Here is a 57498-nt window from a genome sequence, read left to right as displayed (position 1 = left end):
CTGCGCATCGCGCCCTCGTCGATGGAACGGCCCTGGTTGCCCTTTTTCTCGTTGGCCATGCCGCGCGACATGTCACTCCAGTCGAAGGCGGGGTCCGCCGCGTTCGCGGTCGCCTCGATCCCGCGCTGCACCGCCTCGTACGCCTCGATGTCGTCCGGCGTCGCGAGGCCGCCGGGACCGACGAAGCTGACCATCGTCTTGATCCGCAGCGCCCGCACCTCGGCGGGTTCGTCCGCCTCGACGAACTGCCAGGCCCGCACGCTGGTCTGGCCGGCGGAGACCGGATCGATCTGGCGGATGGTCAGCGCCTCCAGGTCGAACAGGAGCAGGTTGGGGAAGACGAAGAGGATACGACTGGCGTCGGCGACCTCCTTGGCCAGCTCGGGGCCGAGCCGGTCCTCCATCTCCTGGCGCTTGAGAGCCGTCCGCTCCTTCTCCGCCTCGCCGAACCTCGGCTCCCAGACCATGCCGATCCGCCCGTTGTGGCCGGTCAGGATGAGCAGTCCGTGGCCGCCGCCGAGGTCGTAGGCGTACTGGTCGTCGTCGGTGACGGCGAAGCCGGTCTCGCGCAGGTAGCCCACGAAGGTGTTGTGGGTGGGCGCGAAGTGGTAGCCGTCCATCGCGTTCTCGACCGCGAGCTTCCAGTTGCCCTTGACCGAGTACAGCTGCACCCCGGGCACGGTCTCCATGCCCGCGGGACCGATCTTCGCGGTCAGCGACATGTAGTGGGCGGCCTTGCCGAGGTGGGTCATCAGGTCGGGCACGTCCGGGTCGAAGGCGATGAACACGAAGCCCTCGTGGCTCTGGATCCTGGGCACCGAGCGCAGCTTCATCGCCTCGCGGAACTCCGGCACGTCGACGTACGCGTCGTCGCCGGGCAGCGCCGAGAGATCACCCGAGTTGCTGAACACCCATGCGTGGTAGAAGCACTGGAAGAACTTGGTGTTGCCCTCGCTGTGCCGGCAGAGCACGGTGCCCCGGTGGGTGCAGGCGTTGAGGAAGACCTGAACCTCGCCGGAGGAGTCGCGGCAGAAGATCAGCGGACGCCCGCCGAGAGTCCTCGTCTTGAAGTCACCCGGCTTGGGGATCTCCGTCTCGTGGCCGAGGTAGAGCCAGGTGTGCCCCCAGATCCGGGAGATCTCCGCTTGGAAGACCTCTTCTGACCGGTAGGCGGACCTGTGCACCTTGAACGACAACGCCTCCCCATCCTCCTTCACGAGGGAGGAGATCGGATATCCCTGTGTCAGCTGCGTCATCGCGGCGCCTGGCCTTCCTACGGACTTTGAACGAGAATTCGAGATGCCATCTCGCTATGTGATGCTGCTACCACGCCATCCCGGTGTCAAGTGCCAGTCTTCGCATCGAAATCTTCGGTTACTCCCCGTTAACGGCGACGCAACACTTGTCGAGTTTTCTCAGCCGGTGACAGCGACGTATCCCCCGTGGAGGGACAATGCTCCAGCCGAAGACCGGCCGCATCGATGGTTCCCACTACCTCCCCACCAGCCCGGACACCAGCCTCTGGGGCCTGTTGCCCAATCGCGACCACCAGCACGTGCTCCGTGTCGAGTCCGGCGACACCGTCACCATCGATACTCTCAGTCACGAGGGAATCCTGGAGGACCAGGGTCGTGACCCGGTCTCCTACCTCGCCGGGTTCGGCGTCGGCGCCGACCAGGTGCTCACCGACGCACGCGACCTGGCCGCCTCCGACGTCGCCCACGACTACGACACCGACGGCCCGCACGTGGTGACGGGGCCGATCTCCGTCGCCGGGGCCCAACCCGGCGACGTGCTCAAGGTGGACGTGCTCAGCCTGCTGATCCGGGCGCCGTACGGGTTCATCAGCAGCAGGCACGGCTACGGCGCGCTCCCCGGGGAGTTCCCCGAGACCGCCGCCGACACCGGCCTGCTCGCGGACGGCGCGCGGGAGTACAACAGCGTCTGCGTCTTCACCGAGGTGGTCGAGGAGGCCGGGCGCCTGCACGGCGTCATCCCGTTCGGCGAGGGGCGGGCGGCGCGCTTCCCGCTCGCGCCGTTCCTGGGCCTGATGGGGGTGGCGGTCGACACCGGCGACCAGGTCCACTCGGTGCCGCCCGGCTCCTTCGGCGGGAACCTCGACATCAACGAGCTGCGGGTCGGGTCCAGCCTCTACCTGCCGGTACAGGTCCCGGGTGCCGGGTTCTACGCGGGCGACCCGCACTACGCCCAGGGCGACGGCGAGGTCGCCCTGACCGCGCTTGAGGCACCGCTGCGCGCCACGCTGCGCCTGTCGGTGATCCCCGCCAAGGAGGCCGGCCCGCTCCTTGGCACGCTCGGTGAGCCGTTCGCCGAGACCTCGACCCACTGGCTCCCCGTCGGCCTGCACACAGACCTCAACGAGGCCATGCGGCGTGCCGTACGGGCAGCCGTGACGTTCCTCGAACTCACCCAGGGCATGGAACGCTCAAAGGCGCTCGCCTACCTCAGCGCGGCGGCCGACTTCGAGGTCAGCCAGGTCGTCGACCAGGTCAAGGGGGTGCACTGCCTGATCAGGAAGGCCGACTTCGGACGGTAACCACCGGGCCGCCCGGGATGCTAGCTCCCGGGCAGCCAGACGGAGTCGCCGAAGTCCGCCCGCGGGGGGCTGAACACGTCGACGTTGACGCACGGCCCCTCGGTGGGCTCGACGTAGTGCTCGGCCCCTCGGGGGACCAGCATCATCGAGCCCGCGGACATCTCGTGCGGCACGCCGTCGACGTAGTAGTTGCACCTGCCCTGCAGGATCAGTACGAGCTGATCGAAGTCGTCGTGCTTGTGCGGGTTGAGCGTCATGCCGACGGCCAGTTCGTGCCAGGCGAGCATGGTCTCGTCAGTGGAGTACACCTTGCGCCGGACACCCGGCCGGATCTCGGTCGCGGGGATGTCGTCCCAGTTGACGGCGGTGGCGTACAGCCGCTGGTTGAACACAGGCATTCCTTTCATTGATCCCACTTGTCCATCACCTCGCGCAGGGCCGAACCGAGGAGTTGCAGGTCCGAGCCGACGATGAGGTAACGCGCGGCGCCGAGGCCGCTCCCGGCGGCCAGCTCGGCGTCCGCACGGGCGAGCCAGCCGCCCGATGCCACCCCGACGGAACGGGCCGCGTCGACGATCTCCCCCACCCGCGCGAGCAGTACCTCCGCACCGGGGAGGCCCAGGCTGACGGCCAGGTCGGTGGTACCGACGAAGGCCACGTCCAGGCCGTCCAACAGCTCCGGCAGCGGGTCACAGGTGGTGGCGGTCTCGATCTGCCCGACGAGCAGCGGCGGCTCCGCCGCCTCCGCCGCCAGGTACGCCGCCAGGTCCACGGCGCCGAAGCCGGCGGTCGGGTGGGAGAGGCTGATGCTCCGCCGCCCATGGGGGGCGTAGCGGGCCGCGGCGACCAGGGCGGCGCTCTCGGCGGCGGCGGTCAGCGTCGAGAGCTGCACGCCCGCCGCGCCCGCCTCCAGCACCCTGTTGATCAGCGGCGGATCCACGACGGGCACCCGGACCAGGGCCGGGATGCCCGTCGCGGCGGCATGCCGCACCAGGGAGATCACCGTCTCCGCCGACAGCGAGGAGTGCTCCAGGTCGACGACGACGAAGTCGAACCCGGCCTGCCGGGCGAGATCCACGGAGTCGACGGTGGGCAGCTTGACGAACGTGCCGACGACCCGGCCTCCACCGGCCAGCGCGGTCCGCAGCCTCCGTCTCGCCTCGACGACCGGTGTCACCGGCCGGTGCCCAGGCCGCGCCAGGGCGTCGTCTCCACCCGCTGCCCGCCGTGCAGGACGAGGGCTGGCTCCAGCCTGGGTGCCACGATCGAGTTGCCCGCCGCGTCGGGCAGGGTCGTCTCCTCGGTGTCCTCCAGCACCGTGACGTGGGCGGGACCGCCCTCGACGAGGGTGCCGTATCCCTCGGTGTCCAGGCCGAGCCGCCGGGCGGGGGCGATGGTCATCCGCGGCACGATCTCGTCCATGGTCATGCCGAGCGCCCGCAGCTTGGCGGCGCTGGTGATCAGGTCGAAGACCGGCCCGCGCCAGTTCCTGGCGCTGGTGTCGGAGGTGAGCAGGTCGGGCAGGAAGCCCTCGGCGATCGCCTTCCTGGCGACCTCGAAGCTGAGATTGCTCTTGCCGTGGGCGCTGTCGAAGAGGACCCCGCGAGCCCGCGCGTCGAGCACCGCGGGAATGACCTTGTCGTCGTCGAGGATGCCGTGCGGCTTGCCGGTGTAGCAGTGCGCGACGATGTCCCCCGGGCGGAGCATCCCCAGAACCTCGGGCAGCGGCTCCTCGGTCTCCCCGATGTGGACCATGAGGGGCAGACCCGCGTCGGCGGCCAACGCGAGGGAGCTCTTGAGCAGCGAGCGCCAGGCCGAGCCGACCACGTCCTCGGAGAGACGGATCTTGAAGCCGCGGACCACGTCCGGGTTGTCCCGCGCCACGGCCAGCGCGTCCTCGGCGACCAGCGTGTCCGGGTTGAGCAGCTCACCGAAACGGAAGTCGATCAGCCCGAGCACCGAGACGTTGAGGAAGTTGACCAGGCGCATCTCGGCGGGCCGGACCACGAATTCGCGGAAGGCGGCGAAGGTCGAGGCGCCGACCGTACCGGCGTCGGCGGCGGCGACCACTCCCCGGCGCAGATGGGCCTCGTCCGGCGGCGCCCCCACCTTCGAGACGTTCTCGAAGACATGGGTGTGCCCCTCGACCAGGCCCGGCATGACCCACTTGCCCGCGCAGTCGACGACCTCCCTGGCCTGCGCGGCGAGCGAGGGCGCGATGCGCGCGACGCGGCCGTCGGTCACGGCCACGTCGGTGACCGCGTGAGTGCCCGCCACGGGGTCGAAGACGGTGCCGCCGGACAGAACAAGGTCGAACGAAATCTCGGTCATCTCATATCTCTCATCTCGGGGAACTGCGAAGGCTCTGGAAAGGGGGAACTCAGCGGTACCGGGTGCGCAGCGGCAGCACGCCGGCGACGGACACCTCCACCTCGTCACCGGGACGCAGGAAGACCCCGCGGTCCTGGCCCGTGCCCGCCGGGGTACCGGTCAGCACGACGTCGCCGGGTCGCAGCGCGGCGAAGTGGGAGATCCTGGAGATCAGCTCGGGCACGGCGAAGATCAGTTCCGCCGTGCTGGAGTCCTGCCGGACCGTTCCGTTCACACTGGTCCTGACAGTGATCTTCTCGGGGTCGTCGACCGCCGAGAGTTCGAGCACCGAGGCACCGAGCGCGCCGAAGCCGGGGAAGCTCTTGGCCAGGGTGGGGGTCGCGGTGGCGACCATGACGTCACGCGCGGTCATGTCGTTGGCCGCCGTGATGCCGGCGATGTGCCTCCACACCTCACCGGGCGGGGTGCGGTGCATCGGCCGCCCGATCACGAAGGCGACCTCGCCCTCGTAGTCCACCTGGCTGGAACGGTCCTGTGGCAGCGTCACCTCCGCTCCCGGCGCGGACACCGCCGAGGGCGACCGGAGGAAGAGGATGGGTTCCGAGGGGACGGCCCGCCCGGTCAGCCGTGCCTTCGACAGGTAGTTCAGCCCCACACCCCAGATGGCCCCGGTGCCGCCCAGCGGGGCCAGGAGCTCCCCCGGCTCGATCCGGCCCCGCTCCCGCGCGGCGTGCGCGGGGGCGAAGCCCTCACCCGCCGCGAGCAGCTCCGCCACATCGGCGAAGGGCAGGTCCAGCAGGACGGCGCCGTCACCGTCGAGGCCGGCGTCGAGACGTGCCAGGCCCTGCGGCGTCGCGATCAGGTTCACGACTTCTCCCCGGAGAGTGAGGTACGGCGGTCGGAGGCCATGACCAGCCCGAAGACCTCGGCGCGCAGCTCGCCGAAGAGCGGGACCTGTTTGGTGTCGATCTGGTGGCGGGGGCGGTCGAGCTCGACGGTGATGTCCTCCACCACGACAGACGGCCCCTGGGAGAGCACCACGACCCGGTCCGACAGGTACACCGCCTCGTCGATGTCGTGCGTCACGAACAGGATGGTCGTCCCCGTCTCCGCCCAGATCTCCAGGAGCAGGTCCTCAAGGTTCGCCCGGGTCTGGGCGTCCACCGAGGCGAACGGCTCGTCCATGATGAGCATCTCCGGCTCCACGGCCAGCCCACGCGCGATCGCCACCCTCTGCTGCATCCCACCGGACAGCTGCCAGGGATACAGCCCTGCCGCGTGGCCGAGGTCGACCATCTCCAGCGCGCGCTCGACCCTCCGCTGGATGTCGGCGCGCGGGATGCCGCGGTCCCGGAGCGGCAGGGCGACGTTCTTCTCCACGTTCAGCCAGGGGAACAGCGAGCGGCTGTAGTCCTGGAAGACGACCGCGACGCCCTCCTGCGGGCCGGTCATCGCCTGCCCGCGGAAGGTCAGCGATCCGCCGGTGACCGGGAGCAGTCCGGCGATGCACATCATCAGCGTCGTCTTGCCGCATCCGGACGGCCCCACCACGGAGACGAACTCCCCCCGCGAGACGGAGAAGTCGATGCTCCGGACGGCGAGCACGTCACCCTGTCTCGACCGGTACGACTTGGTCACCCCGCGTGCTTCGAGGATCGGCTCGGCGAGCCCGGCGGCGCGACCGGGTCCCCCGCTGGTCTTGGTTGCTCCCACGGGAGACGTCCCTTCGGTGTCAGATGTCGTCACGAGGCGCGCTCCGATCCCGCTTTGGCACCGCGGTGCCAGCGCAGTGCCGACCTCTCCAGCAGCGCGAAGGCGGCGTTGAAGAGGATGCCGAGGAGTGCGACGAGCAGGATCGCCGACCACAGCTCGGGAAAGCGGAACAGCTTCTGCTGTTCGACGATGTAGAAGCCGAGGCCGGAGGTGGCCGCGTACAGCTCCGAGATCACCATGAGCACCAGCGCGATGCCGATGCTGATGCGCATGCCCGCGATGATCGAGGGGCTGGCGCCGGGCAGCAGCACGCTGAGGAAGTAGCGCCGCCTGGACAGCCGCATGCTCCGCGCGGTGGTGGTCACGACGGTGTCCAAACCCCGGACACCGTCGTAGGTGTTGACCAGGATCGGCCACAGGCAGCCCAGCGCGATCAGGGAGACGTTCATCCCGCTGGTGATGCCGAAGAAGACGATCGCGATGGGAAGCAGCATCGTCACCGGCACCGACATGCCGAGCCTGATCAGCGGGTTGAGGAACGCCCCCGCCTGGTGCCACACGCCCAGCACGATGCCCACGATGACGCCGATCGCGCATGCCAGGCCGTAGCCGGCCGCCAGGCGGGCGAGGCTGGGCAGCACGTCGGCCCAGAACTGGTCACTGAGGAACAGCGAGGCCGGGTCGCCGGAGAGCCAGTTGTCGACGAAGGCGACGACGATCCGGGAGAACGGCGGGATGAACAGCGACTCCGCCTGGCGGGCGACCACCTCCCAGACCACCAGCAGAACCGCGAGCAGCCAGAGCCACTGCGCCGCACGGACCAGACCACGCAGCAGACCTCGAACGCGGCTCATCGTCCCTCTCCCCGCTGGGCGTGGCCCCAGGGCACGAGCAGCCGCTCGGCGAGATGGAACCCGTAGTAGATCAGCATTCCGAGGATCCCGACGATCAGGATCCCGGCGTAGACGTAGTCGGGGCGCTGCGCCTCCTGGTAGGTCGTGATCACCGTGCCTACTCCGCTGGTGGCTCCGAGGAGCTCGGCGGAGAGGACCACGATGAGCGCGGTCGAGCTCGCCACGCGCAGGCCGGTGGCGATGGCGGGAGCCGCCGAGGGCAGCACGATCCTGGTCAGCAGCTTTCGCTGCCCCCAGCCCATGCTCCGTCCCGCGGTGAGCATCAGCGGCTCCGCGTCACGCACGCCGTACATCGCGTTGAGCAGGATCGGCCAGAAGACGGCGTAGACGCTGAGCGAGACCTTCATCTGCGTCCCCAGCCCGAAGAGCAGGATGGCGACGGGCAGGAACGCCGACGAGGGAACGGACCTGGCCGCGTGCACCACCGCCGAGGCCGGGCGGTACAGCGTGGCGAAGTATCCCAGCGCCAGGCCGAGCGGGACGGCCACCACCGAGGCGACGAGCATCGAGATGACCCATGCCCACAGGGTCTGCACCACCTGACCGAGGAAGAGCGGATCGGTCAGCAACTCGGCGAGGCGCGCCAGGGTGGCCCCCGGATAGGGGAGCGAGTCCCGCGACACCGCTCCGGAACGGACCAGCAGGTCCCACACCACGAACATCGTCACGACACCGGCCGCGCCGAGGACCCAGGTGGGTGTGGGTCTTCTCGCCTGGGCGACCGGTCCTGCCGGCTGTGCGACTGTCGTCACGGAGATCTCCTTCCCTCTCGCCGTCCGGGAGGTCAGGACCGGGCGAAGGCCGGAACGAAGGGTTCGAGATCAGGCTGCTTGGAGATCATCTTCAGATCCACCAGCTTCTTGGCCATGTCGTTCAGCGCCGCGAAGTCGACCTTCGGGGCGAGCCCGTTCTGCGGCTGGGCCGCGAGGGTCTCGGCGGGCACCTTGGAGCATTCGGAGAGCAGCTTGAACGACTCGTCCTTGTTCGCCGGATCCTCAAGCTGCTTCATGGTCTCCACCATGGCGTCGTTGAAGCGTTTGGCGGTGTCCCCCTGCGCCACGAACGTCTTCGACGCCACGTACGTCGCGATGTAGACCTTGCCGAGCGCGACGAAGGGATCGTCGAGGCTGCGCAGGTCGGCGCCGCCCGAGCCGAGCAGCGCGTATCCCATCTGCGCGGCGGCCACCCGGTCGCCGTTCACCGCGTTGACCTGCTCCGCGTACGGCAGTGCCACGAAGCTCACCTGGTCGGTGGGGACGCCGTTGGCCTCCAGCCAGACCGAGGTGGCGATCTGGTTGATCCCGCCGATCTCGTTGACCGCGATCTTCTTGCCGACCAGGTCCTTGGCCGACTTGACGGAGGAGCCCTTCTTGACGAAGACCCCCTGTGCCGGGTCCGCAGGGGGCAGGGCGTTGATGTTGGCCCCCGAGACCATCTGGATCGGGAAACCGGTGTTGTAGGCGTTGATCGCGGTGAACCCGTTGACGTAGCCGAAGTCGGCCGCGCCCGACAGCACCGCGGCGACCGCGGCGGACCCGCCGAAGGACTTGACGTACTCGACCTGCAGGCCGTGCTTGGCGTAGATGCCCTTGGCCTCGGCCCAGGTGTTCCACATCTCGCAGCCGAAGGTGGTCACGGAGACCTTGGTGGGACCGTCGGCCGAAGCCGTTCCGGTAGCGGACGAATCCTCGCCGCCGCAGGCGGTGGCGAGGAGGACTGTCGCGAAGGCCATAACGGCCCCTGCGCGTCGCATACCCATGCTTGCTCCTACTCCTCTCGCCGCCGCTCTGGGGGGGAGACGGCGAGGGTTCAGGGGGTGGTTTTTCTTGGGGCATCGGCGGGCGGTCGCGCCAGTGGCGGGGTTCCCCACCGCCGTGCCAGGTCAACCGGGCTTCATGAACGTACGAGGAACGCTTGGCACGTGTCAAGATGCGGAATCACATCTCGCATTGCGTCACATCGCAGGCGTGCTTGAGCACTGCGGGAGATCACCTGCGATTTCCGGAAAGAATGTCTGATCAGCGGGAACGCACGCCGACGGAACACGCCGCCGCGCCGTGACTTCCGCTTCCGAGCCCGTTGGCCCGCACTCAGACGGGCGTGGTGCCGCCCAGCTCGCGCGACAGCTCGCGCGCCACCCCCAGCAGCACGGCGGCGGCCTGCGTCTCCAGGTCGCCCGCGAGGGAGGCCACCGTGCCGAGGACCGCCATCGAGGCGACCACCTGGTCACCCTCGAAGATCGGCGCCGCGAGCACGCGCACCCCGTGATCCACCGGAGAGTTGATCGCGAGCCCGGTCCGCCGGACCTCCTTGAGGAGTTCACGCATTTCCGCGGAGGCCCGCAGCCGCCGCGCGAGCCCGGGTACCTCTCCCACAGGCAGGTAGGCGCAGAAGATCCGGCCCTGGGCCGAGCGGGTGACGTCAAGCTGCGAGCCGGTACGGACGCTCAGCCGGATGTCGCCGAGGGTGTTGTCCACGCAGCTGACCACCACCGGGCACTCACCGTTCCAGACGCTGAGCACGACCGTCTGGTTGATCTCGCGCATGAGCAGTTCGAGGTGGGGAGCGGCGGCCGCGGCGATGGGCAGCCCGGCCCGCGCGGCGGCCTCCAGCCCGAGCAGCTGGGGACCGAGCGAGTACAGCGCGCTACGCGGGTCGTAGCGGAGCAGGTTGGCCGCCCGCAACGCCCTGGCGTACCGGTGGGCGGTGGGCTTGCTGACCCCCAGGCGCGTGGTGATCTCATTGAGGCTCAGCCAGGGACGCTCGATGGTGAAACCACTCAGGATCAGCGCGGCGCGCCGCACCGTCTGGATGGCGGGCACCTCGTCGGCCACGTCGACGTCGCCGGGGTGCGCCTGATCCGCCATGCCGACTCCTCCGCACAGACCATCCGTTGGACCGGACTCTACCGACTGTCGAACTCAGGCCGCATCGGAAGAATGGCCGGGCGTGGTACCGAGGGCGGGATTCACCAGCGGCGCCAGGTTGTTGACCGCCGCAGCGGCCTCGCCGAACCCGACGGAGATCAGCCGGACCTTGCCGTCATAGTCGCTGATGTCCCCGGCGGCGAACACCCTGGGCAGGTTCGTCCTCATCGACCGGTCGACGAGGACGTGCCGTTTACGCAGCTCAAGGCCCCACTTCTGGACAGGCCCGAGGTCGGCTATGAAACCGAGCGCCGCCACCACGGTCTGGGCCGGCAGCGTGACGCGGTCGCCCTCCTTGACCTTCTCGACGACGACCTCACCGAGAAGGGGGTCACCACTGATCTCGGCGACCTCGTACGGCGTCAGCACCCGTACCGACGACGCGTGCAGCGTCGCCACGCTGCGCTCGTGCGCGCGGAAGACGGGCCTGCGGTGCACGAGCGTCACCGAGCGCGCCAGCGGTTCCAGGGCGAGTGCCCAGTCCACCGCGGAGTCTCCGCCGCCGACCACCACGACGTCGTGGCCGGCCACCTCGTCCAGCCTGCGGACGAAGTAGCGCAATCCCCGGCCCAGGTACTCCTCGCCCACGGGCAGCTCCCGAGGGGTGAAGGTGCCGATGCCCCCGGTGAGGAGCATGGCCTTGGCACGCACCCGGGTACCCGCGTCGGTGACGACCTCCACGCCCTCCTCGTCGTGCAGCAGTTCGCAGGCGCTCTCCCCGAGCAGGAAGAGCGGATCGGCCTGAGCCGCCTGCGTCATCAGCTCGTCGACCAGCCGCTGCCCCTTCACCGCGGGGAACCCCGCAATGTCGAAGATGTCCTTCTCCGGGTAGAGAGCCGAGATCTGGCCACCGGGCTCGGGCAGCGAGTCGATCACGGCGACGGACATGCCGCGAAAACCCGCGTAGTAGGCGCCGTACAGCCCCGAGGGGCCCGCGCCGACGATCACCAGATCGACGTCGTACGCCGTCACGCCCCACCGCCGGGAGGCACCGCGGCGGGATGGTCGCTGCCGGTACGGCCGACCTTCCTGGCCCCGCCGGGAGAGCCCAGATCGGCGAAGAACTCGGCGTTGATCTCGGCGAACCTGGTCGCCTCCGCCGGGAGGTCCTCCTGATGGAAGATCGACATCACCGGGCAGGCGGGTTCGCACCGGCCACAGTCGACGCACTCATCCGGATGGATGTACATCATCCGGTCGCCCTCATAGATGCAGTCGACCGGGCACTCCTCGACACACGATCTGTCCTGCACGTCCACACACGCGTCGGTCACGACGTAGACCATCAGTCCTCCCTCGTCGGCAACGTGGGGGAACAGTAGGATTCAGCCGCAAGCATTGTCAATATGCGAGATGGCGTCTTGCATGGAGTTAACATGTGAGCATGAAGAGCGATGCCCTGCGACATCTGCGACACGCCACGGGCGCGGCGATCTCCAGCGGGCCGATCGTCGAGGCGATCCGGGTGATGGCCGCCGGCCCCAGCCCCCGGGGCCGGGAGCGCGCGACCGCGACCCGGCTGGCGGCGTGGACCCGGAGCCGCTGGCCCGAGCTGCCCTGGAACATCCAGGCGGTCGGGGACGAGGGGGCGAACCTGACGTCCACCGCCGGCGGCTCGGGGCCCGAACTGCTCTTCTACTCCCACCTGGACACCTCCCTGTCCGGTGACGTCGAACACGACCGGTGGGCCACCGGGATCGACGAGGAGCCCGCGCCGCTCTCCGTGGATCCGGCGTCCGGCCTGCTGGCGGGTTTCGGCCTCGGTGTCGCCCGCGCACCCGCCGCCGCGGCGCTGGCGGGATACGTGGCCGCGGCCACGGCCCTGCGACGCCGCGGTCTGCCACACCGCCTCTCCCTGCTCCTGGCCTCGGGCGGCACGCACTCGTCGCCGTTCGCCTCCGCCGGGCCTGCGGGCATCGACGAGCATCTCCGGTCGCACCCGCTGCCCTCGGCCGCGGTGGTCGCCAAGTGCGGCCCGCACGGCGTCCTGCACGAGGAGCCTGGAGCGATCTTCCTGCGCGTACGGCTGGGCGCCCCCTACCGGCCGGTGCTGGCCAGGGACGCGGGCGGCGGGCTCCTCGCCAACCTTGGCACCGCCACCGCGATCCTGGAGTCGTGGCGCACCGAGCACGTGGCGGCCAGGGCGGGCGCCGACCGCCAGCTCGCCGCCGAGGCCGGCATCGGCGCGGTACGGGGAGGGCTCCTGGAGAAGCCCGACCTGCTGCCGGGCGTCGTGGAACTCCACCTCTACCTGGTCACCGTCCCCGGCGACGACCCCGACGAGATCGCCCGGACCGTACTCGCCAGGATGCGGGCCGGAATCCCCGGCGGGCCACTGGACGGTTGCCGGGTGAGCGTGGACGCGCGGCTGGTCCATCCCGCCGGGGTGACCTCACCCGACGCCCCGGTGATCCGCCACGCGATCGCCGCCTGGCACGACGAGCACGGCGAACCCCCGCCCGCCATCTCCGGCTGGAAGGGCTCGACGGACGGAGTCGTGCTGCGCGGCCACGGGGTCCCGACCGCCAGGGTCGGCCCGGCGGCCGGATCCGACCCGGCCGACCCCCGGCGGGACGTCTTCGATCCGCGGACGCTGGTGCGCTTCGCGCGGCTGTACGCCGGGATCGCCGTCAGGCACGCGCTCGGCGATGTCGAGGAACAGGACCATCGACATTGAATGTTATGGATGGCAGGATGCTGTCTCGCAATGCAAAATATACTCTCGGCGCCGAGCTTCCATACATAACGCGAGGGAACCAACATGGGTGACGACCCAGTGCCTAGCCTGAAAGGTGTCGCCGGCGAGAACAGAACCCCGGCGATCCAGACCGTCCAGCGGGCCGCGATGATCCTCAGCGCGTTCACGGTGAGCCGCCCGCACCTGACGCTCAACCAGCTCACCGCCAGCCTGGGCACCAGCAAGGCCACCGCGCACCGGTACACCAAGGCCCTGCGCGAGAGCAACCTGCTCCGCTACGACGAGCGCGAGGCGCTGTACTCCCTGGGACCGCAGATCCTCACTCTCTCCGCCGCCGCCCGCGTCGGCATGCCCGTGATCGGCATCGCCGGGCCGTACATGCAGCGGCTCGTCAGGGAGATCGACGAGACCGTCGTGCTGAGCGTCTGGGACGGCGACACCGCCGTCGTCGTCCGCGTCGACGACAACACCGACCGCACCATAAGGGTCAGCGTCCGGATGGGCTCCCGCCTCTCGCGGACCGAGTCCGCCCAGGGCCGGGTCTTCTGCGCCTTCCTCCCCCCGGAGGACGTTCCCGGCCTCGAAGCGCAGCTGGCCGCCTCCCCCGAGCTGCGCCAGGAGCTCGTGAAGATCCGTGAGGACAACATCTCGGCCAACACCCCCTCCGTCAACGGCGTGCGCAGCATCGCCTCCCCCGTGTTCCGCGGTCCGGTTCTGCTGGCCGCGATGGCCATCGTCGGCACGACCTCCTCGGTTCCCGCGGGCACCCACTCCCCGCTCGCCGAAGCCCTGCGGCAGACCGCGGCCGAGGTGACGGCCGAGCTGGGCAGGGAGCAGAATTCCCCTGGTCACTGACGTTCCGTGAACACCAGGTGTCCGGATGGCGAACCGCATTCACGGTCGAAACCGGAGCCAAGTAGCGTAGGACCCGATGAACCAGCGCACGCTTCTGATCACGTTGACCGGTCCGGACCGCCCAGGCGTGACCTCACGCCTCTTCTCTGTTCTGGCCGGATTCCCCGTTGTCGTCGCCGACGTGGAGCAGGTCGTCATCCGCGGCCGGCTCACTCTCGGCGTCCTCGTCTCCTACGCGGGCGACACACCGACCGGCACCGGCGGCACCCTCGGTGCCCTCTGGACCGCCGTCGAGCGGACCGCCGAGGATCTCGGTCTGCACGTGGAGATGTCCACCGGCTCCGACCCGAAGGAGAAGCGGCGCAGGGGACGGCTCAACGTCACCGTGCTCGGCGCGCCGCTGCAGCCCGCCGCCATGGCGGGCATCTCGGGGCGGATCGCCGCGGCCGGCGCCAACATCGACCGGATCGAGCGCCTGTCCAGCTACCCGGTGACCTGCATCGAGCTCTCCCTGTCCGGCGCCGACCCCGACACCCTGCGGGCCGAGCTTGCCGTCGAGGCGCACGCCCAGCAGGTGGACGTCGCCGTGCAGCGGACCGGCCTGCACCGCAGGGCCAAGCGGCTGATCGTGATGGACGTCGACTCGACGCTCATCCAGGCCGAGGTGATCGAGCTGCTGGCGGCGCACGCCGGTTGCCTGGAGGAGGTCGCCAGGGTCACCGAGGAGGCGATGCGCGGCGAACTCGACTTCGCCGAGTCGCTGCGCCGCCGGGTCGCACTGCTGGAGGGCCTCTCCGAGGAGGTCTTCGAGAAGGTGCGCGAGGAACTCGTGCTGACCCCCGGCGCCCGCACGCTGGTACGGACGCTCAAGCGGCTCGACTACCGGTTCGCGATCGTCAGCGGCGGGTTCACGCAGCTCACCGATGCCCTCGTGGAGGACCTCGGGATCGACTACTCCGCGGCCAACACCCTGGAGGTCGTCGACGGCGTGCTCACCGGGCGGGTCGTCGGGGAGATCGTCGACCGGCCTGGCAAGGCGCGGGCGCTGGAGCGCTTCGCCCGCGAGGCGGGCATCCCGATCAGCCAGACCGTCGCCATCGGCGACGGCGCCAACGACCTGGACATGATCGCGGCGGCCGGCCTCGGCATCGCGTTCAACGCCAAGCCGGTGGTCCGCCGCGCCGCGGACACCGCGGTCAACGTGCCCTATCTCGACTCGATCCTCTACCTGCTCGGCATCCCCCGCGCCGAGGTGGAGGACGCCGACGCCGAGGACGGCGTCATCACCAACCGCTGAACACACCGGCCCTGGCCGCCTTCGTCCCCCGGACGATCGCGGCTAACAGGTCCTCGGGGCGGTCAGGGAGGCCAACCGTACGGCTTCGGCGCTGAGACCCCGCAGGGCGGGCCACGCGGCGGCGGCGTGCCTGATGCTGCGCCGCAGACCCGTCATCCTGTCGCCCGCCCCCTCGGCCAGTTCGTCCAGGCGGCGGGCGGCCAGCTCGTCCACGTACGCGCCGAGTTCGTCGAGGGCCCGGTCCAGATCGTCGGGCGGCGTTCCCGACCGGTCCGTCCTGACCCCCTCGGCGGCCCTCTCCAACCGGTCGGCGACGAGGTCGAGGACCGTCACCGTGGGCCCGGCCTCGTTCCCGGGTGGCGGTATCGCGAACAGCGCGAGCGCGTTGTCCCGCAGCCGCCCGGCCACCGTCACCGCATCCCGCAGGCGCCGCGGCGCGCCGCCGCCCGGCTCCTTGTCCAGTCCGTCGAGCGAGTCGGCGAGCCGCCCGGTGGCGTCGGACGCCGAGGAGATCCGGGCGTTCACCTCCTTGGGGTCCTGGTCGATCAGTGACCGCACCAGCGCGGCGTGCCGATCGAGCATCTCCGCGATGGCGGCGGTCAGCGTGGCCCGGTGCCCCCTGGACCACAGCAGCCGGGCGAAGAGCAGCGCCAGCACGCCACCGGCGATCGTGAGCACCACCCTGGCCTCGGCCGCGCCCCAGTCGAGCGACAGGGCGAAGTCGGCCAGCATCAGCGAGAGCGGTGTCGCGAGCATCATCCAGTATCCGTAGCTGCACCCGCGCAGTGCGAAGCCCAACGCCGCGCAGACGGAGATGAACAGCGTCAGATACAGATGACCCGGCGCGACCGCCAGCACCACCGCCCCGGCCACCGCGCCCACGGCCGTGCCCAGCACCCGCAGCCGCACCCGATCCACCGTGTCGCGATAGGTCGGGCGGAGGCTGACCGCCACGGTCACCACGAACCACTTGGCGTAGTGCTCGTGGATCACCATCATCAGCACCATGGCCGCGGTCACCGCCAGGCCCACTCTGATCGGGTGGTAACCGGTCGTGATCACCGGTTTTCCCGACCGTACGAACTTCGGCAGGCGCGGCCCCACCTCGACGCTCTCCGCCGCCTGCCGCTCCACCGAGCGCACGGCCATCGCGATCCGGTCCACACACCGGGTCACCTGCCCCAGCAGCGCGGCCGCGGGCAGCGGCGTATCCCCCGCACGAGCGGTTCTGCGGATCTCCTCCACACTGTCGGCGAACCGCCCGACGGCGGCCAGCGCCCCCTGCATCTCGGCCGAGCCGCCAAGCAGTACCGCCTCTCGCAGCGCGCGGGCCAGCGACCCGATCGCCTCGTCCAGCTCCCGGGTCCACTCCGTCCCGGCCCTCGCCTCCACGGCCGCCGCGCGCAACACGCGCAACGCGATCGTCTGCTGGAAGATGCGGGTCAGCGTGGCCGGGAGCCGCTCCGACGACCCGTCGTCCTCCCCGGCGACCCGGTAGAGGGAGAGCGCCGCCTCCAGATCCTTGAGCGCGGTGGCGGCCCGGTGGCGCAGCGACTCCCAGCTCTCGTCCGCGAGCGGTGCCCGCCCCCCGCCGGCCAGGAGGTCGGCGAGCGCCGTACCCGCCTCCTCCACGGTCCTGCGCAGCGGCCTGCGGCGGCGTAACGGCCAGATCGTCATGACCATCAGCACGGCCAGCAGGCCACCGCAGGCCGAGGCCCCCATGTGGAACAGAACACCCATGCTGGAAGAGCCGAAGTAGGTCAAGGTCACGGAGAGGATCGCAGGTATGCCCAGCGCCCGCCAGTAGATGCCCGCCGCCGCGACCAGGCCGACCACCACGGCCGCGATCGGCCACGGGTGGGGATGGATGAGCGCGCCGAGTCCGGAGCCGAGCGTGACGGTGGCCGTGGTGGTGAGCAACCTTCTGACCCGGTCGCCGTACAGCTGCCCGGGGGCGTCGCCGAAGAGCGTCAGATAGCCGCCCAGAGCCACCGAGGCGCCCTCCGCGAGATGGCCGAGGAGAACGCCGAGCAGCAGCGGGAGACAGACGACCAGCATGCACAGCAGGCCGTACGTCCAGGCGGGAGGCCCGGAGAGCCGGAAGTCGGCACGCAGCATGTCGACGAGTCTGCGCATGCCACCCCCGATCCCGGGAGCTCCCCCGTGCCTCGTTACGCCTTGTTACGCCCTGGCCCTCAGGGCTTCTTGGGACTCCATCTGGCGATCCCGCGACCGGCGTCGAGCTCCGCCCACTCGCCGTCCACCTCGATGACGGCGAACGCCCCTGGCGGGAACCCCGCGTCGCCGTCGTCCTCCTCGGTGAGCTGCCTGATCAGCTCGTGGACGCCGGGGTTGTGACCGACCAGGACCAGCGTGCGCACCTGCGGATCACTCCGCCGGATCAGCGTCAGCAGCTCGTCGGGGTAGGCCTCGTAGATGGCCGGTTCGAAAAGGAGGTCCGCACCGGGAAGGGCCAGGTTCGCGGTCTGCCGGGTGCGCACCGACGGCGAGCAGATCACCAGGTCGGGGCGGAGGCCCCGCGTGGCGAGGGCCTCACCGACCCTGCGGGCGTCGTGCTCGCCGTCGGCGCTGAGGGGACGCTCGCGATCGGCGAGACCTGAGGCGTTGACCGCCTTGGCGTGACGCAGCACGACGAGCGTGCGCGCCGTCATCTCGAAGCCCACATGGCAAGGCCCACGATCACCGCGAACACCGCGGCCATCGCCAGCAGGATGAGGATGAGAGTTCTGCCTCCGGAGGGCTGCTGTTCCATATCGGCCAGTTTCCCACCGCGACGGTCCGCACATGCGGAAGGGGTGCACGCGACCCGTGCACCCCTTCGTCAAACATTGCTCAGCTGGAGACCTGCTCCGGCTCGCGGTCGCTGTTGTTCTCCTCCGTCGGGGCGATGCCCGCCGAACGACGCTTGGAGATGACCACCGCGGCGATGACGACGCCCACCGCGAGCACCGTGATGCCGATGCGCAGCGCCGGGCTGTCCGAGTAGGCCACCACGGCCGGGGCGATCAGCAGCGCCACCAGGTTCATCACCTTGAGGAGCGGGTTGATCGCCGGTCCGGCGGTGTCCTTGAACGGGTCACCGACGGTGTCACCGATGATGGTGGCCTCGTGGGCCTGCGAGCCCTTGCCGCCGTGGTGACCGTCCTCGACGAGCTTCTTGGCGTTGTCCCAGGCTCCGCCGGAGTTGGCCAGGAACACCGCCATGAGCGTGCCGCACGCGATGGCACCGGCCAGGAACGCGCCGAGCGGCGCGTAGCCGAGGGCGAAACCGACGGCGATCGGGGTCAGCACGGCCAGCAGGCCGGGCGTGGCCAGCTCCCGCAGCGAGTCGCGGGTGCAGATGTCCACGACCCTGCCGTAGTCGGGCAACTCCGTACCGGCCATGATCCCCGGCTTGGTGCGGAACTGCTCGCGTACCTCGAAGACCACCCGACCGGCCGCGCGGCCGACCGCCATGATCGCGAGGCCGGAGAACATGAACACCACCGCGGCGCCGATGATCAGGCCGACCAGCACGTTCGGGGAGTCGACGCTCAGGCTGAACGTGCTGAAGGAGCCCAGCGCCTCCTTGACGGACGCGCCCGCCTTGACCAGCTCGCTCTCGACCGCCGTACGGAACGCGCCGAACAGCGCGGTCGCGGCGAGCACGGCCGTGGCGATCGCGATGCCCTTGGTGATGGCCTTGGTGGTGTTTCCGACGGCGTCCAGCGAGGTGAGGACCTGGGCGCCCTCGCCCTCGACGTCCCCGGACATCTCGGCGATGCCCTGGGCGTTGTCGGAGACAGGACCGAAGGTGTCCATCGACACGATCACGCCGACCGTGGTCAGCAGGCCCGTGCCCGCCAGCGCCACGGCGAACAGCGCGACCGTGACGTTGCCGAAGCCCAGCAGGAACGCGCCGTAGACGGCGGCTCCGATGACCAGCGCGGAGTAGACGGCCGACTCCAGGCCGACGCTGATGCCGGACAGGATGACCGTGGCGGGACCGGTGCGGGAGCTCTCGCCGATGTCCCGCACCGGACGGCGGTTCGTCTCGGTGAAGTAGCCGGTGAGGATCTGGATGGCGCTTGCCAGCACCAGGCCGATGAGCACCGCCCCGATCGCGATCAGGCGCGGGTCGGAGGTGATCGCGGCGATCTCCGGGCTCACCCCGGTCAGCCCGGAGAAGCTGGCCGGCAGGTAGAGGTAGGCCGCGACCGCGACGAGGACGGCCGAGATGGCCGCCGAGATGAAGAAGCCCCGGTTGATCGCGGCCATCGCGTTGCGGTCGCCGGCGCGCGGGGCGGTGACGAAGATGCCGATGATCGCCGTGATCACACCGATCATCGGCACGATCATCGGGAACACCAGTCCCTCGACGCCGAAGGCCACCTTGCCCAGGATCAGGCTGGCGACGAGCATGACCGCGTAGGACTCGAACAGGTCGGCGGCCATGCCCGCGCAGTCGCCCACGTTGTCGCCCACGTTGTCGGCGATGGTGGCGGCGTTGCGCGGATCGTCCTCGGGAATGCCCTGCTCGACCTTGCCGACCAGGTCGGCGCCGACGTCGGCGGCCTTGGTGAAGATGCCGCCGCCGACTCGCATGAACATCGCGAGCAGCGCGGCACCGAAGCCGAAGCCCTCCAGCACGGCCGGGGCGCTGCCCCCGTAGGTGATCACCACCACGGCCGCGCCGAGAAGGCCGAGGCCAACGGTGATCATTCCGGCCACGCCGCCGGTGCGGAAGGCGATCCGCATCGCGAGCTTCTCACCCGACTCGCGGGCGGCGGCGGCGACGCGGACGTTGCCGCGGACCGCCAGCCACATGCCGATGAATCCGGTCAGCGCGGAGAACAGCGCGCCGACGACGAAGAAAGCCGATCTGCCGATCCGCACGCCGGTCGTCTCCGCCGGGAGGAGGTACAGCAGGAACGGGATCAGGATGACGAACAGCGCGAGCGTCCGGAACTGCCGGGTAAGATACGCCGAAGCCCCTTCCTGGACGGCTCGCGCGATGTTTTGCATACGCTCGGTGCCTTGGCCGGCGGCCAGCACTTCCCGCACCAGTGTGCCGGCGACGGCGAGTGCGAGCAGTGCGACGACGGCGACCACGATCACGATGTTGAAGTGGTAACCACTCAGGGATACCGCTGGCTCTTCGACAGCGGCGAGATGGAGCACAGACATCCGACTCTCCTTGGCAAGACGGGAACACGTCCTGCCCGGAGTGCGCTGCCGAAGTGGTTAGACGAGCGGAGCGGCGCACATCCGGGATGGTTGGCAGTGCCGCTTCCAGTTGCAGACCCCCACGGAGGACGGCTCGCGTGCGGGCCGCTCCGAAGGATAAACCTTGGCCGGTCCCGGGAGTCTACGCAGCGAGGACGCGGATATGAAGCCTCTGCCTGCGGACAATTGACGCCGAGTCCAGCACCTTTTACCGACCGGCCTGCTTATAACGGCATTTCGCTTGTCACACCTACCCCGCCAGCCTCTGTTTCCACCCAATTTCGGGTGGGAAAAATTGTGGTTATGTTTTGTCCAAAACTGGGTTCCGCACGACGAACAGCCGGGCGTGTCCAGATGGACACGCCCGGCTGTTCGAAGTCTTCTGTCAGGCCGGAGACAGGCCGTTCGTCGCCGCGGGCCAGCTCATGCGGATGCACATGCCCTTCTGGCTCGGGTAGACCTGAACATCGTCGGCCAGTCCCGCGATGACCGCGATGCCGAGACCGGACATCAGATCATCGGGAAGTTGCCCGAACGGGTCGTCGAACCCCAGGAGGGCGCGATCGTGCTCCAGTTCGTCACTGGGGGCGGAGTCGGTGACGGTCACCTCGAAGCGCCCTGAGTCATCACGTAGCTCGATACGGATCGGCTCTCCCGGACAGTGGAGGCGGTGCGCCTCCACGGCCCGCGAGCACGCCTCACCGACGGCGAGCCGTACCTCGTCCAGCAGTGACTCCTGCACGCCGGTGCGTCTGGCGATCGCCGTGGCGACCAGACGCGCCGTGCGTACATGCGCGGGGAGAGCGCTGAACGTCAGTTCGACGGTAGCCACGACTACTTGTCTCGACCGTGGGCTTCCTTGGCCTCATCAACCGAGGCGTAGATACCGAAGACCTTCGTCAGCCCGGTGATCCGGAAAATCTTCAGGATGCGCTCCTGAGTGCAGACAAGCTCCAGTGAGCCATCGTGCGCCCTAACTCGCTTGAGCCCGCCGACCAGGACACCAAGGCCCGTGGAGTCAAGGAAGTCGACCTTCTCCATGTTGACGAGCAGGTGGAAATTCCCCTTGTTGACCAGGTCGATCAGGAGCTCACGCAATCTGGGCGCGGTGTAGACATCAATCTCACCCTCGACCTCAACGATGGTGAGACGGTCCTCGGAATGGTGGTCCAACTTCAGATCCACAGATCCTCCAGCGCCTTGCCTGCGAAAGTACCGATTCGAGCATGCCCTCCTGGGACCGGATGACCCCCGGACGACAAGCCCCGACGCGCGGCATTCAACCATGCGTACGCTCAGTGTCTATACGAAATCACGATTCCCGGCGACTCTGCCCACAGATGTGAGACTGAAACCAGTGACCCCGCCCTCATCCTCGCCCCTCCGAGCGGGTAACGCCCTCAATCGCCTGCTCGATGTTCCCGCACGTCGCATGCGTGTCACCCATGTGGAGCACGTTCCCGCACGTCAGGCTGGTAAGACCCGATGGCCGGACTGGGTTGACCAGCGATTGGTTACGCGCTGGGCGAACCGCGGCGTTTCTGGCCTGTGGCCGCATCAGGCCGAGGCCGCCGAGCTGGCCCACCGTGGCCAAAACGTGATCATCTCCACCGGGACCGCCTCGGGCAAGTCCCTCTCCTACCTGGTCCCGGCGCTTTCCGCGACGCTCGACGGCGGCACGATCCTCTACCTGTCCCCCAGCAAGGCTCTGGCCGCCGACCAGCTCCGCACGCTGCGCGAGCTCGACCCGCCCGAGCTCCGTGCCGCCACCTACGACGGCGACACCTCCTTCGAGGAGCGGACCTGGGTACGCAGGCACGCCAACTACGTCCTCACCAACCCGGACATGCTCCATCGCGGCCTGCTGCCCCGTCACGCCCAGTGGTCGGCCTTCTGGCGGCGGCTCCGGATGGTCGTCGTGGACGAGTGCCACGGCTACCGAGGCGTGTTCGGCTCCCACGTCGCCCAGATCCTGCGCCGCCTGCGCCGGATCTGCGCGCGCTACGGCTCACACCCGACCTTCCTGCTCTCCTCGGCGACGGCCAGCGAGCCCGCGGCCTTCGCGAGACGTCTGACAGGCCTCCAGATGGCCGAGGTGACCACGGACACCTCTCCCCGAGGCTCGACCACCTTCGCACTGTGGGAGCCACCCCTGACCGATCTGCGGGGCGAGGGCGGGGCACCCGTCCGCCGCCCCGCGACCGCCGAGAGCGCGGACCTCCTGGCCGACCTCGTCGTCTCCAACGTGCGGACCCTGGCCTTCGTCCGCTCCCGGCGGGCCGCCGAGTCCGTGGCCCTCACCACGCGGGCCAGGCTCGGCGACCTCGTCGCCGACGGGAGCGCGCCCGCGGACCTGCCCGACAAGGTGGCGGCCTACCGGGCGGGCTATCTGGCCGAGGATCGCAGGGGGCTGGAAAAGGCACTGCGTTCGGGCGAGCTGCTCGGCCTGGCGACGACCAACGCCCTGGAACTCGGCGTCGACGTCTCCGGGCTGGACGCCGTGCTCATCGCGGGGTGGCCGGGAACCCGGGCCTCACTCTGGCAGCAGGCCGGGCGGGCCGGAAGGGACGGGCAGGACGCGCTGGCGGTGCTGATCGCCAGGGACGACCCCCTGGACACCTATCTCGTCCACCATCCCGAAGCCCTGTTCGGCAGGCCGGTGGAGACGATCGTGCTCGATCCCGGAAACCCATACGTGCTGGGCCCCCACCTGTGCGCGGCGGCCGCCGAGATCCCGCTGACCCACGACGACCTGGACATCTTCGGCCCCACCAGCAAGGAGGTGCTCGCGGACCTGGTCGGTGACGGGCTGCTCAGGGAACGCGCCGCGGGCTGGTTCTGGACCAGCAGGGGACGCGCCACCGATCTCGCCGACATCCGCGGGTCGGGCGCCGCGCCGGTCCAGGTCGTCGAGATGTCCACCGGACGGCTGCTCGGCACCGTGGACGAGCCCTCGGCTCACTCCACCGTGCACGCCGGCGCCGTCTACGTGCACCAGGGGGAGACGTTCCTGGTGGCCGAACTCGATCTGGAGGCGGGGGTCGCGCTGGTCGAGGCCGGGGCCCCCGACTACACGACCTTCGCCAGGGATGTCACCGATATCTCGGTCATCGAGTCCCTCAGCTCGCACCCCCTCGGTCCTGGAGAGCTCCACTTCGGCTCGGTGGAGGTGACCAGCCAGGTCGTGGCCTATCTCAAGCGCCGGGCCCAGAGCGGCGAGCTCATGGGAGACGAACCCCTCGACCTGCCCCCACGCACGCTGCGGACCCGCGCCGTCTGGTGGACGCTGCCCACCTCGGCGATCATCCCCCTGATCGAGGACGGCCTGGACCTCGGCGGCGCCGCGCACGCGGCCGAACACGCCTCCATCGGCCTGCTGCCGCTCTTCGCGACCTGCGACCGCTGGGACATCGGAGGCGTCTCCACCGAACTCCACGCCGACACGGGGTTGCTCACCGTCTTCGTCTACGACGGGCACGAGGGCGGCGCCGGCTTCGCCGAGCGCGGTTACGCCCGTGCGCGCGACTGGCTCACGGCCACCCGCGAGGCCATCGCCTCGTGCGAGTGCGAACGCGGCTGCCCCTCGTGCATCCAGTCCCCCAAGTGCGGCAACGGCAACGAGCCCCTCGACAAGGCCGGAGCCCTCCGCCTGCTGGCCGTCCTGCTCTCCTCCGACGAGCCGCGGATGTGAGGGCCGCAGATGTGAGGGCTGCGGAACACGCCGGCAGCGGGCCGGGGCGCCGGTCTGCCGGAGACTGTGACGGATCAGCTCATATCGGGAGTGAAGCGATGCCCCGAGGGTGAGAGGCCATCGCGATCTCGTCGCTCGTCCCGGTCGTCGTCGTTACGGTCCTCGGCCCAGAAATCGGTCGCGCCGGGCTGCGGGCGCTCCCAGAACCCGCTGTCCTCCATGGAACGGGGCGCGGGCGGAAGGTAGTCGTCCCACCGGTCAGCCGTCCGGGCCGCAGCCTGGCCGACATCACCGGCCTCGAAGAGCGGAGCCGTGCCGGAAGCGGGACCCGCGTCCGGCCGCCCAGCGTGACCTGCCTGCCCGGTCTCGGCGTGCCCGGTCTCCGCGTGCTCAGCCCCCGTGTGCTCAGCCTCTGCCTGCCGGGTCCCCGCCCGCTGTGCCTCCGTCTCGCGGTCAGCGGCTTTCCGAACCGAGGCCAGCCGAACCGAAGCCGGCTGAACCGAGATCGGCTGAACCGGGGCATCCCTGATCGAGATGCGCTGAGCCGGGACGCGCCGGGCTGGAGCCGACTCGGCCGAGACGTTCCGCTCCGGCACGGGCCGATCCGGGGCAGACCGATCCGGAGACTGCCGGGGAGAGTGTGGGCGGACCGAACCACGGGAGTCGGGCGACGGGCTCCCCGGGGCCAGGCCGGTCTTGACCACGGCGAGGATGACCGCGGGACGCCGTGGATCGACAGTGACAGCGGTGCCGCCCTTGCCCGCCACACCACCCCTGCCGCCGGTGCCGGTCGTGCCGCTCCTGTCCGCCGTACCGCCTCGGCCCGTCGTCCTGGCGTCCCCCTTCGAGTCCCTCCCACCGAGCGGCTCGGGTGCGAAGGGCGCGGTCTGCCCGTCGCTCCCTCCGTCACGGCGCCTGTCTCCGCCGGCGGAACCGTCCCCCGCGGCCAGTAGCCTGCGACGGATCCAGGCGCCACCGTGCGCGCCGAGAAGCAGCAGGACGAGAGCACCGGCGATGAACATGCCGTACTGGCTCATACCGCCGGTCGGTACGTCAGATGATCCTGCCGTGGTGTTCGTATTCGGGGCGGAGTCCGCCTCGGTCTCGCCGGTCGCTCCGGAGTCGGGGGCACTGTCCACGCCTTCCTTCTTCTCCCGATCACCGCCGGTCCCCTCATTCGTCTCCTCGGCCGGCTCGGCGACCGACGAGGTGGCGTCGCCGCCGTTCTCCGCCTTTTCCGAAACCCCGGGCTTCTCCGTTGGCGCGCCCGCTGTTCCCGACGGCCGATTCGAGGCCGCCGTGGGCTTCTTCGCGGGCAACTGCGGAAGGTCGTGGACTCCGGTCTGCTTGTTCTCGCTCTTCTTGGTGTTCTGCCGACTGCCCGTGTCGCTCTGGTGCGACCCGCTCCGGGTGCCGGAACTCTCCTGGCCACCGGTTTTCCTGCCGCTCTTCGCCACCGTGGCCGCCGGCACCTTCACCGAGGCGCCGGCCGAGTTGCCTGAGGAGAGCGTGCCGCCACCGCCGTTGCCGCGCAGGGCCCGCACCGTGAACCCGATCCGCTGTCCGGCCGCCTTCGCCGGAACGGCCAGGGTCGCCCTGCATGAACCACCGGAACACGCGCTGCCCACCCGCACGGACCCGACCCTGCCGGTCCGGCTCGTGGAGATCACGTAGCCCTGCAGGTCGGGTTCGGCACCTCTGCTCCATCTGACGACCACCTGCTTGCCGTACAACCGGGCGCTCACCCCGCTCGGCGTCGCCGGAGGAACGGCCTGGACCAGGGTCCTGCTGGTCTGGTGCCATTCGGCCCCGAGCACCTTGCCCCGCTGTTCAAGCCTGATCCGGTAACCGCCGTTCCGGTGATAACGAGGATTCCAGGCGTAGGAGACTTTTTGATCTCCCTTCGCCACCTGCCTGCCATTGACGAAAAGGACCGCGTCGAACAGAAGATCGACTCTGCCGGAAAGGATCACTGTGCTGTTGGAGGTCACCCGGGACGGGACGTTCAGCCGCGCCACGGCCTGCGCCGGATTCGCGGCGGTGAGCACGAAGGACATGGATATGATCGGCGCGATCACCGCCATGGCGACCAGTCTGCGAACTGCTGTCACGACGTTTCCCTTCGTCGAGAACCGCGCGTCAGCCGGCCATCCGCCACCCGTACGGTCACACGGCGGCCAGACCGTTCCCTCCGCCCGGCCGGCTCGCACCGGTCCCGCCCTCCGGCCCCGAGGTCGCGAGACCGTCCGATGGTGTCGTGTGACCTGGTGATTCGCATCTCACCCTCCCCAGGCCGATCGGGAAACAGCACGGATCACCGGTAAGCGGCACCTTACGTGAGCTTTCGGACTCTTGGACACGCCGTCCAAGAAGTCGTGATTTGATTGCGACCTTGTTTCCCGGAGGCTTCGTACACCCGGTTTCCTGAAGACTTCCGTCTGCCGATTCTCGGTGTTCGTCTGTGCGGAGCAGTGCTCTGCCGCGTTGCCGTCGCAGCGTTTCCTTGGCGGGGGCTCCCATTTCATCGGTGCGTGCCCGGCGCGTATGTCTGTTCTTACCGCCCCACCCACCTTTTGAAGCCGTACTTAACCGCTTTCCGGTCGGCTCCCATCGGATTCCTGACACGCTTTCCTTCACCAGAACCTCCTGAGGATGCCCCGGCCTTCAGGCCGGTGAGGAATCGGGAGCGGGATGGCCGTCAAGGCCCGGGCGTGCCCTGGACGGTCGGTCATTTTGATTGGCCTCTTTCTGGGTGGTGTAGCCGTAGCCGTCCGCGCGCTGAAGATGACGGACGTGCCGGTGGTTGATCCCGGTGACGCGGCCGTGCCGGGTGGTGATGTCGAACGAGCCGGAGGAGCGGACCAGGACTCGCCCGGCGTGAACCCCGGCCTTCTTGCCAGCCGGGACGTTCGCCCGGACCAGGTCGCCGGTTTGGAAGCCGTGGTGCAGTTTGGTCCGTGGCCGGACAAGGCGGGGGAACCCGTATCGGTCGGGGATGGTGCGGGCGTAGGTGCCCCGCCCGGTCGCGGTGACCACCAGGACCGTGGATGGCCAGGCGGTGACGTTCTCCAGTTCGCCGACGTGCAGCGCGTCCAATGTGTGTGACTTCGGCGCGCCGGTGCGAGACCGGTTCCACTTCGTACGACCGCCCGAGGCGGTGTGAACGGGAAGGCCGGTCGCCTCCAGCGCCCGCCACAGCGCCCACCGGGTGGCGTTGACGGCGGCGGCATCGTGCAGCGGAGCCTTCGCCTGCCCGAGGATCCTCGCCAACAGGGCGGGTCTGCCTTTGAGGAACTCCTCCACCGGGGTGGCGTTCTTGGCCTGGTTACACCGGATGCAGGCCAGGGTCAGGTTGCTGATCCGGTCCGAGCCGCCCTGGGAACGCGGGTGGATGTGATCGAGGTTGAGCGGTACGCCGCTCACGCCGCAGTAGGCGCAGGCGCGCCCCCACTTGGCCAGCAGGTATTCGCGCACCTCGCACCCGGCCAGGGTGCCCTGCTGATACTCAACACCTTCCAACGGCTTGCCCGCCGACAGGGCATGGGTGTCGAAGGAGACCCGCTCCACGTGCACGGCGGCCACGGGCGCCCACCGGGTCAGCCGCGCCACCCACGACACGGTGGTGTCGACGCGGTGTCGCAGCGACGGCGCGAGCCATCCCTTCGGTTTGGTGCGGTTGAGAAACCGGGGGGAGCGGTAGCGCAGATTCCGCGACCGCCTACCGCGCCGGTACGCGGCCCGCGAGGCGAGCCTGTCGCGGATCAGCGCGCCCCGGTGGTCGAGCTGGATCGCATACCGTCCGGCCCGGCTCCCGTCGCGGTCGGTGAACACGGCCAGGCCGGTGTGCTTGCTGCCGGGGTCGATACCGACCTGCACGCCTGCCACGGTGGAATCGGCAACCGACCGGTCCTTGAGGCGGATGACGAACGGGGTGTGACGCACCACCACCGCCCGCCCGGCCGCCAGCAGACGGCGGGCACGGGCGGGATGGCAAGGGTCGAGCGGGTGGCCGCGGGCGTCCAGGACGAACACGGCCGGGTGAACCTCACGGTTGGCTCCCTCGGACACCGAAGCGCCCTCGGGGTGACGCCGAGCAGACCGGGTGCCGGTCCGCTCGATCTCCCCTCGCCCAGGTCGAACACCAGATACCGCCTGGCGGCGGTGTCCGTGAGCCGTTTCGTGCCCACCCTCGGGCGTGTCTGCTCCCACGGATTCCAGAGCGGCAGGCTGAGGAAGCACCCGCCGGTGGGTCTGCGATCTCGTGTTCAACGTAGCCATCACAACGCACCTCCTTGAGCTGACGGCCAGGGCTGGTCAACGCGGGGCTTGTAAAGCGCATTACCGCGCCTCAAGCCCCTCCTTCAGGAGAGGGCCGTTGACCGGCCTGAATCAGCGATGTGGACAGGGCCGGCACGCGCCCTGGCGTTGATCGCCACCTCTCCCTTCAGGGGGAGTGAGACGTCCATGGTCACCTCGATCTCCGCGATGCCGTCATTTCCCACGGAACAGCGGGTGATCCTGACCCCGTTGTCCGCAGCGAGCAGGGAGGCACTCGCGCAACTCCGGTCCGGGTCCGCGAAGGCCAGCCGAGCGGCGGTGAGCGCGCTCAGGTCGGCGGCGCTCTGCGCTCGGTGGCGCGCGACCCGAGCCGTGCCCGCGACCATGACCGCCGCCGCGACCGCGAAGAGCAAAGCCATGAGCCCGACCGTCCAGATGGTGGCCGACCCCCGCTCAGCCCCACCGTCATCCATATCCTGCGGGCAGGGCCTGCCCTGCTTGAGACTGCGAGAGCGGCTTGACCAGAAGCCGCTCTCCCCAGGAAGCGAAGGAGTCACGGGCCTACCACTCCAGTCCGGGCTCGGTCACGGAGGCGGCACTCGCGTGCACGGTGACGCCCGGGAGCGAGGCGCCCCAGCGCGGCCTGACGTTCACCGACACCTCCACCCGTGCCATCTCCGCGCTTCGGGTCACCACGACGGTCGCGCCCGCAGGAGCCACGGACAGGACGCTGCCTCGGACCCGCTCCAGCGACTCGCCGCGCGAGGCGGCCCGAGCCCCGGCCCGGGCCGCGTCCACGCACTCCAGCTGCGCCTCGACCGCTGACACCGCCCACAGCCCGGCTCCCAGCACGACCAGGAGGGCGGGCAGCACCGCGGCCGTTTCCGCGGTCACCGACCCCCTGGTCCGGCGGGAGAAGATCGCTGCCACGGAGAGGGTCATCCCGCCACGGTCAGCGCTCGGTTGATCAGAGTTGTGATCATCTGCTGGACGTCGGGACTCGTCACCACCTTGAAGAGCAGGGCGGCGAAGGCACAGGCGGCGATCGTTCCGACCGCGTACTCCGCGGTGGACATGCCACGGTCACAGCGCGCGCCGGTGGTCAGCAGCGCCCACCGGGCACGCAGCCACCGCAACCGATCACGCCGCACACGAAGCGCGCTCGTTCGAGCCATCTGCTCCTCCTGGAGATCCCCGCCGGACCCACCGCCCGGCATCGGTCACGCCAGGGTTCTCCATGCGCCTGCGGTCCCGTTGACCCGAACGCCATTCTGTGGATAACGCCGTAGGCCAACCCCTCGATTGGGGATACCGCGCCCAGGCGCCGGGCAGTGCGCGCGGGTCGGCATGACCCCGTACGAACGCGAAGATGATCCGTCACCCTTCGTCGGTGATGGCCCGCTGCCCTTCCGCGAGGAACGTCGGACTCTCCACAGCCAGGGAAAACATGGCACAACGCCAAAGCGCGAAACGCCCCCAACCGAAGGAGGCCACTTCAGGCCCTAGATGGTGAGATTTCAGGATGTCTGTCCACAGGCCCCATCAATCTTCTGTGGATAACCCGGAGATTTGACGAAAAACCTGTGGATAACCCGCAGCCGACGTGACCGCTCGACCTGGCGGCATTCACACAAACGGGCGAAGAATCGCAGGCCATGTCATCCCGGCGAACGCTCGGGACGTCTCTTACACATCCCCACACGAGTGGGCCGCCTCGACATCGTCACCTGACCCGCCGTGGTCCCAGATCAGGCGGCCGAGCTCGGCGGCCCGCGCATCAGCCGGGTCGAGTACGAGCCGAGCAGAACGTCGCAGCGATTCGCCAGTCCGCAGAGCACGGCTTCCAAGACCTTCGAATCGCTCTGGTCGTCCTCGGCCACCAATCACGACATGTCAGATTTCCAGGCCGAGCCGGGCCTGCGTGCCGAAACGGGCGTGCTTACCGGTCAGGGATAGGGCAGCCCCGATGGTGAGTGTCACCACCTCTTCACCTCGTATCGGAAACTGTGGCTGTCAGCGGACACGGTCGACGTTCACTGCCACCGCAGACGGCCAGAGCCTAGGGATCTGGGCCCTAAGCACGGTCCATCAGTCGACGACCTGCTGATACGAGAGCTCGTAGAGGTGGCCACCCTTGATCAGGATTGAGGCCTCCACCGGCCGCCTCAGGTCGCTGTAGATCACCCGAAACTGGCGAAACACCGGCACATCGGCCGGAAGGTCCAGCCTCTCGACCTCCTTCGTGGTGGGTTGCCGCACCGAGATGCGGTCCTCGAAGTGTCGCTCCGGAAACCCGAGATCGGCCAATGCTTGAGGCGCCCCGCCGCGGATCTTTCCACGACCTGCCAGGGGACTTCCGGAGGCGATGTGGGGTGGGTAGTACGACCATGACAGCTCTACGGGCGCGCCGTCGTGCAGCAGTAGCCGGTGACGCATGATGACCGGATCGCTGTGCGGAATGGCGAGAGCCGCAGCGACGTCGGTCGGCGGTTCCACCTCGCCGACCTGAAGCAGCTCGTAGCTGTAGCCACGCGGAGCTGGGGCTTTGTAGGTAGCGGCTTCGACAACAAAGGGCTGCCTGTCCCGCACGAAAACGCCTTTTCCCGCGTGGCCCCGTACGAACCCTTCCTCCTTCAAAGATTGCAGAGCACGCTGGATCGTCGCGTTGGCTGCGCTGAAGCGCGCCACCAGGTGTGGCGTCGAAGGGAGCTGCTGGCCCGGCTTCAGAGCGCCGGACATGATCTCAGCGCGCAGCTCTGCGGCGATCTGCTGATGACGAGGACGAGGGTCCAGCCGCCTTGCCAAGATTGTCAGGTCTCCTCATTGGATGATCATTTTGTATCGCAGTTCACGGCCGTCGGCGATCATCGTCATTACGGCGACCTCAATCGGCGCTCCGTCGTTGGTTCGTAGCACCCTGGTGAGGACCAGGACCCAGTCCTCCGGTCGGATATCAAGCAGGTCTTGCTCTGGAAGGGTTGAGGGGCGTGCTATGACGCCTTCCTCTGCACTGTGTGGCTGGTAGCCGAGTTCGGCAAGCATGGTAGGGGCTCCGCCCGGAATCTTGCGCGCTTCGGCCAGCGGTGTGTCGCGGGCGATCGTCATGGGGTAGTAGGAGTCTGCGAGTTCTGTCGGGCGCCCGTCCAGGAGTACCAGTCGGCGACGAACAATCGCCGTACCTCCTGGATCGAGGCCGAGGACTTGAGCAACCACTTGTGGCGGGTGGACCTCTTCCACGGTGCGGAGTTGATGAGTGCCGATGTGACCTTGCTGAGCGGCCTCTTCCGCCCAGGGATCTGACTCTCCAGGGCGGCGAGGTCTCACATAGGGCGCAGAAACGCTGACCCAGCCTGTGTCCGCCACGCGCTCCTCCATGGGTCACGAAAGGCCATTTAGCAGCCACCGTACCGGTTCGACAACATGCCGGGCTGGTTGAGGATAGCCACTTCAACATGAGTACATCATTGCTGCCTTTCGCGAATCGCAGTAAGGTTGGCGAACAAGTCGGCGCCCGAGGGCTGGGGTATTCGGTCCCCCTCCAGACACAAGTCGGGCCCGGCAGGCGCTCGCAACGCCGTACCGGACCCTTGATCAGGAATGAGGCCCTGACCCATGAGCAACCGTAGTACCCCGGTCCTCAAGCGGACCACGGCGAGCGGCTGCGGCTGCTTCGCCGAAGCCCCACCCATGCCGATGGGCTGCGCAGTCTGCGGGCACGCACCCTATGCACACGGCTGCCCCTGCCAGACCGCCGATCACGAGTACGCGCAGCCGTCCGGTGAGCTGATGGCCGAGCGCTTCGACGTGCGCCGTCAGTTCGGCCTGGGCCGGACCCTGCCGACCTTTGAGCCCGCCCACGAGGTCACCGCACAGCCGACGCCGCTGGTGCCCGCGCCCCGCCAGGCCGAGCGCGAGACGGCATCGGCCCACACCCGGCCCGCCGGGCGTACGGACACGCGCCGCCCGGTCATGCCCAGTGCCCACCCGCACCGGCCGGTCGAGACGCAGGAGAACCGCGCGGCCCGCCTGGCGCTCGCCCGGGATCCGCGCGCCCGCCGTCGAGCCCGCGTCGCGGCCCGTGCGCACGAGCACGCGCCCCACAACAGCACCCCATCCCTGAACGTGGGCCAGGAAGCGAGACGCCTGCGACACGCAGAGCCGATAGCCCGACCGCCGCTCACCCTGGTGCCCGGCGTTCCCGACGTGGCCCCCCACCCGCAGCACCAGACTCTCCGGCCGGGGCTCGCCGTCGCCCCCGGCCGGGACCACTCCCCGGACGCCCCTTTGTCCTGGCGACAGCACCCGCAGCGGCAGGAGGTCGCGGCATGAACACGACCCCGGAGCGGGGCCACACCCCCGCGTGCAGATGCAGGTGCGGTGGTGGACCCGCCTCCCCGATGACCGCCGCCGCGCCGTCGACCGCCGTGCGGTACGCCCAGGATCTGGCCGCCGTACTGGCCGAGGTTCACCACATCCGCGCGGACGTCCACGAACTCGCCTCCGGCAACGCCATCGTCTCCGTCCACCACGGGCTGCTCGCCTACACCGATGGCGAGAGGTTCTGGTGGACCGGTCCCGAACTCAACCACGCCGGCAGCCCGCTGCTCAGCTCCGAACTGACACTGCTCGCGGCTGCCGGACAACTCGCCGAGCACCACGCCATCCTGCGCACCAAAGACGCGGCCGATGTGCTGCGCGGCGGACTGCCGCTGCTGGCCGACGTGATTCTGACCGAGCATGTCGACCCGCGCTGACGCCGACGCGGCCCGAGCCGCCCAGCAGGTACAGAAGTACGCGCCCACCTGGCTGGTCATCTGGAGCCTGCGCCACCGGCGTTTCGAGGCCTGGCAGTGCACCGACCCGGCGCGCTGCCACATCGTCCACGCGACCAGCGCCGCTGAGCTGTGGGACCTCATGGAACAGGCAGAACTCGACCTCTGGCGGACCCCACCACCCGCCCCCACACCGCCCGCACCCGGCACGGCCAGCCACCCGGACCCACCACTCTCCGCAGCCCCCCTCGTCCTACCCCCAGGGCACCCCGGACGAGCCCTGGGGCCACACCCCTCGCCGCCGGAGGGGAGCCAGCCGTGATCCCTCACCCTGACACCCCAGCGGGCGAGCAGCTGAACGCCACCAGATGGCACCCCGGCGCCGTCGCCGCCCTCAAGCACCTGCGCACCGAGCTACACACCCATCGCATCTACCCGACCATCTCCTACGACCAGGGCCGACCCCGCCTCGTGATCAACGCCGACCTGACCGTGTGGGCCGACCAGGCGGGCACGGTCTTCTGCTGGGGACCCCGCTTCCTCGAAGAACCCGCAGACCAGGCGCCGACAGACGACCTACCGCAGGCCGCGCGCCGCATCGCCGAATGTCTCGGGGAGCACTACGCCGAACCGACGCCCCCGCCCTGAACCGCGCGGCGGCACGGCGATCCCACCTCCCGTGCCGCCGCGCCCTCCAAGTCCTCACGGGCGGGTGGTGCACAACCAGGGGCCGCCCGCGACCGCACGCCCTCCTAGCCCACAGGCGCGGACCCCGATCGAAATGATGGTTCCCCCGCCATCCCCTTCCGGCTGGGACACCATTCGATAGCCGTCGGTGAGCGCCGCCATCCCACAGGCGATCACATTCTGTAATCAAAGCCTCACCAAAAGGGAGAGCTCCGAACCCATGACCGACGTACTCCTCAACCGATTCGCCGACAACCCGCTACGGATCGGCACCCGTACCTCCACCATGGCCAAGATCCAGGCCGGCCATGTCGCCGACATGATCACCAGGATCGCGCCCGGCATCCCCATCGAGATCGTGCCGACACAGGTCAGCGCCGACCTGTGGCCCGGCGACCTGGCCGAGATCGGCGGCAAAGGTGCCTTCAGCAAGGAGATCGATCGCGCCCTGATCAGTGGCCGAATCGACATCGCGGTCCACTGCGTGAAGGATGTTCCCGGCGATGTCCCGATGGCCGAGGGCACCGCGTTCGGCGCCTATCTGGAGCGCGACGACGTCCACGACGTCGTGGTCACCCGAGACAGCGTCTCTCTGGCTGAACTGCCCGCTGGATCACTCATCGGCACCAGCTCCGTGCGGCGCCGCGCCCAGCTCAGCATCCACCGGCCAGACCTACGTACCGAGCGGATTCGCGGCAACGTCGACACCCGCCTGGCCAAGCTGGACGAGGACGGGGGCAAGTACGCCGCCCTGATCCTGGCTCGTACCAGCCTGAACCGCCTCGGCATTCTGGACCGCCACCACGAAGTGCTGCCCCTGGAGTTCCACACCGCCCGCGAAGGCGTGTCCATGGTTCCGCCCGTGGGCGCCGGCGTCGTCGGCATCCAAGCCCGCCAAGCGGACGCTCCCGTCATGCGGCTCCTGGACGAACTCAACCACGTCCCCACCGCACGGCACATCCTTGCCGAGCGAACCATGCTGCACATGCTGTTCGGCCACTGCAACAGCCCGATCGCCGGACACGCCTCCACCACTCCGGACGGGAAGATAGCCCTGTTCGGCATGGTGTTCAACCGCGACGGCTCGGAGTTCGCGCGCTCACACGCCTGGGGCGACCACTCCGATCCGGCCACCCTCGGCGCTCGCGTCGCCGCCGACCTACTGCACCAAGGCGCCCGCAACCTGATCACCGCCACCCGGAAATGACCTCGACAGAGGGGTCGTACGGTTGCGCCGTCACCGCCCACCTCCTCGTGCTCGACGAGGTGGGCCGGTGGCTCATCCTGCGCACCGCCGGCGACCACAGCCGGTGGCAGCTCCCCGGCGGACGCGCCCGCCACGGCGAGAGCCCGGCCACCGCGGCGACTCGCGAGGCCCGCGAGGAGACCGGCTTGCTGGGCCTGCGGGCCTGCCGCCTTATCACCGTCGCATGGGTGCCGGCCAGCGGCCCCGGCCGCCGCGACCGGATCGCCTTCGTCTTCGGCACGCGTACCTTGCTGACGGACGACCTCTCCGCGATCACCCTGCGAACCAGCGAGGTTGACGACTGGCAACTCGCCCCCGCACATCGTGCAGCCGCCCGGCTCCACCCACTGATCGCCGAACGACTCACCGAGGCCACACTTCACGGCCCAGGGCACTACATCGAGCAGGACCCAGCATCGAGGTGCGAAAGAACCATAATGCCGTGATGGCCGCGACCTTGGTGGCGGTCGTCAGGGAAGGAGCACCTCGCCGGCGAGGCCGGCCACGACGGGGATGATGCCCAGGAAGACGAACGCGGGCAGGAAACAGAGTCCCAGGGGAGCGACTGCCTGGACGCCGACCCGTTGGGCGGCCGCCGACGATGCGGCGCGGACGGCACGGCGGAAGTCGTCGGAGAGCCTGGTGAGGACGTCGGCCACCGGTGCGCCACTCGACGCGGCCCGGCTCATGGCACGGGCCAGCGGGGCGAGCGAGCGCTCGGAGGCCAGGGCCTGCCAGGCGCTCTCCGGTGCGGCTCCCAGTCTCAGCTGGCCGCTCACCCAGGCCAGTCTCTCGCCCAGTGGTCCCGCGATCGCCTCCGCCGTGACGTCGACGGCTCCGGTGATCGGCTGGCCCGCGCGCAGGCAGGCGACCATGAGATCGGCCGCCAGCGGCAGATCCGCCGTCAACCGTCTGCGTTCCTCGCGCAGTTCGGGTGACTCTCGCCGCCGCAGCACCGCCAGCGCGATCCCGGAACCCGTCGCCCCGACGACCGCTCCCGGCAGACCTCCCACGGCCAGGAACGCCGCCAGCCCCACGGCGAGGGCCACCGTGATCTCACCCCGGCTCGGCCGCCGCCTTCCCTCCGGATCATGAACCATCCCGGCGAACGGGCCACGGGCCGTTCCCGCAGCCGGGTCCCCAGCCGTCCCCGTGGGCAGACCCCGGCCCGTCCACGTAAACGAGCCCCGAGCCGCTCTCCCGGACAGATCCCGAGCCGTTCCCGCGAACGGGTCTCGAACCGTCCTCGTGGCCGGGAGAACCCTGGGTGCTTCGGCCTCTGGCCGCACCTTCGGAAACCCGGCCAGGTGTGCTGAGCGCCGTGCGCGGCGGAGCCGGTCGGCGGGTTCACGCCGGGCGCTCCACAGCCGGGCGGCGATTCCGGCGAGCACCACGGCAAGCAGAGCGATCACTTTCTCTCCTTCTCACGAACCGGACCGCGGGGACGTCAGCCCCGCTGGGCCCGGGCGACCAGGCAACGGGTCCACCACAGGCCACCGGCGTCGAGTGCGAGGCCGGCGACCAGACAGCCGGCGCCCGCCGGACCGCCGAACAGGAAGTGCAGCGGGCGCATGCCGAGGCCGGCCGCCATCAGCAGGCCGAGAATGGGCAGACCTGCCAGCAGGCGGGCCGTGGCGCGGGGGCCCGCGAGTTGGGCCGCGACGTCCTGGCGATGGCTCTGAGCCTCTCGCAGGGAGGCGGCGACACGATCGACAAGGACGGCCAGGCCCGCCCCCGCTGTCACACTCACCTTCCAGCAGGCGGCCAGGGCCCGGAAGGCCTCGCCTCCCCGCTCCGGCGCCACGGCCAGTAAAGCGGCGGGTACGTCACCGCCGTCCCTCGCGGCCGCGACCAGCGGGCGCAGCGCCTCGGGATCGGGAAACCCCGCTGCCCGCACGGCCCGCGCCAGCGCGTCACCGGCCGCCCGTCCCGCCGCCAGTTCGGCGGCGAGGCCCTGACAGAGCTCGATCGACGCGACCCGCCAGGCCGCCGCGCGCCGGGAGGGCCGCGAGCGAGCGGCGAACCTCTCCCGCAAAGAGGGCGAGGCGACCGGGCCGCGACGGCGCAGGCGGCCCAGGCGGGCGGTGCCGGGATCCGCACCCGTCCACAACCATGCCGCCAGGGTGACGAGAACCAGGGCCGCTGCCGTCATGACGCCGGCCGTGACATCGTTCTTGGGACCGTTCGTGACGTCGGTTCACCGGGACCCGGGCGGTCGGCGACGTCCAGGTGCGTCTTCTGGCGAGACGGGGATGCGGGGACACCGGAACACGGGCTCGAAAGGCTTGGGGAACCCGAGGCGTCGGGAGAGGCCTCTCGTGGAAGCGCGGGAACCCGGATGTCCGGACCCGAGCCGCCGAGAGCCTCGGAGGCCGCGGTGTCCCGGTAGGAGGTGACCGGTGCAGGGCTCATGCTCCGGGGGGCCTCGGACGGCCCGTACGACCGCGGCGGGCGGGGTGACAGGTAGGGCCTACGGCGGGGAGCCGGCGAGGCGGGGATGCCGGGCGCTCGGGCGGCGAGGGCGGGCAGGCCGGGGCCGGGACTCATCTGACCGTCCGGGGCGAAGGTGAGGGCCGGTTCGGCCTCCACCAGTCCCGAGGGGCGGCGGATCATCATGCAGATCTCGGCGACCCGGCGGCGCCCGTCGGCGCGGTCGCGAGCGAGGTGGATGACGACGTCCAGGGCCGCGGCGATCTGGCTGTGGACCGCCTCCCTGCTGAGACCCGCCGCGCATGCCAGCGCCTCCAGACGGGGTGGCACATCGGTCGCGGTGTTGGCGTGCAGGGTGCCTTCTCTGAACTACTGGTTGTCCGGGTCGCCGTCTTTATCCGGGTCGGTGAGAGCTGACAGGTAGTAGCTCTCGGTGCCGAGGGCTCGAAGAAGGGGGCCGACGAGGCGGCGAGTGATCGCTCCGGGTGTCTGGTTGAGTTCGGCCCAGGTGGTCGCCGTGGCTGCGGTGTAGGTGTCCCGGTCGTAAGGAGGGCCGTCGCCCCAGGAGTTTCGGCTGGGTGCCGCTCGGAGGCCGTGAAGGCCGGTGGCCCCCAGAGCTAGTGCCCAGTTGCCGAAGTAGCCCGCTCGCTCACCGGCGGCGACGACCAGGCCGAGGAATCGCCGGGCGTTGGTGACGGCGGCGCTCTCGATGATCACCTGCTCGTCCGGCTTGCTGCCCTGGCCGCGGACGTCGGAGAGGCGGCTGAAGAACAGGCGCAGGCCTCCGTTTTCGTGGACCTGCAGCTCGATGGCGTTCTCAGGGTGGTAGCTGGTGGTTGGGGTGAAGGCGCTGCGGTTGGCGAGGTTGGAGGTCGCGCGCGCGATCCCCCGAGACCGGCGGTAGCTGCTGCCGATCTCGTTGAGGCCGGGCGAGACGTCGGGGCCATTGACGGCGGCCTGGATGTCGGGGGTGTATGCCTTCTGGATGAACTCGTGCAGGCCGATGTTCCAGTTGGATGCGCCGGTAAGGTCCAGGAGCAGGTCAGGCCGCCCAGCCTGCGGCTGGGCGACGAGGAAGAGGTGGGCCTGCTCGCGGATCTCGCCGGGGATCGGGTCGTCGTCGATTTCCTCCTGCAGCAGCGCCAGGGCGTCGTGGTCGGCGCTGCGGCGCCGTTCGTGCAGGCGAACGACTTCGGGGTCTGAGAGTTGGTGCTTGGTCTTGTCGCCGCGGCCCCAGTAACGGCCGTCGACCATGTGAGGTGCGGCAGGGCTAGCGGGGATGTGGATGACCAGGTAGCCCTCGGCGGGGTCCGAGCTGGACTCGATCTCCTGGGTGACGACGTTCAGCGGTGGGTCGGGGATGCTGCGGGCGATCGACTCCATCTTCTCGGCCAGCCCCTTGAGCGGCTGGGGGGCGAGGGTGAAGACGCGGTTGGTCTTGTCCTCGGCGATGCCGACGATGAGCGTGCCGCCATCGATGGCGAAGGAGGCCATGTCCCTGGCCGACTCCTTGTTCGCCCCTTTCGAGGAGGGGACCTCTTTGAGGTCGAGGTAATGCGACTCGCCGATCAAGCCTTCGCCGAGTGCGGCCTGGAGGTCGGCCTCGCTCTTGGGCATCCAACGCGGCTGGCTCGCCGAAAGGTAGATCGATGTCACAAGCGTCCTCGCAGATGATCGGCGGATGGAGGGTGATCAGCAGTATGGCCGTCCCGGTGCGATCAACTCCTCTCCTTTTCCTGGAGGGCGGCAGTCCGGCCGGCGATGGTGCTGAAGGAGGGGATACCGAGGTTGATAGTGGCGCCCCGGCGAGCGCGTTCGTCCAGCTGTGCGAGTTTGATCTCGGCAGCGGCGAGGCTGACCCGTAGACCTTCGGCTTCGCCGAGCCAGCCATGCTGTTCAGCTTCGATGATTCGTTCGCCCAGGTTGCTGTGGATCTTCAGCAGCCGCAGCTTCTCAGCCGGGTCAACTCGCAGGAGGGGACATCTGATGCAAGAGTGCTCATGCTGGCAACTCGTTCCGTAGGCGCGACCACAGTCACCCAGGGCGACCTTCCGCCGCTGGAAGTGGCCAAGGAACTCCTCCCACTCCTCGTCGGTCGGTGTGCGGTACTCCTCGCTGGGGCGCAGGGCCCGACGGCGAGCGATGAAGGCCCGATGTCCGTTGATGGCCTCCTGGGGATAGATCGCTTTGTAACCCATCGTCGTGTTGATGTCCTTGTGACCTAGGAGTAGCTGTGCGATGTGGGGTGGCATGCCGTTGAGGATGGCCTCAGTGGTGAAGAGCCTCCGGAAGTCGTGGGGCTGGAAAAGCAGAAGCTCACCTGCGGCGTCCACCAAGCCGGCCTCGGCCAGCACATCGTCGAGTGCTCTGCGGATGGTGTTCATGGAGATGGGCCGGCTCTGACCGCCGGTTCTCCACTGGAACAGCAGCGGCATTGGTTCAGTCCAGACCTTCTCGTTGCGGTCGTAGAAGGGGACCATGGGAACTGCTCCGCTGGCGTCACGGATCCGGCAGACGATGGCACTGAGGACGTCGGCGAGCTCGGGACCGACAACCAGGAGGCGTTCCTCGTCCATTTTGGAGGGTGCGATCTGCAGCAACGGGATGATTTCGCCAGTGTCGGGCAGCCTGTATTGGGTGATGCTGTGGTGGGTGCTCTCTAGCATCTCCTCCAGGCGGACTCCGGTGTGCCGCAAGAACTCGATAGCAGCCCAGGCCCAAAACGCGCGATGCTCGGCCAGGCCAAGGTCATAGCGTCGGCCGGCGGCGGTGAAGACGAAGTGGCAACTGTCGGAGCCTGCACTCTTGCTGCGGGCGCTGGTGAAGGTCTCGCCCAGGACGGTGAAGGATTGGCCTGGCTGGACTGCGCGGGCGGCCTCAAGCCGGGCCTTGGTGTTCTTGAGGTGGGTCTCGGCCGCGCGGACGAGGTCCGGGAGGGCGGGAAGCCGTTCTCGCGTTCGCTGGTCCATGCGAGCTTTGCGCCGGTTCCGGAACTTTCGGTCGTCGGCTTCGTTGGCCTTGATCGGGCACGGCGCTGCCCACTGACCCCATCGGGCCGGGTCGTCCAGCGCCCACTGGGCGATGTCGAGGTAGAACGCGCGAACGCCCATCATGATGTCGGGGTAGTTGCGGCGCGGACTGGTGGATTCGATCACGGTTCCGTCGGGCATCGCCTTGCGGATGATCTTGCTCTTGAGACGTTCCTTCCATGCTGCGGCGACCCTCGGTTCCAGATGCAGCGAGTGGATCCCGGGGTGATGGACCTCCAGGTCCCTCCAGAAGTTCAGGGCCAGCGTGGTGGAGCTGGACCGGAGGCTGGTGTAGTCGAGCGCGGGTTGGCGTTCAGCCAGGTAGTCGACGATGAGATCGCGGATCGGGCGGCACTGGAGGTCGTAGCGGTCGACGAGTTGGTCAGGGGTGAGCTGGCCGCCGTATCTGGTCATGTATCGCAAGGTGGTCGGGGCGCTGTCGGGGAAGTTCCCCAACTGCTTCAACCAGGTGTAGAACAGCGACCGGCTGTATCCAGCTCTGCTCAGCACCTCCGCTTCGGCCACTCGCAATTGCAGGCAATCGCCGACGGTGATGTCGGCAACGCCACCGCCCTTGCCGACGAGCAGCATCGCGATCTGCTGGCGTGTCACGCCTCCCGGCTTTGACGACCAGATGGCAGGGTCGATGTTCGCCTGCAGAAGCGCGAACCCGGCGGGGTCTCGATGGATGGCGACCGCTTCGCGCCAGTGGGCGGAACGAGCACGGCGAGCCAACCAGCGCAGATCCGGACGGACGATATCGGCACAGAACAGAGCGAGCAGACCGCTGTTCAGCTCCGGTCGCCGGGATGACTCACCGCGAGAGTTCAGCCATGCCTGAGCGAGCTCGATCCCTTGTCCGCCGAGGTCCTGAACGCCGCTGGCGAGCCAACGCTCCTGCCAAGAAGCGCCCGGAACGGTCTCCAGCCACCGCAACAGCTTGGCCGCTCCGCGCAGCCTGGCCGCTTGTGCGTACTCACCGTCAGCGCGTAGAGGTGCTCGGTCGAGACGGGCTAGGACCTGAAGGCGGCTATCGGTGCTGGCCGGCCATGACATCGGCACTACCCGGCCGGGAAACCGGGCCCGCAGTTCCTTGACCACACCGTCGTCGAGGGCAGCGAGCACGCGCTGGCGCTGGACGCTCGGATCGGCCGCGAGCGCGGTCCTGACCGTCACTACCGGCCTCCAAACAGGATGCTGAGCGAGTCTGGGTTGTAACCGGGAGCGGGAGAGGGCACCTCACGCGCGGACTCGCCCCTGCGGGCGTGAAAGGCGAGGGTCCGGGCGATCACCTCGTCCTGATCGGGGGTCGTGTAGAGCTGGGTGGTGCTAAGGCTGGCGTGGCCGAGGATCCATTGGACGTCAGTCAGGGGTGTCTCCGGGTCCTGGCCCATGCGCCAGGCGGCCGTGTGCCGAAGATCGTGGAGCGTCCAGTTCGAGCCGAGCAGTTCCTGGGCGCGGCGGAACATTGCGTGGGCGGCGGGATAGGTCAGTTGCCGAAACGGCCGCCGGAGGGTGAACCAGAGGGGATGGCGCCGGCCACGAGGGGCTCCTCGCCGCCAGATTTCTTCCTGGTAGAGCCGCAGCCATACGAAGGCGTCCGGCGACGCAGGTATCAGCTGGACTTCCTGGCTACCCTTGCGGGTCACTGAGATGAGCTGTTCGCTTGGATCTGCGTCGACTTGGAAGGAGTCGAGCAGTTCTTCTGCGCGAGCACCGCAGGACACCCAGAACGCCAACAGCGCCCGGTCCCGGTGATACTTCAGCCCGGCGAACAGCTCGTTGAACTGCTCGTCAGGGATCCGCTTCGGGATGCGTTTGGGCACGCTGGGCCGATAGCGGCCCTTCCGCTCGTGCTTGAACGGATCCATTGGATTGTGGTGGGCGTTGGCCCGGGCAGCCCGCCGTGAACGGTCCAGCGGGAACGGGTTCACGATCGGGCCCTGGCCAGTCCCCAGATGGAAGTCGTAGAAGCAGCGCAGCGTCGTCTCCGCGTGGGCCCTGGTGGACGGCGCGTACTTGCGGCTCGGGCCCGCTTTTCCCGTTAGCGGGTTCACACCCCCAGGCGGGCGTTTCGCGCGCCGGGCCTGTCCGGCTGGAGCAGCTGGTGGTGTGCCGTCCCGGTAACGCCAGTGAGGCCGGATCGGCTTGTCAGCGATCTGCATCCAGCGTGCGAAGTCCCGGCCCTCGATCGCCGTGGCCCGATTCCACGGCATTTCGACTGCGGCTAGCCAGCGCCACCACAGCAACAGATCGTTCCCGTACGACTTGAGTGTCGCCACCGACCGATCCGCCGCCTGCAGGTCCGCCAGGAAAGCCGCCACCGGCTCCACCACCGCACCATCGGCGTCCAGCAGCCGGTACGGCTCCCACGGGTCACCGGTGTCGACCAGTCGTCCAACATCGAGCACGACCAGCCTCGCCAGATCCCGCCCGCCGCTCCCATCGATCATGAGGCGGGACGCTAACACGAAACTTCAAAACATGTCTCTGAACTGCGACAACTCGGAAGTTAGTTCAGTTAACGTGCCGCAGCCTCCCTCATGACCGGTGTTCAGCGCACTCAGGAGGTCCACGACCTCGGAACCTCTCACCTCACCGACGACGAGACGGTCGGGGCGCATCCGCAGGGCCTGACGGACGAGATCACGCAGGCCGACGCCACCGGCGCCCTCAAGGTTGGCCGGGCGCGCCTCCAGGCGGACGACATGGGGATGTAGTGGTCTCAGCTCGGCGGAGTCCTCAACCAGCAGCAGCCTTTCACCGGGATCCGCCAGGGAGAGCAGGGCCGACAGCATGGTCGTCTTGCCGGTCCCGGTACCACCGGTGACCAGGAAGGCGAGCCTCGACTCGATCACCGCGGTGAGAACGGCGACGCTTTCCGCCCCGATCGCGCCCGCCTCGACCAGATCGTGAAGGGTGAAGGTGCGCCGGGGCGGGAGTCGTAAGGACAGGCAGGTGCCGTTGGGCGCCACGGGCGGCAGAACGGCGTGCAGCCGGACACCTCCCGCCAGGCGGGCGTCGACATAGGGGCAGGCGTCGTCGAGGCGCCTGCCCGCGGCGGAGGCGAGCCGCTGCGCGAGCCGCCGGAGCGCGTCTTCGCCGGGGAAGACGACCGAGGTCAGGCGCAGCCCGTGCCCGTCGTCGACCCACACCTCGCGCGGGCCGTTCACCAGCACGTCGGTGACCTGGGCCTCGGCCAGCAACGGCTCCAGTGGACCCGCTCCGATGAGATCGGCGCACAGGACCCGGGCCACCGCCAGAATCTCCGCGTCGCCGAGCATCGCCCGCTCGGCCCGCAGCGCTACCGCGACGTGCGCGGCACTGGGCTCGACTCCCGTCCTGGCCAGCCGTACCCGGACCGCCTCCACCAGCTCCGGCGAGACCGTCACCGCGCTCTCGGCCCGTTTCACCTGTCCGCCCCGAGCTGCTCGTGCAGGAAAGCGGCGCAGAACCGCCCGAGAGAGGTGCGACGGCCGAGTGGGGGAACGTCCCCCCGATCAAGTGCGGCGGCGAGGCGAGGCTGGTCGGGGAGGCTACCGCCGTGCGGGACGCCGAGCGAGCCCGTCACCACGTCGTCGTTCAGGACCCCGCTGCGCACAACGGCCCGCACCTCACCGGTGTGCTCGCGCAGGGAGGCCAGCACCTGTGCCGCGGCGAGCACGCCGCGCACGTCGGCGGTGACGACCAGGAGGGTGGTGCCGGCACGGCCGAGCGCCTCCACCGCGGCCTGGTCGAGGTGGCGCGGCAGGTCGACGACCACCAGCTCGAAGCCCCTGCGCCCCGCTTCGAGGACCGAGCGCATCGCCTCGGCCGGGATCGGCTCGACCTCGCCCCGGCTGAAGGAGAGCAGCGTCAGCCCCGCGAAGGTCGGCAGGGCCGCCTGGAGCGCTGTGCAACTGACCCTGCCCTCGCGGGCGACCAGGTCCGACCAGCGCGCTCCATCGGACTCCTCCTGGCCGAGGAGGAGATCCAGACCTCCGCCAAGCGGGTCGGCGTCGATCAGCAGGGTGCGGACGCGCCGGCGGGACGCGGCCAGCGCCAACGAGCCCGCCAGCACGCTGGCCCCGGCTCCGCCGCGCCCGCCCGCGACGCAGACCACGAACCCCGGCTTGGCGGGTGGCTCGACGACGTCTGCGAACTCGTCGACCAGCCGGCGCTCCGCGGCGGGCAGCTCCAGCACGGCCTGGGCACCGACCGCGACGCACCTGCGCCATGTGTCGGGGTCGTCGCAGGTGCGGGTGACCAGGAGAACACGGTGACGAGGTGGCGGTCCGGTCGAGGCCAGCGCGCCTGCCATGTCGTCACCGACGACGACCAGCGGAGCACGGTTCCAGTAGGGCCGGGCGTGCGCGGGCGCGTGGGCGACGTCAAGCTCGGCTCCGGCCGCGGCGGCGATGCGGAGCAGGTCGTCGAGCAGATCATGGTCTTCGGTGATGACCAGCGGGCGGTCCACTGATGCCTCCTGGGATGCGGGGACCCCACCCTCCGCGACGGCTCCCCATCCCCGGGGTACCGAACGCCATACTGTGGACAGCCGGCTCCAGGGTGGCCCTGCCTGTGGAAAACCAGCGGCCAGGAGGTCGCCCCCGAAAGGAGCCGTACGAGCGCGGAAGACCCCGGACAGGCGGGCAAAGACGAACACCTCAACGGGCCTGCTCACACGTTCACGCGCCGGCGCACCACACCGAGTACCGGGCAGGAGCCCCGCACCGCGGAGAGGGCCGAAAGGATGGTGCCACCGGGGCTGGAGTGGCGGCCGGGAAAAGAGGCGACCCCCGCCGGGGGGAGGACGGGGGTCGCCGACCGGTCCGGCTCTGGGGGGGTAGAGCCGGTCCCGTTTCAGAAGAAAGCTTCAACGGCCAACCAGAGCATGGCAAAGGATTGCGGTGGCAACCTGTACGCAGTTACTCCGGTTTGGGGAGATACAAACTCATGCTGCCCGATCAACTCAAGTTTCGTCGAGGAGTAATCCTCATTTTCCAGTAGTTTTTTTAATGTAACGATCCAGTCTCCGGATACCGCCCGCCCCGGGCACACTCCCGGCACGGGCGAACCGCGACTACGTTAAGTGATCACCACCGGAGCACGACCCCGCCCGCACGGACGGCGTCGGTCGGCCTCGCGCGACGCAAGACGGCACACGGGTGGGTTTGCTGATTAATGTTCCTCGATCCGCAAAGGTTTTGCCCCTAGGGGTTCCCATCAGCGCGAATCGGACGTACAAAGGTTGCACGGACCATGTGTCCGGGCACGACCGCTGGGTACCCACGCGCCGTCAGCCGCGGGAGGCGCGTTGAAGCGGGCTTGTCCCGTTTCAACGATTATCAGGTGCACGCTTGGTAACCCGGTAGGAACGTGCCGACGACGGCGCCCCCTATCAGGGGCGCCGTCGGCTCGTGTGGAGTAGGTGTCCGTAATCGATGACCGCGGGTGATCGAGTATGCGCGGGCGGCGTCCCAAGCCGCCCGGCCGTCCCCGCCGGGATCGGGATCAGCCCCGCTGCATGGCCTCGCAGATCGCCGTGGCCTCGCGCACGCCCAGGGTGACCGCCGTCGCGCAGTGTCGCACCCAGGCCGCGACACCCTCGGGGGTACCGCTCAGGTACGACCGCAGTCCCTCCCCGTAGGCCGGGCCGAGTTCGAGATGACCCACCTCGACGGCCACCAGCGATTTCGGGTCCAGGCCGAACTCCACCAGCGTCAGCCGCTCCGCCGCCCGCGCGACCAGCCCGTCCGCCGACCCGAACGGGCGCAGCACCGCCAGCTCCGCGTGCACGACGGCGGCGAGCACCAGCGCCGGCGCCTTCGAGGAGGCCGTCACCAGCTGGACGAGACCGTCCACCCGCGCCACCGCCTCCTGTGGTTCGGGCGCGGCACCAAGACCGAGCGGATCGGGCGCCTCGGCCGTGGCCCGGGGACGGCCGAGGTCCTTGGTGAGCCCGGAGGCGGCGAGCGTGTGCAGCCTGGCCAGCACCTGGCGGGGCGCCGTGCGCCAGGTCGAGCCGAGCCGCCCCAGCTCGGCCGAGACGCGCAGCGCGCCCTGTACCACCGGGTCGGTGGCCTCGGGGATGACATCGAGCGGGATGTCCACGCCCTCCAGTGCGGCTGACGCACGAGCACCGCGCAGGGCGGACCTGGCCGACACCTCCGGGCTCTTACGCCGCAGTACGCGGTGCCCGTAAAGCCGGTCGACGGCCTTGCGCGCGTCGGTGACCGCCTCGGACACTCCGGGCATTCCTGCGATGACAGCCAATGGGTCGCTCACGCTGCCCGACCCTATCGGGGCCGCTCGGCGAGACCTCGACCAGGCCGCGGGGTCGCCCCCGGCGGCTCAGGAGAACAGCTGCGGAACCGTTCGCCGAGCGCATGACACCGTCCGGCGCATCACCGTGTCAATACGCATTGAATAACGCCGTCTACATTCCTACGGTGTCGAAAACACAACATTTCCAGAGTGGTCGTTTCTGCAAAATCAAGGCGTTTTGAAGGCCTATGAGGCCTTGTCACCGATTGGTACAGACCTGTCTAGACCTCTTGTGGCGAGCACCGGTGGCCTGGTGAAGTGGGACACGACTAGTCGATAGCAGTACGTGAGGAGTGCGTAGTGGCCCCGGAGACCCCTGGTTCCGAGTCTCGTGAGACCCAGGAGACGCTGTCGAACCTGCTGAACGAGACCCGGCGGTTCGCACCTCCCGCAGGCCTGGCCGCGGCCGCGAACGTGACCGCCGACGCCTATGCGGAGGCCGAGCAGGACCGCCTCGCCTTCTGGGAGAAGCAAGCCGACCGCCTGACCTGGTCAAAGCGCTGGGACAGTGCCCTTGAGTGGAACCCGCCTTTCGCCAAGTGGTTCGTCGGCGGCGAGCTCAACATCGCCTACAACTGCGTCGACCGCCATGTGGAGGCCGGTCACGGCGACAAGGTCGCCTACTACTGGGAGGGTGAGCCCGAGGGCGACAGCCGCACACTCACCTACGCCGACCTGCGGCGCGAGGTCTCCAAGGCCGCCAACGCGCTCTCCGAGCTGGGCGTCGGCAAGGGCGACCGGGTCGCGATCTACATGCCGATGATCCCCGAACTGCCGATCACGATGCTGGCCTGCGCCCGGATCGGAGCGATCCACTCGGTCGTGTTCGGCGGGTTCTCCTCCAGCGCGCTCAGCGGCCGGATCAAGGACGCGGATGCCAAGATCGTGGTCACCGCCGACGGCGGCTACCGTCGCGGCGCGCCCAGCGCGCTCAAGCCGACCGTGGACGAGGCGGTCGCGGAGTGCCCCGGCATCGAGCACGTCCTGGTCGTGCGGCGGACCGGCCAGGAGGTCGGCCAGACCGACAAGGACCTCTGGTGGCACGACGTGGTGGACCGGCAGTCCGACGTCCACGAGGCGCTGCCGAACGATGCCGAGGATCCGCTCTACATCCTCTACACCAGCGGCACGACCGGTAAGCCCAAGGGCATCCTGCACACCACCGGCGGCTACCTCACCCAGGCCGCGTACACCCACGACGCGGTCTTCGACCTCAAGCCCGACACCGACGTCTACTGGTGCACCGCCGACATCGGCTGGGTGACCGGCCACTCCTACATCGTGTACGGTCCGCTGGCCAACGGCGCGACCAGCGTCATCTACGAGGGCACTCCGGACACCCCGCACCGCGGCCGGTTCTGGGAGATCGTGCAGAAGTACGGGGTCACGCTGCTCTACACCGCCCCGACCGCCATCCGCACGTTCATGAAGTGGGGCGACGACATCCCCGCCAAGTACGACATGTCGTCTCTGCGGATCCTGGGCAGCGTCGGCGAGCCGATCAACCCCGAGGCGTATGTCTGGTACCGCGAGCACATCGGCGGCAACCGTACCCCGGTCGTCGACACCTGGTGGCAGACCGAGACCGGCGCCATCATGATCAGCCCGCTGCCCGGCGTCACCGAGGGCAAGCCCGGCGCGGCCATGCGCCCGCTGCCGGGCATCACCGCCGACGTGGTCGACGACCAGGGCCGAAGCGTCGGCAACGGCGGTGGCGGCTACCTCGCGATCCGCGACCCGTGGCCGTCGATGCTCCGCACGATCTGGGGCGACGACCAGCGCTACATCGACACCTACTGGTCCCGCTTCGAGGGCATGTACTTCGCGGGCGACGGTGCCAAGAGGGACCAGGACGGCGACATCTGGCTGCTCGGCCGGGTGGACGACGTCATGCTCGTCTCCGGGCACAACATCTCCACCACCGAGGTCGAGTCGGCGCTGGTCTCCCACCCGAAGGTCGCGGAGGCGGCCGTGGTCGGGGCGACCGACCCGGTGACCGGGCAGGCCATCGTGTCGTTCGTGATCCTGCGCGGCGACGCCGAGGAAGGCGCGGACATCGCCGCCGAACTCCGCGCCCACGTGTCCAAGACACTGGGCCCGATCGCGAAGCCCCGCCAGATCCTGGTGGTGCCCGAGCTGCCCAAGACCCGCTCCGGCAAGATCATGCGGCGTCTACTGCGCGACGTGGCGGAGAACCGCAGCATCGGCGACGTCACCACCCTGGCCGACAGCACGGTGATGAACCTCATCTCGGAGAAGCTGCCCAGCGCCAAGGGCGAGGACTGAGCGAACCGGAGGCCCCGGGTGGACCAGGACCCCTGGCCCACCCGGGGCCGACTCCCCCATCGCCGCCGGGGTAGCCCCCCGGCCGTGACAACCTCCCCACCGGTGTCGTCGTCCGGCGCCGGAACCGAACGCCCTGATCAAGGACAGCGGGCGGAAAATCAGCCGGCGATCCTGCCCGGCCTCCACGTCCGGCCGGCCCGAAGGCACACCCGGTGGTGCGGATTCCCGCCCCCGGACGGCCGGGACCTCACCGACCCGGTACAGCCGGACTAAAGTCTGAAGTCTTGACGACGCAGATATTCGATGACACATGCGCGATAACCACAGTGGTGCTCGCGACACCGGCCCCGGTGACGATCCCGCCGCGGGTGTGCGTGCACGACCGCCTCAGGGCGCAGCATGATGTTTGACAGAGGCCCTCGATAGGAGACCGTCCATGACACATATTCCGCCCGCGGAGCCACAGGAGGAGTCGCTGGGCGCACTGGTCGCCGCGGCCAGTGACCACATATCCACACTGGTCCGCGCCGAGATCGAGTTGGCCAAGGCAGAGCTCAGGTTCGATGCCAAGCGGGTCGGCGTGGCGGCGGGTCTCTTCGGTGCCGCGGCGTTCATGGCCCACCTGTGCCTGATCCTCGCCTCGTTCGCGATCGCCTACGGCCTGGTCGCCGCGGGCCTGTGGACCTGGCTCGCCTTCCTGATCGTCACCGTGTTCTATCTGATCGTGGCCGGGCTGCTGGTCTTCGTCGGCATCCGGCGGCTCAAGGGCCTGACCGGAATGCGGCGGACCCTGCACTCACTCAAGACCATCAAGAGCGGAGCCGAGGTCGACGCCGTTCCCGCCGCTCCGGTCACGGCCGGTCAGGTGGGCGGCCATCGCGATCCGGTGAGACCGGGCCAGTGAGCAGACCCGACGAGTCCATGGTCAGGCTGGAGGGTCCGTGGACCCACCACTCGGTCCATGCCGGAGGCACCCGCTTCCACGTCGTGGAGGCCGGTACGGGCCCCCTCGTGCTGCTGCTCCACGGATTCCCGCAGTTCTGGTGGAGCTGGCGCAACCAACTTGTCTCGCTTCCGGCAGCGGGCTATCGCGCCGTCGCCGTCGATCTGCGTGGCTACGGCGCCAGTGACAAGCCGCCCCGTGGCTATGACCTGTACACCCTGGCCGCCGACGCGGCCGGGCTGGTCAGGGCGCTGGGCGAGAGCTCCGCGATCGTCGTCGGCCACGACTGGGGCGGGCTGCTCGCCTGGACCATGGCCGTGAAGGACCCGAAGGCGGTCCTGCGGCTGGTCACCGTCTCCGCGCCGCATCCCCGCCGGCTCCGCACCGCGCTGTTCACCGAGCCGTTCGGCCAGTTCAGGGCGGCTCGCTACGCGCTGGGATTCCAGCTGCCGCTGCTTCCCGAGCGACGCCTGACCGCCGACTCCGGCGCCATGGTGGGGCAGTTGCTGGAGAAGTGGTCGGCTCCCGGCTGGCCGCAGGAGGAGGTGGCGAAGACCTACCGCGACGCGTTCCGCATCCCCAACGTCTCGCACTGCGCGCTGGAGTACCACCGCTGGTTCGGCCGCTCCCAGCTCCGCCCGGACGGGTGGCGCTACGCCAGGACCATGCGCGCCCAGATCAACGTACCGACCCTGCAGGTGCACGGCGCGTTCGACCGGCACATCCTGCCCCGCACCGCCCAGGGCTCGGGCCGCTACGTGGCCGCCCCCTACCGGTGGCGGCTGATCGAGGGCGCCGGGCACTTCCCGCACGAGGAGTGCCCGGAGGAGTTCGACGCCGAGCTCGTCGCCTGGCTGTCCGATCCGGAGCCCGACCGGTGAACGGGCGGGACCGGGACGCCGACGGGAGACCGCGCAACCGGCGTCCTCGCGACGCGTTCGGGAGGCCGCTTCCGTACGGCGCGGAGGGCGTGGAACGCATCCCGGACGACTACGCGCCAAGCGCGGAGGAGGCCGTCTCCGAGGCTCACCGGCTGCTCGGCGAGGGACGCCCGTTCCACGCCCACGAGGTGCTGGAAGGCCGCTGGAAGAACTCCCCCGCCCAGGAGCGCGAGCTGTGGCAGGGGCTGGCGCAGATCTGCGTGGGCCTCACCCACCTGCAGCGGGGCAACCGCGGCGGAGCCGCGACGCTGTTCGCCCGGGGCGCCGACCGGATCAGCCGGTACGGCACGCCGTACGAGGAGATGGCCGTGGCGGTCGGAAAGCTGGACGACCTGGACGCCGAAACGGCCATCGCCGTGATCAGAGACCTGATCCGGCACCGGGTTCCCCCCAAGGGGGCGGATCCGGGGGCCTGATCAGTTCCGGGTGCACTCCTGGGTGTTCACCCGGTTGGACAGCTTGGAGCCGTCTTCGGCGTCCGGCGCCACTTCGGCGGCGGTCAGCACGAAGCCGGTCTCCGCCCTGTCGGTGGCCGCCGCGAAGACGACGCCGTAGACCCTGCCGTCGGGGGTGAGCAGCGGCCCGCCGGAGTTGCCCTGCCGGACCAGGCCACGGATCCAGTAGACATCCCGGTTGACGGTCTTGTGCTCGTAGATGTTGGGGCCCTGAGCCCTCTGCCGGTCCCTGATCCGGGCCGGGTTCATGGTGTAACCCTGGCCGTGCGGGAAGCCCGCGACGATGGCGTCGTCGTCCTTCTTGGCCGTGCCGTCGAAGCGCAGGATCGGCAGGTCAAGATCGGGGACGCGCAGGATCGCGATGTCCCTGTCGGGGTTGTAGAGCACGACCTGGGCCGAGTGGACGTTGTTGAGATGGTCGATGACCTGAAGGTCCTGGTCGACCCCGGCGACCACGTGCGCGTTCGTCATGATCTTGTCCTGGGCGTAGACGAACCCGGTGCCCTCGATGTGCTTGCGGCAGCTGGCGGCCACGCCCTGGACCTTGACGATGCCCCGACGGGCCCGGGTGAGCGCCGCGTTCTTCGTCACGCTCCGGTCGGGTGGCGCGACCTCGACGAACTGGCCACCCGCTATGCCGTCGAACACCCTGGGAAAGCCGGAGGTGTCGATGAAGTCCCTGAAGGGCTTCTGCAGGTCCCTGGCCAGCTTCGGCATCGTCTGGTCGACCGTTTTGATCAACAGGGACTTACTGACCTGCTCCCCGAGCAGCGTGAACTGCGAGGAGGTGATCAGCGAGCCGATCAGCCACGCGATGATCAGCACCGAGAAGGCGCTCGCGAAGGTGCCGCCGACCGCGTCGACGACCTTGGCGGGCTCCCAGGTGACATGACTGCGGACCACCGCGCCGATCGTCGACGACGCGAACTGACCGATCGTGGCGGCGAGGAAGACGATGACGATCGCCAGCAGCGCCCGCTCGGTCTCACCGTCGACCACCGCTCCGGCGATGGGCGGGGCGATGAACATGCCCAGCAGGCCACCACCGACAAAACCGACAAAGCTCAGGGCCCCGATGATGAACCCCTGGCGGTATCCCGACACCGCGAAGGCCACCATCAGGGCGATCAGGATGAGGTCGAGGAGATCACCGCTCACTCCCTTACGGTATCCAGCCCCTGCCCCGCGCGTGCACACCTTCTGCGAGGTCTCTGCGGTTATCGTGGCCGGATGGCGATGATCGAAGGAGCGGCGACCGTGGCGTCTCTCATCGAGACCGCGCTACGGGAGCGAGATCAGGAGGGCGCGGCCCGCTGGCGCGCGATCACCCGGTTGCAGGAACGGGGCGATCTGGAGACCTTCACCGCGGCACGGAGACTCTGCTCGGGAAAGACCGCGGCCGAGCGGATGCTCGGGGTCGACATCCTGGGACGACTCGGCTTCGTCGACCGGACGCTGCCGGTGCTCCGCGCCCTGTCCGTCGGCGAGGACGACTGCCTGGTGCTCTACTCGGTGTTGATCGCCTTCGGCCACCTCAGGGACCGCCGCGCGCTGCCGTCGGTGATCGCCCTCTCCGAACACGCCGACCCCCGGATCAGGTACGGGGCCGCCTACGCGCTGCCGAACATCATGGGCAGCCCACCCGACCCGACGGGCCTGGCCGCGCTGAGACGGCTGACCCTCGATCCCGACGGGGACGTGGCCGACTGGGCTCGCCTCGGCCTGGCCCTGTCAACGGGACGCGAGGTTGAGGACGTCGGGCGGGATGTCCTCGATCCGTGAGTGATCCCAGGGAAGCTCGAAACCCGAACGGCCGAGCACGGTGTCGAGCACTCCCGCGGTGAACCCCCACACCAGCAGCCCGCGCACCCGGAACGCCGGCCCCGAGTAACCGCTCGGATGGCGCAGCCTGATCCGGTTGGCCGGATCGACGAGCTCGCGGATCGGGATCCGCTCCACCGACTCCACCTCGTCCGGCGAGGCCGCGTGGACCACGCAGGGCGTGTGCCACCAGGCCAGCACCGGGGTCACCCGGTTGTCGCTGCGGCTCACGTACAGCTCGGGCATGGTCCCGATCACCCGGACGCCCGTCGGATCGAGACCGGTCTCCTCAACGGCCTCGCGCAGCGCCGCGGCGATCGGGCCGTCGTCCTCCGGGTCCACCCCGCCGCCCGGGAACGCGGGCTGACCGGCGTGTGTGCGCCCGTTCGAGCTCCGCTGGATGAGCAGCACGTCCGGACCGAGTGGCCCCTCACCAAAGAGCAGCAGCACCGCGGCCGGCCGCCCGCCGGACACCGGTGGGCGCAGCATCGGGGGCACCGGCGTTCCCGCGACCCGCTCCGCCAGCGTTTCCAACCATCCGGGAACCTCTTCCACGGGCACACCTCCGGTCCTCTGCAACACGGCGTCCCGCCCCGCGCTTCCCGGCACCGGCGGGATGTCAGCGGATCCGCCAGGACCCCGAGGCGGTCTTACCACAGCGGTGCGGAAAAGATCACGAGAAGGGGCCGGGGCGCACCAGCTTGGCGGCCTGGACGGGATCCGTGGGGCCGATGCCGTACGAGGGGCAGAGCGCGGCGAGCGGGCAGACTCCACAAGCCGGCGTGCGGGCGTGGCAGACGCGGCGGCCGTGCCAGATCAGGCGGTGGGACATCATCGTCCAGTCGCGCTTCGGGATGAGCTCGGCGACGACCCGCTCGATCTTCACCGGGTCGGTCTCCGAGGTCCAGTGGAAGCGGTGGACGAGCCGCTGGAAGTGGGTGTCCACGGTGATGCCGGGCACCCCGAAGGCGTTGCCGAGCACCACGTTGGCGGTCTTGCGGCCGACCCCCGGCAGGGTCACCAGGTCCTTGAGCCTCCCGGGGACCTCGCCGCCGAAGCGCTCGCACAGGGCCTGGGCCATGCCGATGATGCTGTTGGCCTTGGCCCGGAAGAACCCGGTGGGCCGGATGATCCCCTCCAACTCGGCCCGGTCCGCACCGGCGTAGTCTGCTGCTGTGGGATATTTCACAAAAAGGGCAGGAGTGACCGTATTGACCCTTTTGTCCGTGCACTGCGCGGACAGGATGGTCGCGACCAACAGCTCGAGAGGGTCACGGAAGTCGAGCTCGCAATGGGCGTCGGGATAGGCCTCCGCCAGGATTCGGTCCATTCGCCGAGCTCGACGGACCAGAGCGAGCCGGGATTCACCACCGGGGCTGACTTCGCGGAGCACTCCGACAGCCTACGCTCAAGGCCCCCCGCAGAGTCGCTCGGTGGGATGGGTCACAATGACTGCGTGAGCCGTGAAACGGGAGGCACTGTGAACTCCGACGACGTGCTGGGCAAGGCCGCGCTGTTCGCCGCACTCGACCGTGAGGGCGCCGCCGCGCTGCGTACGAGCGTCTCCGAGGTACGCCTCGCCAAAGGGCAGACCCTTTTCAGCGAGAACGAGACCGGGGATCGCCTCTACGTGGTGCTCGAAGGCAAGATCAAGCTCTCCCGCACCGCACCCGACGGCCGGGAGAACCTGCTCAGCGTGCTCGGTCCAAGTGAGATGTTCGGCGAGCTCTCCCTGTTCGACCCCCGTCCCCGTACGGCGTCCGCCACAGCGCTGACCGACGTCCTGCTGGCCGGGCTCGGACACGACGACCTGCGCCCCTGGCTGACCGGTCGTCCCGAGGTCGCCCTTCACCTGCTGCGCGCCCTGGCCCAGCGCCTCCGCCGTACCAACGACGTGCTGGCCGACCTGGTCTTCACCGACGTTCCAGGACGGGTGGCCAAGGCCCTGCTGGACCTGGCCGACCGCTTCGGTCAGCGGGTCGACGACGGCGTGCGGGTCCACCACGACCTCACCCAGGAGGAACTGGCCCAGCTGGTCGGCGCCTCCCGTGAGACCGTGAACAAGGCGCTGGCCGACTTCGCCCAGCGCGGCTGGCTGCGCATCGAGGCCAAGGCCGTGGTCATCATGGACCTGGAGCGGCTGCACAACCGCTCGCGCTGACGGGCCCCGTCCCCCGCTGCCCGGCGGGACCTCGCCGCGACCTCCCCCTCCAGCTCACGACGCCCTGTCCGGCCGGCCCTCAGCACGGTGGGGTCCGCCAGAGGCGGACCTAGCCGTCCAGATAGGCGAGCTGCGCGCGAACCGACATCTCGGCGGCGAACCAGAGGGACCTGTCCACCTCCGCGTAGACGATCTCGACGATCTCGCGGGGCGTCGTCGCCCCCCGTTCCCTGGCCTCCCGGATCTGGTCCAACCGCCGCCGCCGGTGCGCGACGTAGCCGTCGAGCGTGCCGATCGGGTCGGGGAGCACCGGACCGTGACCGGGCAGCAGCGCCTCCGCCCCGACCTGCTCGGCCTTCGCTCTGAGCAGGTCGAGGGAGCGCAGGTAGTCGGCCAGGTCACCGTCCGAGGCGATCACGGTGGTGCCGCGGCCGAGCACGGTGTCGCCGGTGAGGATCGCCCTGTCCCGCGGCAACCAGAAGCAGAGCGAGTCGAACGAGTGGCCCGGCGTGCCCACCACGTGCAGCTCCAGGTCCCCGACGGTGAGCACGTCGCCGTCGCCCAGCCCCTCCTCACCCAGCCGGTGCGCGGGGTCCAGCGCCCTGACGGGCGCGCCGACCAGCCCGGCGAACCTCGCGGCACCGCCGCTGTGGTCGTGGTGCCCGTGGGTCAGCAGGATCGTGGCGACCCGGCGGCCCTCCAGATGCCCGGCGACCCGCGCCAGATGCTCCTCGTCATCGGGACCGGGGTCGACGACCAGCACCTCCTCACCGAGGCCGATCACCCACGTGTTGGTACCGTCCAGGGTCATCTCGGAGGGGTTGGGGGCGAGCAGGTTGAGCGCGTGCTCCGTACCCGCACCGTCGGGCCCCTCCAGGGGGATCCGCAGCCCGCTCACCGCGAACCGCCGAACTCGTAGTCGTCGTCGAGCACGATGCGCATCTCACCGTCCACTTCGGCGACCCTGGGCATGAGGGTCACGATCTCACGCTCGGCCGCGAGCGCCTCGGAGACCTTGTCGTAGGCGCACAGCTCGGTGAGCGTGCGATGGGTCGGGGGCATCAGGAAGATCTGGCCCGCCCTCCCCTGGCCGAGCGCGTCGGCGGGCCGGACCCAGACCACCTGGTCGGCCTCGCCGCCGACGTCACGGGTGAGCTGGCCCGGCGGGAGCGCCGCGACGAAGAAGCGGGTGTCGAAGCGCTTGTTCTCCACCTCGGGAGTGATCCAGTGGGCCCAGGGGCGGAGCAGGTCGGAGCGGAGGACCAGGCCGCGCCTGCCGAGGAAGTCGGCGAAGGACAGGGTCCTGTCGATCAGGGCGAGCCGGTCGGCCTCCCAGTCGTCACCGGTGGTGTCGGCCACGAGGGACTCCGCGGACGGCCCGGCCAGCAGTACCCCCGACTCCTCGAACGTCTCCCGCACGGCGGCGCACACCAGGCCCCGTGCGGTCTGCTCGTCCGCGCGGAAGACCTCGCCCCAGGCGGCGGGCGAAGGACCGGCCCAGGTGATCTCCTGATCGGTGTCGCGCGGGTCGACCGACCCGCCGGGGAAGACGTAGGCCCCGGCGGCGAAGGCCATGCTCGCCTTGCGCCTCAGCAGGTAGACCTCCACCTGACCGGCGTCCTCGCGGAGGATGGCCACGGTGGCGGCATCTCGCGCGGGGACCGGCGCGATCCGCCCGGCCAGAATGTCGCGTGCACGCTCACCGAACTCGCCGGGAAGCGGGATACCGCCCATTTGAGACCCTCCGCCAGAACATCACTCGGTTGCCGGGTCCATCATGTGGCACGGCACCGCCCCGGACAATCGCGGGGTCCCTCCCGGCGCCCGCCTCCCGGCGCGCCGCCCCGGCGGGTGGGCCCTGAGTTGCGGGGTCAGCAGATCCCACTCTTCTTGATACTCGCAAACCGTGTACGGCCCGTACACCTCAGTCAGAC

55 protein-coding genes and 1 pseudogene (1 of these 56 only partly in view) are annotated in these 57498 nt (G+C 69.5%); 18 read left to right on the top strand and 38 right to left on the bottom strand.

Features of this window, described 5'->3' with window-relative positions:
• Positions 1-1256 carry the 5' portion of an aromatic ring-hydroxylating oxygenase subunit alpha gene (locus tag ABT130_RS24765; protein ID WP_350959002.1) on the bottom strand. Its footprint begins 40 nt before the window's first position, so the window shows 1256 of its 1296 coding nt (coding positions 1-1256); it begins with the start codon at positions 1254-1256; its stop codon lies beyond the left edge, outside the window.
• 197 nt (positions 1257-1453) lie between these two features.
• Here ABT130_RS24765 and ABT130_RS24760 point away from each other — a divergent pair, with 197 nt between their 5' ends.
• A complete protein-coding gene (locus ABT130_RS24760; protein WP_350959000.1) occupies positions 1454-2557 on the top strand; it encodes an acetamidase/formamidase family protein in 1104 nt (367 codons plus the stop codon).
• A 20-nt stretch (positions 2558-2577) separates the two neighbouring features.
• Here ABT130_RS24760 and ABT130_RS24755 read toward each other — a convergent pair whose 3' ends face one another.
• The 11 genes from ABT130_RS24755 to fdxA form a co-directional block, all read right to left on the bottom strand.
• The gene (locus ABT130_RS24755) at positions 2578-2949 is read right to left on the bottom strand and encodes a cupin domain-containing protein (protein WP_343961829.1); all 372 of its coding nucleotides are present in this window, start codon (positions 2947-2949) and stop codon (positions 2578-2580) included.
• A gap of 11 nt (positions 2950-2960) precedes the next feature.
• Positions 2961-3734, bottom strand: a complete 774-nt coding sequence (locus ABT130_RS24750) for an aldolase/citrate lyase family protein (protein WP_350958997.1) — start codon at positions 3732-3734, stop codon at positions 2961-2963.
• Entirely contained in the window at positions 3731-4888 is a 1158-nt protein-coding gene (locus ABT130_RS24745) for a hypothetical protein (RefSeq protein WP_350930245.1), read from the bottom strand. Before ABT130_RS24745 ends, ABT130_RS24750 begins: the two co-directional genes overlap by 4 nt.
• 49 nt (positions 4889-4937) lie before the next feature.
• Complete coding sequence (locus tag ABT130_RS24740; protein WP_350930246.1) at positions 4938-5756, bottom strand: fumarylacetoacetate hydrolase family protein; 819 nt, start codon at positions 5754-5756, stop codon at positions 4938-4940.
• Positions 5753-6601: an ABC transporter ATP-binding protein gene (locus ABT130_RS24735; RefSeq protein WP_350930247.1), complete on the bottom strand. Its 849-nt coding sequence runs from the start codon at positions 6599-6601 to the stop codon at positions 5753-5755. Before ABT130_RS24735 ends, ABT130_RS24740 begins: the two co-directional genes overlap by 4 nt.
• A 29-nt stretch (positions 6602-6630) precedes the next feature.
• The gene (locus tag ABT130_RS24730) at positions 6631-7455 is read right to left on the bottom strand and encodes an ABC transporter permease (protein WP_350930248.1); all 825 of its coding nucleotides are present in this window, start codon (positions 7453-7455) and stop codon (positions 6631-6633) included.
• A complete protein-coding gene (locus ABT130_RS24725; RefSeq protein ID WP_350930249.1) occupies positions 7452-8267 on the bottom strand; it encodes an ABC transporter permease in 816 nt (271 codons plus the stop codon). Before ABT130_RS24725 ends, ABT130_RS24730 begins: the two co-directional genes overlap by 4 nt.
• Positions 8268-8299: 32 nt before the next feature.
• Positions 8300-9247: an ABC transporter substrate-binding protein gene (locus ABT130_RS24720; protein ID WP_350930250.1), complete on the bottom strand. Its 948-nt coding sequence runs from the start codon at positions 9245-9247 to the stop codon at positions 8300-8302.
• A gap of 358 nt (positions 9248-9605) precedes the next feature.
• Entirely contained in the window at positions 9606-10382 is a 777-nt protein-coding gene (locus ABT130_RS24715) for an IclR family transcriptional regulator (protein WP_350930251.1), read from the bottom strand.
• 54 nt (positions 10383-10436) lie between these two features.
• Positions 10437-11414 (bottom strand): NAD(P)/FAD-dependent oxidoreductase, encoded by a 978-nt coding sequence (locus ABT130_RS24710; RefSeq protein WP_350930252.1) that lies wholly within the window; start codon positions 11412-11414, stop codon positions 10437-10439.
• Entirely contained in the window at positions 11411-11728 is a 318-nt protein-coding gene (gene fdxA, locus ABT130_RS24705; protein ID WP_350930253.1) for a ferredoxin, read from the bottom strand. Before fdxA ends, ABT130_RS24710 begins: the two co-directional genes overlap by 4 nt.
• A gap of 98 nt (positions 11729-11826) precedes the next feature.
• On the opposite strand from fdxA, the gene ABT130_RS24700 reads away from it, so the two are divergent.
• The 3 genes from ABT130_RS24700 (at position 11827) to serB (ending at position 15292) form a co-directional block, all read left to right on the top strand.
• Positions 11827-13119, top strand: coding sequence for a hypothetical protein (locus ABT130_RS24700; RefSeq protein WP_350958994.1), 1293 nt, complete (start codon positions 11827-11829; stop codon positions 13117-13119).
• Between the two features lie 84 nt (positions 13120-13203).
• Positions 13204-13995, top strand: a complete 792-nt coding sequence (locus tag ABT130_RS24695; RefSeq protein WP_350958991.1) for an IclR family transcriptional regulator — start codon at positions 13204-13206, stop codon at positions 13993-13995.
• A gap of 76 nt (positions 13996-14071) precedes the next feature.
• Positions 14072-15292 (top strand): phosphoserine phosphatase SerB, encoded by a 1221-nt coding sequence (gene serB, locus ABT130_RS24690; RefSeq protein ID WP_350930256.1) that lies wholly within the window; start codon positions 14072-14074, stop codon positions 15290-15292.
• 42 nt (positions 15293-15334) lie between these two features.
• Here serB and ABT130_RS24685 read toward each other — a convergent pair whose 3' ends face one another.
• The 5 genes from ABT130_RS24685 to ABT130_RS24665 form a co-directional block, all read right to left on the bottom strand.
• Positions 15335-17428 carry an FUSC family protein gene (locus ABT130_RS24685; RefSeq protein WP_350958987.1) on the bottom strand — a complete coding sequence of 698 codons (2094 nt, stop codon included), beginning with the start codon at positions 17426-17428 and terminating at the stop codon, positions 15335-15337.
• Between the two features lie 59 nt (positions 17429-17487).
• Complete coding sequence (locus ABT130_RS24680; RefSeq protein ID WP_350930258.1) at positions 17488-17964, bottom strand: SixA phosphatase family protein; 477 nt, start codon at positions 17962-17964, stop codon at positions 17488-17490.
• A gap of 181 nt (positions 17965-18145) precedes the next feature.
• The gene (locus ABT130_RS24675; RefSeq protein ID WP_350958984.1) at positions 18146-20479 is read right to left on the bottom strand and encodes a sodium-translocating pyrophosphatase; all 2334 of its coding nucleotides are present in this window, start codon (positions 20477-20479) and stop codon (positions 18146-18148) included.
• Positions 20480-20903: 424 nt separating this feature from the next.
• Positions 20904-21350 carry an ATP-binding protein gene (locus ABT130_RS24670; RefSeq protein ID WP_350930260.1) on the bottom strand — a complete coding sequence of 149 codons (447 nt, stop codon included), beginning with the start codon at positions 21348-21350 and terminating at the stop codon, positions 20904-20906.
• A gap of 2 nt (positions 21351-21352) precedes the next feature.
• Positions 21353-21703 carry an STAS domain-containing protein gene (locus tag ABT130_RS24665; protein ID WP_030916965.1) on the bottom strand — a complete coding sequence of 117 codons (351 nt, stop codon included), beginning with the start codon at positions 21701-21703 and terminating at the stop codon, positions 21353-21355.
• 247 nt (positions 21704-21950) lie between these two features.
• Here ABT130_RS24665 and ABT130_RS24660 point away from each other — a divergent pair, with 247 nt between their 5' ends.
• Positions 21951-24209, top strand: a complete 2259-nt coding sequence (locus ABT130_RS24660; RefSeq protein ID WP_350958982.1) for a DEAD/DEAH box helicase — start codon at positions 21951-21953, stop codon at positions 24207-24209.
• A 74-nt stretch (positions 24210-24283) separates the two neighbouring features.
• Here the strand turns inward: ABT130_RS24660 and ABT130_RS24655 are convergent, their stop codons facing one another.
• From ABT130_RS24655 to ABT130_RS24635, 5 genes are all read right to left on the bottom strand, one after another.
• Positions 24284-26320 carry a fibronectin type III domain-containing protein gene (locus ABT130_RS24655; protein ID WP_350958980.1) on the bottom strand — a complete coding sequence of 679 codons (2037 nt, stop codon included), beginning with the start codon at positions 26318-26320 and terminating at the stop codon, positions 24284-24286.
• A gap of 553 nt (positions 26321-26873) precedes the next feature.
• Positions 26874-28277, bottom strand: coding sequence for an RNA-guided endonuclease IscB (iscB, locus tag ABT130_RS24650; protein WP_350958978.1), 1404 nt, complete (start codon positions 28275-28277; stop codon positions 26874-26876).
• A gap of 293 nt (positions 28278-28570) precedes the next feature.
• The gene (locus ABT130_RS24645) at positions 28571-28960 is read right to left on the bottom strand and encodes an Rv3654c family TadE-like protein (RefSeq protein WP_350958976.1); all 390 of its coding nucleotides are present in this window, start codon (positions 28958-28960) and stop codon (positions 28571-28573) included.
• An 88-nt stretch (positions 28961-29048) separates the two neighbouring features.
• Positions 29049-29429: a TadE family type IV pilus minor pilin gene (locus ABT130_RS24640; protein WP_350958973.1), complete on the bottom strand. Its 381-nt coding sequence runs from the start codon at positions 29427-29429 to the stop codon at positions 29049-29051.
• Positions 29426-29662 (bottom strand): DUF4244 domain-containing protein, encoded by a 237-nt coding sequence (locus tag ABT130_RS24635; RefSeq protein WP_350958971.1) that lies wholly within the window; start codon positions 29660-29662, stop codon positions 29426-29428. The genes ABT130_RS24640 and ABT130_RS24635 overlap by 4 nt, the downstream gene beginning before the upstream one ends.
• A 562-nt stretch (positions 29663-30224) precedes the next feature.
• On the opposite strand from ABT130_RS24635, the gene ABT130_RS24630 reads away from it, so the two are divergent.
• Entirely contained in the window at positions 30225-30443 is a 219-nt protein-coding gene (locus tag ABT130_RS24630) for a hypothetical protein (protein WP_350958968.1), read from the top strand.
• Between the two features lie 132 nt (positions 30444-30575).
• On the opposite strand, the gene ABT130_RS24625 is transcribed toward ABT130_RS24630, so the two are convergent.
• Both ABT130_RS24625 and ABT130_RS24620 read right to left on the bottom strand, forming a co-directional pair.
• Positions 30576-31292, bottom strand: coding sequence for a GntR family transcriptional regulator (locus tag ABT130_RS24625; protein ID WP_350958966.1), 717 nt, complete (start codon positions 31290-31292; stop codon positions 30576-30578).
• Positions 31293-31307: 15 nt separating this feature from the next.
• Positions 31308-31862, bottom strand: a complete 555-nt coding sequence (locus ABT130_RS24620; RefSeq protein WP_350958963.1) for a UTRA domain-containing protein — start codon at positions 31860-31862, stop codon at positions 31308-31310.
• Positions 31863-32099: 237 nt separating this feature from the next.
• Between ABT130_RS24620 and ABT130_RS24615 the strand changes: the two genes are divergently transcribed.
• The 6 genes from ABT130_RS24615 (at position 32100) to ABT130_RS24590 (ending at position 35638) form a co-directional block, all read left to right on the top strand.
• Entirely contained in the window at positions 32100-32816 is a 717-nt protein-coding gene (locus ABT130_RS24615; RefSeq protein WP_350958961.1) for a hypothetical protein, read from the top strand.
• Positions 32813-33241: a hypothetical protein gene (locus tag ABT130_RS24610; RefSeq protein ID WP_350958959.1), complete on the top strand. Its 429-nt coding sequence runs from the start codon at positions 32813-32815 to the stop codon at positions 33239-33241. The genes ABT130_RS24615 and ABT130_RS24610 overlap by 4 nt, the downstream gene beginning before the upstream one ends.
• Entirely contained in the window at positions 33225-33581 is a 357-nt protein-coding gene (locus ABT130_RS24605) for a hypothetical protein (RefSeq protein WP_350958956.1), read from the top strand. Before ABT130_RS24610 ends, ABT130_RS24605 begins: the two co-directional genes overlap by 17 nt.
• Positions 33578-33907 (top strand): hypothetical protein, encoded by a 330-nt coding sequence (locus tag ABT130_RS24600; protein ID WP_350958954.1) that lies wholly within the window; start codon positions 33578-33580, stop codon positions 33905-33907. The genes ABT130_RS24605 and ABT130_RS24600 overlap by 4 nt, the downstream gene beginning before the upstream one ends.
• A 259-nt stretch (positions 33908-34166) precedes the next feature.
• Positions 34167-35153, top strand: coding sequence for a hydroxymethylbilane synthase (hemC, locus tag ABT130_RS24595; RefSeq protein WP_350958952.1), 987 nt, complete (start codon positions 34167-34169; stop codon positions 35151-35153).
• Positions 35150-35638: an NUDIX domain-containing protein gene (locus ABT130_RS24590; protein WP_350958951.1), complete on the top strand. Its 489-nt coding sequence runs from the start codon at positions 35150-35152 to the stop codon at positions 35636-35638. Before hemC ends, ABT130_RS24590 begins: the two co-directional genes overlap by 4 nt.
• A gap of 24 nt (positions 35639-35662) precedes the next feature.
• On the opposite strand, the gene ABT130_RS24585 is transcribed toward ABT130_RS24590, so the two are convergent.
• The 9 genes and pseudogenes from ABT130_RS24585 to ABT130_RS24545 form a co-directional block, all read right to left on the bottom strand.
• Positions 35663-36241, bottom strand: coding sequence for a type II secretion system F family protein (locus ABT130_RS24585; protein WP_350958950.1), 579 nt, complete (start codon positions 36239-36241; stop codon positions 35663-35665).
• A gap of 398 nt (positions 36242-36639) precedes the next feature.
• Positions 36640-37344 (bottom strand): type II secretion system F family protein, encoded by a 705-nt coding sequence (locus tag ABT130_RS24580; protein ID WP_350958948.1) that lies wholly within the window; start codon positions 37342-37344, stop codon positions 36640-36642.
• Positions 37341-37952, bottom strand: coding sequence for a hypothetical protein (locus ABT130_RS47810; RefSeq protein ID WP_451935526.1), 612 nt, complete (start codon positions 37950-37952; stop codon positions 37341-37343). The genes ABT130_RS24580 and ABT130_RS47810 overlap by 4 nt, the downstream gene beginning before the upstream one ends.
• Before the next feature lie 39 nt (positions 37953-37991).
• Positions 37992-39239 carry an AlbA family DNA-binding domain-containing protein gene (locus ABT130_RS24570; RefSeq protein ID WP_350958945.1) on the bottom strand — a complete coding sequence of 416 codons (1248 nt, stop codon included), beginning with the start codon at positions 39237-39239 and terminating at the stop codon, positions 37992-37994.
• Positions 39240-39340: 101 nt separating this feature from the next.
• A complete protein-coding gene (locus ABT130_RS24565) occupies positions 39341-41827 on the bottom strand; it encodes a tyrosine-type recombinase/integrase (protein WP_350958942.1) in 2487 nt (828 codons plus the stop codon).
• Positions 41827-43104, bottom strand: a complete 1278-nt coding sequence (locus tag ABT130_RS24560) for a tyrosine-type recombinase/integrase (protein WP_350958940.1) — start codon at positions 43102-43104, stop codon at positions 41827-41829. Before ABT130_RS24560 ends, ABT130_RS24565 begins: the two co-directional genes overlap by 1 nt.
• Before the next feature lie 69 nt (positions 43105-43173).
• A pseudogene (locus ABT130_RS24555) lies at positions 43174-44064 on the bottom strand (TadA family conjugal transfer-associated ATPase); the annotation flags it as partial.
• A complete protein-coding gene (ssd, locus tag ABT130_RS24550; RefSeq protein WP_350930160.1) occupies positions 44061-45107 on the bottom strand; it encodes a septum site-determining protein Ssd in 1047 nt (348 codons plus the stop codon). The pseudogene ABT130_RS24555 and the gene ssd, both read right to left, overlap by 4 nt.
• 1037 nt (positions 45108-46144) lie before the next feature.
• Positions 46145-46918 (bottom strand): Fic family protein, encoded by a 774-nt coding sequence (locus ABT130_RS24545; RefSeq protein WP_350958938.1) that lies wholly within the window; start codon positions 46916-46918, stop codon positions 46145-46147.
• Positions 46919-47257: 339 nt separating this feature from the next.
• Here ABT130_RS24545 and acs point away from each other — a divergent pair, with 339 nt between their 5' ends.
• From acs to ABT130_RS24525, 4 genes are all read left to right on the top strand, one after another.
• Positions 47258-49243, top strand: a complete 1986-nt coding sequence (acs, locus tag ABT130_RS24540) for an acetate--CoA ligase (protein ID WP_350958935.1) — start codon at positions 47258-47260, stop codon at positions 49241-49243.
• Between the two features lie 436 nt (positions 49244-49679).
• Positions 49680-50147: a phage holin family protein gene (locus tag ABT130_RS24535; protein ID WP_350930157.1), complete on the top strand. Its 468-nt coding sequence runs from the start codon at positions 49680-49682 to the stop codon at positions 50145-50147.
• Complete coding sequence (locus ABT130_RS24530) at positions 50144-51067, top strand: alpha/beta fold hydrolase (protein WP_350958932.1); 924 nt, start codon at positions 50144-50146, stop codon at positions 51065-51067. The genes ABT130_RS24535 and ABT130_RS24530 overlap by 4 nt, the downstream gene beginning before the upstream one ends.
• The gene (locus tag ABT130_RS24525) at positions 51064-51543 is read left to right on the top strand and encodes a DUF309 domain-containing protein (RefSeq protein WP_350958931.1); all 480 of its coding nucleotides are present in this window, start codon (positions 51064-51066) and stop codon (positions 51541-51543) included. The genes ABT130_RS24530 and ABT130_RS24525 overlap by 4 nt, the downstream gene beginning before the upstream one ends.
• On the opposite strand, the gene ABT130_RS24520 is transcribed toward ABT130_RS24525, so the two are convergent.
• Positions 51544-52740 carry a MarP family serine protease gene (locus ABT130_RS24520; protein ID WP_350958928.1) on the bottom strand — a complete coding sequence of 399 codons (1197 nt, stop codon included), beginning with the start codon at positions 52738-52740 and terminating at the stop codon, positions 51544-51546. It lies immediately after the preceding gene.
• Between the two features lie 72 nt (positions 52741-52812).
• Here ABT130_RS24520 and ABT130_RS24515 point away from each other — a divergent pair, with 72 nt between their 5' ends.
• Entirely contained in the window at positions 52813-53364 is a 552-nt protein-coding gene (locus ABT130_RS24515) for a HEAT repeat domain-containing protein (protein WP_350958926.1), read from the top strand.
• Here ABT130_RS24515 and ABT130_RS24510 read toward each other — a convergent pair.
• Both ABT130_RS24510 and nth read right to left on the bottom strand, forming a co-directional pair.
• Positions 53314-53958: an NUDIX hydrolase gene (locus ABT130_RS24510; protein WP_350930152.1), complete on the bottom strand. Its 645-nt coding sequence runs from the start codon at positions 53956-53958 to the stop codon at positions 53314-53316. The two genes, ABT130_RS24515 and ABT130_RS24510, sit on opposite strands and share 51 nt — an antisense overlap.
• 118 nt (positions 53959-54076) lie before the next feature.
• Positions 54077-54796: an endonuclease III gene (gene nth, locus ABT130_RS24505; RefSeq protein WP_350958923.1), complete on the bottom strand. Its 720-nt coding sequence runs from the start codon at positions 54794-54796 to the stop codon at positions 54077-54079.
• A gap of 87 nt (positions 54797-54883) precedes the next feature.
• Between nth and ABT130_RS24500 the strand changes: the two genes are divergently transcribed.
• Positions 54884-55564, top strand: a complete 681-nt coding sequence (locus tag ABT130_RS24500; protein WP_350930176.1) for a Crp/Fnr family transcriptional regulator — start codon at positions 54884-54886, stop codon at positions 55562-55564.
• A gap of 109 nt (positions 55565-55673) precedes the next feature.
• Here ABT130_RS24500 and ABT130_RS24495 read toward each other — a convergent pair whose 3' ends face one another.
• Complete coding sequence (locus tag ABT130_RS24495; protein ID WP_350958921.1) at positions 55674-56462, bottom strand: MBL fold metallo-hydrolase; 789 nt, start codon at positions 56460-56462, stop codon at positions 55674-55676.
• A complete protein-coding gene (locus tag ABT130_RS24490; RefSeq protein ID WP_350958918.1) occupies positions 56459-57298 on the bottom strand; it encodes an NUDIX hydrolase in 840 nt (279 codons plus the stop codon). The genes ABT130_RS24495 and ABT130_RS24490 overlap by 4 nt, the downstream gene beginning before the upstream one ends.
• Positions 57299-57498 lie beyond the last annotated feature (200 nt).

The organism is Streptosporangium sp. NPDC001681, assembly GCF_040298085.1.
In the GTDB taxonomy this organism is placed as follows: Bacteria; Actinomycetota; Actinomycetes; order Streptosporangiales; family Streptosporangiaceae; genus Streptosporangium.
This window is presented reverse-complemented; position numbering and strand designations above follow the sequence as displayed.

Coding starts and splice junctions, on each gene's coding strand:
- ABT130_RS24760 (WP_350959000.1), top strand. CDS start 1,454: ATGCTCCAGCCGAAGACCGGCCGCATCGATGGTTCCCACTACCTCCCC.
- ABT130_RS24745 (WP_350930245.1), bottom strand. CDS start 4,888: ATGACCGAGATTTCGTTCGACCTTGTTCTGTCCGGCGGCACCGTCTTC.
- ABT130_RS24730 (WP_350930248.1), bottom strand. CDS start 7,455: ATGAGCCGCGTTCGAGGTCTGCTGCGTGGTCTGGTCCGTGCGGCGCAG.
- ABT130_RS24720 (WP_350930250.1), bottom strand. CDS start 9,247: ATGGCCTTCGCGACAGTCCTCCTCGCCACCGCCTGCGGCGGCGAGGAT.
- ABT130_RS24715 (WP_350930251.1), bottom strand. CDS start 10,382: ATGGCGGATCAGGCGCACCCCGGCGACGTCGACGTGGCCGACGAGGTG.
- fdxA (WP_350930253.1), bottom strand. CDS start 11,728: ATGGTCTACGTCGTGACCGACGCGTGTGTGGACGTGCAGGACAGATCG.
- ABT130_RS24700 (WP_350958994.1), top strand. CDS start 11,827: ATGAAGAGCGATGCCCTGCGACATCTGCGACACGCCACGGGCGCGGCG.
- ABT130_RS24695 (WP_350958991.1), top strand. CDS start 13,204: ATGGGTGACGACCCAGTGCCTAGCCTGAAAGGTGTCGCCGGCGAGAAC.
- serB (WP_350930256.1), top strand. CDS start 14,072: ATGAACCAGCGCACGCTTCTGATCACGTTGACCGGTCCGGACCGCCCA.
- ABT130_RS24685 (WP_350958987.1), bottom strand. CDS start 17,428: ATGCGCAGACTCGTCGACATGCTGCGTGCCGACTTCCGGCTCTCCGGG.
- ABT130_RS24680 (WP_350930258.1), bottom strand. CDS start 17,964: ATGACGGCGCGCACGCTCGTCGTGCTGCGTCACGCCAAGGCGGTCAAC.
- ABT130_RS24675 (WP_350958984.1), bottom strand. CDS start 20,479: ATGTCTGTGCTCCATCTCGCCGCTGTCGAAGAGCCAGCGGTATCCCTG.
- ABT130_RS24660 (WP_350958982.1), top strand. CDS start 21,951: ATGCGTGTCACCCATGTGGAGCACGTTCCCGCACGTCAGGCTGGTAAG.
- ABT130_RS24645 (WP_350958976.1), bottom strand. CDS start 28,960: ATGGATGACGGTGGGGCTGAGCGGGGGTCGGCCACCATCTGGACGGTC.
- ABT130_RS24640 (WP_350958973.1), bottom strand. CDS start 29,429: ATGACCCTCTCCGTGGCAGCGATCTTCTCCCGCCGGACCAGGGGGTCG.
- ABT130_RS24635 (WP_350958971.1), bottom strand. CDS start 29,662: ATGGCTCGAACGAGCGCGCTTCGTGTGCGGCGTGATCGGTTGCGGTGG.
- ABT130_RS24620 (WP_350958963.1), bottom strand. CDS start 31,862: ATGGAGGAGCGCGTGGCGGACACAGGCTGGGTCAGCGTTTCTGCGCCC.
- ABT130_RS24615 (WP_350958961.1), top strand. CDS start 32,100: ATGAGCAACCGTAGTACCCCGGTCCTCAAGCGGACCACGGCGAGCGGC.
- ABT130_RS24610 (WP_350958959.1), top strand. CDS start 32,813: ATGAACACGACCCCGGAGCGGGGCCACACCCCCGCGTGCAGATGCAGG.
- ABT130_RS24605 (WP_350958956.1), top strand. CDS start 33,225: ATGTCGACCCGCGCTGACGCCGACGCGGCCCGAGCCGCCCAGCAGGTA.
- hemC (WP_350958952.1), top strand. CDS start 34,167: ATGACCGACGTACTCCTCAACCGATTCGCCGACAACCCGCTACGGATC.
- ABT130_RS24590 (WP_350958951.1), top strand. CDS start 35,150: ATGACCTCGACAGAGGGGTCGTACGGTTGCGCCGTCACCGCCCACCTC.
- ABT130_RS24580 (WP_350958948.1), bottom strand. CDS start 37,344: ATGACGGCAGCGGCCCTGGTTCTCGTCACCCTGGCGGCATGGTTGTGG.
- ABT130_RS24570 (WP_350958945.1), bottom strand. CDS start 39,239: ATGCCCAAGAGCGAGGCCGACCTCCAGGCCGCACTCGGCGAAGGCTTG.
- ABT130_RS24560 (WP_350958940.1), bottom strand. CDS start 43,104: ATGATCGATGGGAGCGGCGGGCGGGATCTGGCGAGGCTGGTCGTGCTC.
- ABT130_RS24535 (WP_350930157.1), top strand. CDS start 49,680: ATGACACATATTCCGCCCGCGGAGCCACAGGAGGAGTCGCTGGGCGCA.
- ABT130_RS24515 (WP_350958926.1), top strand. CDS start 52,813: ATGGCGATGATCGAAGGAGCGGCGACCGTGGCGTCTCTCATCGAGACC.
- ABT130_RS24490 (WP_350958918.1), bottom strand. CDS start 57,298: ATGGGCGGTATCCCGCTTCCCGGCGAGTTCGGTGAGCGTGCACGCGAC.